Origin of the sequence: Catellatospora aurea (assembly GCF_042663325.1) — a bacterium.
Lineage (GTDB): Bacteria > Actinomycetota > Actinomycetes > Mycobacteriales > Micromonosporaceae > Catellatospora > Catellatospora aurea.
Window position 1 is genome coordinate 1 of record NZ_JBHTAC010000053.1, and the last position, 55,590, is coordinate 55,590.

Annotated in this window: 50 protein-coding genes (1 of these 50 only partly in view); 16 read left to right on the forward strand and 34 right to left on the reverse strand. The window is 73.0% G+C overall.

All coding sequences use genetic code 11. The features are described from left to right. Positions 1 to 32 precede the first annotated feature (32 nt). The 6 genes from ACFQO7_RS32685 to ACFQO7_RS32710 form a co-directional block, all read right to left on the reverse strand. A complete protein-coding gene (locus tag ACFQO7_RS32685) occupies positions 33 to 2,192 on the reverse strand; it encodes a transglycosylase domain-containing protein (protein ID WP_376810008.1) in 2,160 nt (719 codons plus the stop codon). An 81-nt stretch (positions 2,193 to 2,273) separates the two neighbouring features. Next, positions 2,274 to 3,128: an SMP-30/gluconolactonase/LRE family protein gene (locus ACFQO7_RS32690; protein ID WP_376810009.1), complete on the reverse strand. Its 855-nt coding sequence runs from the start codon at positions 3,126 to 3,128 to the stop codon at positions 2,274 to 2,276. Positions 3,129 to 3,202: 74 nt separating this feature from the next. Continuing rightward, entirely contained in the window at positions 3,203 to 4,975 is a 1,773-nt protein-coding gene (locus ACFQO7_RS32695; protein WP_376810010.1) for a serine/threonine-protein kinase, read from the reverse strand. A 162-nt stretch (positions 4,976 to 5,137) separates the two neighbouring features. Beyond that, positions 5,138 to 5,506 carry a PH domain-containing protein gene (locus ACFQO7_RS32700; protein WP_191840460.1) on the reverse strand — a complete coding sequence of 123 codons (369 nt, stop codon included), beginning with the start codon at positions 5,504 to 5,506 and terminating at the stop codon, positions 5,138 to 5,140. A gap of 78 nt (positions 5,507 to 5,584) precedes the next feature. Further along, positions 5,585 to 6,670, reverse strand: coding sequence for a CaiB/BaiF CoA transferase family protein (locus ACFQO7_RS32705; RefSeq protein ID WP_376810011.1), 1,086 nt, complete (start codon positions 6,668 to 6,670; stop codon positions 5,585 to 5,587). An 18-nt stretch (positions 6,671 to 6,688) separates the two neighbouring features. Next, positions 6,689 to 8,710 (reverse strand): hypothetical protein, encoded by a 2,022-nt coding sequence (locus ACFQO7_RS32710; RefSeq protein WP_376810012.1) that lies wholly within the window; start codon positions 8,708 to 8,710, stop codon positions 6,689 to 6,691. Positions 8,711 to 8,902: 192 nt separating this feature from the next. Between ACFQO7_RS32710 and ACFQO7_RS32715 the strand changes: the two genes are divergently transcribed. Continuing rightward, entirely contained in the window at positions 8,903 to 9,997 is a 1,095-nt protein-coding gene (locus tag ACFQO7_RS32715) for a YihY/virulence factor BrkB family protein (RefSeq protein WP_376810013.1), read from the forward strand. A gap of 1 nt (position 9,998) precedes the next feature. On the opposite strand, the gene ACFQO7_RS32720 is transcribed toward ACFQO7_RS32715, so the two are convergent. Then, a complete protein-coding gene (locus tag ACFQO7_RS32720; RefSeq protein WP_376810014.1) occupies positions 9,999 to 10,484 on the reverse strand; it encodes a glutathione peroxidase in 486 nt (161 codons plus the stop codon). A gap of 57 nt (positions 10,485 to 10,541) precedes the next feature. On the opposite strand from ACFQO7_RS32720, the gene ACFQO7_RS32725 reads away from it, so the two are divergent. Both ACFQO7_RS32725 and ACFQO7_RS32730 read left to right on the forward strand, forming a co-directional pair. Further along, the gene (locus tag ACFQO7_RS32725) at positions 10,542 to 11,003 is read left to right on the forward strand and encodes a hypothetical protein (protein ID WP_376810015.1); all 462 of its coding nucleotides are present in this window, start codon (positions 10,542 to 10,544) and stop codon (positions 11,001 to 11,003) included. Between the two features lie 59 nt (positions 11,004 to 11,062). Continuing rightward, on the forward strand, positions 11,063 to 12,223 hold the full coding sequence (locus ACFQO7_RS32730; RefSeq protein ID WP_376810016.1) for a thiolase family protein: 1,161 nt from the start codon (positions 11,063 to 11,065) through the stop codon (positions 12,221 to 12,223). Here ACFQO7_RS32730 and ACFQO7_RS32735 read toward each other — a convergent pair. Next, positions 12,207 to 15,056 carry an AfsR/SARP family transcriptional regulator gene (locus tag ACFQO7_RS32735; protein ID WP_376810017.1) on the reverse strand — a complete coding sequence of 950 codons (2,850 nt, stop codon included), beginning with the start codon at positions 15,054 to 15,056 and terminating at the stop codon, positions 12,207 to 12,209. The genes ACFQO7_RS32730 and ACFQO7_RS32735 overlap by 17 nt on opposite strands. A 207-nt stretch (positions 15,057 to 15,263) precedes the next feature. Between ACFQO7_RS32735 and ACFQO7_RS32740 the strand changes: the two genes are divergently transcribed. Continuing rightward, positions 15,264 to 16,238 carry a GNAT family N-acetyltransferase gene (locus ACFQO7_RS32740; RefSeq protein WP_376810018.1) on the forward strand — a complete coding sequence of 325 codons (975 nt, stop codon included), beginning with the start codon at positions 15,264 to 15,266 and terminating at the stop codon, positions 16,236 to 16,238. Here the strand turns inward: ACFQO7_RS32740 and ACFQO7_RS32745 are convergent, their stop codons facing one another. The 3 genes from ACFQO7_RS32745 to ACFQO7_RS32755 form a co-directional block, all read right to left on the reverse strand. Further along, positions 16,239 to 16,688, reverse strand: coding sequence for a VOC family protein (locus ACFQO7_RS32745; protein WP_376810019.1), 450 nt, complete (start codon positions 16,686 to 16,688; stop codon positions 16,239 to 16,241). A 126-nt stretch (positions 16,689 to 16,814) separates the two neighbouring features. Then, positions 16,815 to 17,003: a DUF4236 domain-containing protein gene (locus tag ACFQO7_RS32750; RefSeq protein WP_360534604.1), complete on the reverse strand. Its 189-nt coding sequence runs from the start codon at positions 17,001 to 17,003 to the stop codon at positions 16,815 to 16,817. Between the two features lie 28 nt (positions 17,004 to 17,031). Beyond that, positions 17,032 to 17,949: a PfkB family carbohydrate kinase gene (locus ACFQO7_RS32755; protein WP_376810020.1), complete on the reverse strand. Its 918-nt coding sequence runs from the start codon at positions 17,947 to 17,949 to the stop codon at positions 17,032 to 17,034. A 233-nt stretch (positions 17,950 to 18,182) separates the two neighbouring features. Here ACFQO7_RS32755 and ACFQO7_RS32760 point away from each other — a divergent pair, with 233 nt between their 5' ends. Both ACFQO7_RS32760 and ACFQO7_RS32765 read left to right on the forward strand, forming a co-directional pair. Beyond that, positions 18,183 to 18,956 (forward strand): hypothetical protein, encoded by a 774-nt coding sequence (locus tag ACFQO7_RS32760; protein ID WP_376810021.1) that lies wholly within the window; start codon positions 18,183 to 18,185, stop codon positions 18,954 to 18,956. 181 nt (positions 18,957 to 19,137) lie between these two features. Beyond that, positions 19,138 to 20,187 carry a mechanosensitive ion channel family protein gene (locus ACFQO7_RS32765; RefSeq protein ID WP_376810022.1) on the forward strand — a complete coding sequence of 350 codons (1,050 nt, stop codon included), beginning with the start codon at positions 19,138 to 19,140 and terminating at the stop codon, positions 20,185 to 20,187. On the opposite strand, the gene ACFQO7_RS32770 is transcribed toward ACFQO7_RS32765, so the two are convergent. Beyond that, a complete protein-coding gene (locus tag ACFQO7_RS32770) occupies positions 20,188 to 21,228 on the reverse strand; it encodes a S66 family peptidase (protein WP_376810023.1) in 1,041 nt (346 codons plus the stop codon). 41 nt (positions 21,229 to 21,269) lie between these two features. Next, positions 21,270 to 21,617 carry an Imm51 family immunity protein gene (locus ACFQO7_RS32775; protein WP_376810024.1) on the reverse strand — a complete coding sequence of 116 codons (348 nt, stop codon included), beginning with the start codon at positions 21,615 to 21,617 and terminating at the stop codon, positions 21,270 to 21,272. A gap of 306 nt (positions 21,618 to 21,923) precedes the next feature. Between ACFQO7_RS32775 and ACFQO7_RS32780 the strand changes: the two genes are divergently transcribed. Beyond that, a complete protein-coding gene (locus tag ACFQO7_RS32780; protein WP_360534771.1) occupies positions 21,924 to 22,346 on the forward strand; it encodes an NUDIX hydrolase in 423 nt (140 codons plus the stop codon). Here ACFQO7_RS32780 and ACFQO7_RS32785 read toward each other — a convergent pair. Continuing rightward, entirely contained in the window at positions 22,336 to 26,244 is a 3,909-nt protein-coding gene (locus tag ACFQO7_RS32785) for an AAA domain-containing protein (RefSeq protein ID WP_376810025.1), read from the reverse strand. The genes ACFQO7_RS32780 and ACFQO7_RS32785 overlap by 11 nt on opposite strands. Positions 26,245 to 26,451: 207 nt before the next feature. Continuing rightward, complete coding sequence (locus ACFQO7_RS32790) at positions 26,452 to 27,108, reverse strand: TetR/AcrR family transcriptional regulator (protein ID WP_376810026.1); 657 nt, start codon at positions 27,106 to 27,108, stop codon at positions 26,452 to 26,454. Between the two features lie 92 nt (positions 27,109 to 27,200). On the opposite strand from ACFQO7_RS32790, the gene ACFQO7_RS32795 reads away from it, so the two are divergent. Continuing rightward, positions 27,201 to 27,440, forward strand: a complete 240-nt coding sequence (locus ACFQO7_RS32795) for a hypothetical protein (RefSeq protein ID WP_376810027.1) — start codon at positions 27,201 to 27,203, stop codon at positions 27,438 to 27,440. A 4-nt stretch (positions 27,441 to 27,444) separates the two neighbouring features. On the opposite strand, the gene ACFQO7_RS32800 is transcribed toward ACFQO7_RS32795, so the two are convergent. Next, the gene (locus tag ACFQO7_RS32800; RefSeq protein ID WP_376810028.1) at positions 27,445 to 28,527 is read right to left on the reverse strand and encodes a DUF5925 domain-containing protein; all 1,083 of its coding nucleotides are present in this window, start codon (positions 28,525 to 28,527) and stop codon (positions 27,445 to 27,447) included. 77 nt (positions 28,528 to 28,604) lie between these two features. Then, the gene (locus tag ACFQO7_RS32805) at positions 28,605 to 30,062 is read right to left on the reverse strand and encodes a PhoX family protein (RefSeq protein ID WP_376810029.1); all 1,458 of its coding nucleotides are present in this window, start codon (positions 30,060 to 30,062) and stop codon (positions 28,605 to 28,607) included. Between the two features lie 276 nt (positions 30,063 to 30,338). On the opposite strand from ACFQO7_RS32805, the gene ACFQO7_RS32810 reads away from it, so the two are divergent. Then, positions 30,339 to 31,466 carry a DNA polymerase III subunit beta gene (locus tag ACFQO7_RS32810; RefSeq protein ID WP_376810030.1) on the forward strand — a complete coding sequence of 376 codons (1,128 nt, stop codon included), beginning with the start codon at positions 30,339 to 30,341 and terminating at the stop codon, positions 31,464 to 31,466. 151 nt (positions 31,467 to 31,617) lie between these two features. On the opposite strand, the gene ACFQO7_RS32815 is transcribed toward ACFQO7_RS32810, so the two are convergent. Genes ACFQO7_RS32815 through ACFQO7_RS32825 form a run of 3 tightly spaced genes read right to left on the reverse strand, consistent with a single transcriptional unit; the run spans position 31,618 to position 33,892 of the window. Then, the gene (locus tag ACFQO7_RS32815) at positions 31,618 to 32,166 is read right to left on the reverse strand and encodes an NUDIX domain-containing protein (RefSeq protein WP_376810031.1); all 549 of its coding nucleotides are present in this window, start codon (positions 32,164 to 32,166) and stop codon (positions 31,618 to 31,620) included. A 53-nt stretch (positions 32,167 to 32,219) separates the two neighbouring features. Further along, positions 32,220 to 33,059, reverse strand: coding sequence for an NUDIX domain-containing protein (locus ACFQO7_RS32820; RefSeq protein ID WP_376810032.1), 840 nt, complete (start codon positions 33,057 to 33,059; stop codon positions 32,220 to 32,222). A 50-nt stretch (positions 33,060 to 33,109) separates the two neighbouring features. Continuing rightward, the gene (locus ACFQO7_RS32825; RefSeq protein ID WP_361050160.1) at positions 33,110 to 33,892 is read right to left on the reverse strand and encodes a hypothetical protein; all 783 of its coding nucleotides are present in this window, start codon (positions 33,890 to 33,892) and stop codon (positions 33,110 to 33,112) included. A gap of 117 nt (positions 33,893 to 34,009) precedes the next feature. Here ACFQO7_RS32825 and lysX point away from each other — a divergent pair, with 117 nt between their 5' ends. Then, entirely contained in the window at positions 34,010 to 37,324 is a 3,315-nt protein-coding gene (gene lysX, locus ACFQO7_RS32830; protein WP_376810033.1) for a bifunctional lysylphosphatidylglycerol synthetase/lysine--tRNA ligase LysX, read from the forward strand. A 62-nt stretch (positions 37,325 to 37,386) separates the two neighbouring features. Further along, positions 37,387 to 38,298 carry a polysaccharide deacetylase family protein gene (locus ACFQO7_RS32835; protein WP_376810034.1) on the forward strand — a complete coding sequence of 304 codons (912 nt, stop codon included), beginning with the start codon at positions 37,387 to 37,389 and terminating at the stop codon, positions 38,296 to 38,298. Between the two features lie 24 nt (positions 38,299 to 38,322). On the opposite strand, the gene ACFQO7_RS32840 is transcribed toward ACFQO7_RS32835, so the two are convergent. Continuing rightward, positions 38,323 to 39,225, reverse strand: coding sequence for a hypothetical protein (locus tag ACFQO7_RS32840; RefSeq protein WP_376810035.1), 903 nt, complete (start codon positions 39,223 to 39,225; stop codon positions 38,323 to 38,325). Positions 39,226 to 39,460: 235 nt separating this feature from the next. Here ACFQO7_RS32840 and ACFQO7_RS32845 point away from each other — a divergent pair, with 235 nt between their 5' ends. After that, entirely contained in the window at positions 39,461 to 40,219 is a 759-nt protein-coding gene (locus tag ACFQO7_RS32845) for a DUF2127 domain-containing protein (RefSeq protein WP_376810036.1), read from the forward strand. Positions 40,220 to 40,427: 208 nt separating this feature from the next. On the opposite strand, the gene ACFQO7_RS32850 is transcribed toward ACFQO7_RS32845, so the two are convergent. Further along, a complete protein-coding gene (locus ACFQO7_RS32850) occupies positions 40,428 to 40,829 on the reverse strand; it encodes a YidB family protein (protein ID WP_376810037.1) in 402 nt (133 codons plus the stop codon). Between the two features lie 125 nt (positions 40,830 to 40,954). Between ACFQO7_RS32850 and ACFQO7_RS32855 the strand changes: the two genes are divergently transcribed. Continuing rightward, positions 40,955 to 41,353: a hypothetical protein gene (locus tag ACFQO7_RS32855; RefSeq protein WP_376810038.1), complete on the forward strand. Its 399-nt coding sequence runs from the start codon at positions 40,955 to 40,957 to the stop codon at positions 41,351 to 41,353. Between the two features lie 108 nt (positions 41,354 to 41,461). On the opposite strand, the gene ACFQO7_RS32860 is transcribed toward ACFQO7_RS32855, so the two are convergent. Further along, positions 41,462 to 42,232 carry an IclR family transcriptional regulator gene (locus ACFQO7_RS32860; protein ID WP_376810039.1) on the reverse strand — a complete coding sequence of 257 codons (771 nt, stop codon included), beginning with the start codon at positions 42,230 to 42,232 and terminating at the stop codon, positions 41,462 to 41,464. Between the two features lie 35 nt (positions 42,233 to 42,267). On the opposite strand from ACFQO7_RS32860, the gene ACFQO7_RS32865 reads away from it, so the two are divergent. Beyond that, the gene (locus tag ACFQO7_RS32865) at positions 42,268 to 42,951 is read left to right on the forward strand and encodes a bifunctional 4-hydroxy-2-oxoglutarate aldolase/2-dehydro-3-deoxy-phosphogluconate aldolase (RefSeq protein WP_376810040.1); all 684 of its coding nucleotides are present in this window, start codon (positions 42,268 to 42,270) and stop codon (positions 42,949 to 42,951) included. Beyond that, positions 42,941 to 44,038 carry a sugar kinase gene (locus tag ACFQO7_RS32870; protein WP_376810041.1) on the forward strand — a complete coding sequence of 366 codons (1,098 nt, stop codon included), beginning with the start codon at positions 42,941 to 42,943 and terminating at the stop codon, positions 44,036 to 44,038. Before ACFQO7_RS32865 ends, ACFQO7_RS32870 begins: the two co-directional genes overlap by 11 nt. An 89-nt stretch (positions 44,039 to 44,127) precedes the next feature. Here ACFQO7_RS32870 and ACFQO7_RS32875 read toward each other — a convergent pair whose 3' ends face one another. From ACFQO7_RS32875 to ACFQO7_RS32915, 9 genes are all read right to left on the reverse strand, one after another. Further along, positions 44,128 to 44,649 (reverse strand): 2'-5' RNA ligase family protein, encoded by a 522-nt coding sequence (locus ACFQO7_RS32875; protein WP_360534551.1) that lies wholly within the window; start codon positions 44,647 to 44,649, stop codon positions 44,128 to 44,130. 140 nt (positions 44,650 to 44,789) lie between these two features. Next, on the reverse strand, positions 44,790 to 45,533 hold the full coding sequence (locus ACFQO7_RS32880; protein WP_376810042.1) for an SIR2 family NAD-dependent protein deacylase: 744 nt from the start codon (positions 45,531 to 45,533) through the stop codon (positions 44,790 to 44,792). Between the two features lie 27 nt (positions 45,534 to 45,560). Next, positions 45,561 to 46,334 (reverse strand): hypothetical protein, encoded by a 774-nt coding sequence (locus tag ACFQO7_RS32885; protein WP_376810043.1) that lies wholly within the window; start codon positions 46,332 to 46,334, stop codon positions 45,561 to 45,563. A gap of 10 nt (positions 46,335 to 46,344) precedes the next feature. Continuing rightward, positions 46,345 to 47,343, reverse strand: coding sequence for a hypothetical protein (locus tag ACFQO7_RS32890; protein WP_376810044.1), 999 nt, complete (start codon positions 47,341 to 47,343; stop codon positions 46,345 to 46,347). Positions 47,344 to 47,413: 70 nt separating this feature from the next. Further along, positions 47,414 to 48,232: a metallophosphoesterase family protein gene (locus ACFQO7_RS32895; RefSeq protein WP_376810045.1), complete on the reverse strand. Its 819-nt coding sequence runs from the start codon at positions 48,230 to 48,232 to the stop codon at positions 47,414 to 47,416. A 45-nt stretch (positions 48,233 to 48,277) separates the two neighbouring features. Beyond that, positions 48,278 to 48,703, reverse strand: a complete 426-nt coding sequence (locus ACFQO7_RS32900; RefSeq protein ID WP_376810046.1) for a GNAT family N-acetyltransferase — start codon at positions 48,701 to 48,703, stop codon at positions 48,278 to 48,280. 42 nt (positions 48,704 to 48,745) lie between these two features. Next, on the reverse strand, positions 48,746 to 49,198 hold the full coding sequence (locus tag ACFQO7_RS32905; protein WP_376810047.1) for a hypothetical protein: 453 nt from the start codon (positions 49,196 to 49,198) through the stop codon (positions 48,746 to 48,748). Positions 49,199 to 49,814: 616 nt separating this feature from the next. Then, complete coding sequence (locus ACFQO7_RS32910) at positions 49,815 to 50,750, reverse strand: DUF4184 family protein (protein WP_376810048.1); 936 nt, start codon at positions 50,748 to 50,750, stop codon at positions 49,815 to 49,817. Positions 50,751 to 50,791: 41 nt separating this feature from the next. Continuing rightward, positions 50,792 to 52,879 carry a prolyl oligopeptidase family serine peptidase gene (locus ACFQO7_RS32915; protein WP_376810049.1) on the reverse strand — a complete coding sequence of 696 codons (2,088 nt, stop codon included), beginning with the start codon at positions 52,877 to 52,879 and terminating at the stop codon, positions 50,792 to 50,794. 154 nt (positions 52,880 to 53,033) lie between these two features. Between ACFQO7_RS32915 and ACFQO7_RS32920 the strand changes: the two genes are divergently transcribed. Next, a complete protein-coding gene (locus ACFQO7_RS32920) occupies positions 53,034 to 54,080 on the forward strand; it encodes a glucose 1-dehydrogenase (RefSeq protein WP_376810050.1) in 1,047 nt (348 codons plus the stop codon). Positions 54,081 to 54,187: 107 nt separating this feature from the next. Here ACFQO7_RS32920 and ACFQO7_RS32925 read toward each other — a convergent pair whose 3' ends face one another. Together ACFQO7_RS32925 and ACFQO7_RS32930 are read right to left on the reverse strand one after the other, a co-directional pair. Then, a complete protein-coding gene (locus tag ACFQO7_RS32925; RefSeq protein WP_376810051.1) occupies positions 54,188 to 54,979 on the reverse strand; it encodes an alpha/beta fold hydrolase in 792 nt (263 codons plus the stop codon). Beyond that, on the reverse strand, positions 54,976 to 55,590 hold the 3' portion of the coding sequence (locus tag ACFQO7_RS32930) for an SDR family oxidoreductase (RefSeq protein ID WP_376810052.1). 270 nt of this gene lie beyond the right edge of the window; the window shows 615 of its 885 coding nt (coding positions 271-885); its start codon lies beyond the right edge, outside the window — the gene reads right to left on this strand; the stop codon is at positions 54,976 to 54,978. The genes ACFQO7_RS32925 and ACFQO7_RS32930 overlap by 4 nt, the downstream gene beginning before the upstream one ends.

A 55,590-nucleotide genomic window follows, 5' to 3' on the forward strand; every position in this document is an offset into this window, starting at 1 on the left:
GGGCACCGGGGTGGGGCGGCGGTCCGCTGGGATCAGTTGAGGATGTCGCTGGAGGGTGGGTTGAAGTCCCGCACCGGCTTGTCCTTCAGGGCGAATTTCAGCGAGTTCGTCACCGCGTCCAGCGGCATGTTGTAGTTGCCGTCGCCGGCCACGTTCTTGACGTAGTCGGGGTCGGCGATGAAGCTCGCCGCGGCCAGCTCGGGCGTGAACCCGACGAACCAGGCGGCCCGGGTGTCGTCGGTGGTACCGGTCTTGCCGGCGATCGGGCGCTCCATCATCGGGTACACCCGCGAACCGGTGGACCAGTCGCCGCAGCTGCCGCGGGCGGCCTTGTATCCGGTGACGCAGCGCGCGGCGTCGGTGGCGGCGCGGGCGACGTCCTGACTGAACGCCCGGTTGCACTGCGGGGCGGCGGCCTCGACCTGCTTGCCGTCGACGGTCGCGGTGAACTCCTGGCCGTCCGGGGCCTTGATGGACAGCACCGGGCTGGGCTTGCAGTACATGCCCTCGGCCGCGACGGTCGCGTACGCGTTGGCCATCTCCAGCGGGGTCGTGTCGGCCACGCCGAGCGTGAACGCGCCCCACTTGTCGGCGTGCTTGGGCGAGGCGTGCAGCCGGTCCACGTCGGTGTGCCAGACCAGACCGATCCGCTCGGCCATGCGCACCGCCTTGTCCGAGCCGACCGCCTGCTCCAGCTGCACGAAGTAGGTGTTCACCGACTTGCCGAAGCCGGAGTACATGTTGTGCTTGCCGGTCATGCTGCCGCTGGCGTTGGACGGGCACCAGCGGTTGCCGCAGGCGGCCGGCCCGCCGGGCTCCACCACGTAGATCGAGGTGTAGCGGTGCGGGGCGTAGAACGACTTGGACATCTTCATGCCCGAGTCCAGCGCGGCGAGCATGGTGAACATCTTGAACGTCGATCCGGCCTGGTAGCCCGGGATGTCACCGCCGCCGAGCAGCGGCGCGACCGTGTTCGGGTAGCTGCCCTTGACGTTGAACGAGCGCTTGATCGGGTCGGAGTTCGGGCCGTTCTTGCTCTGGTCCATCGAGTAGACCCGGTTGACGGTCATGCTGAGCACCCGGCCGGTGCCGGGCTGGATGACGACGTTGCCGTACGCCAGCCGCATGTCGGTCTTGGACCGGCTCAGCAGGTCCTTCATGCCGAACGCCTGCAGCTGCGGGTCGAGGCTGGTGACCACCTTGTAGCCGCCGGTGCGCAGCTTGTCCAGGCGGGCGACCGGGTTGGGCCCGAACGCGGGCTGCTGCATCCACCAGTTCTTGAAGAAGTCGCAGAAGAAGCCCCAGTCGCGGGTGCTCGCCGGCACCGAGCCGCAGTCGCGCGGCGGGCTGCTGAGCTTCAGCTTGATCGGTTCGGCGGTCGCCTTGTTGGCCTGCTCGGTGGTGATGAACTTGAGCTCGGCCATCCGCCGGATCACGTAGTTGCGCCGGTCGAGGGCCGGGCCGGTCTGGTTCGCCGGGTCGAACGCCGACGGCGCCTTGACCAGTCCGGCCAGCGTGGCGGCTTCGACCAAGGTCAGGTCCTTGGGCTCCTTGGAGAAGAAGATCTGGGAGGCGGCGTAGATGCCGTACGCCCGGTGGCCGAAGTAGGCCATGTTCAGGTAGCCCTCCATGATCTGCTGCTTGGTCCACTGACCTTCCAGCTTGATCGCGAGGCGGATCTCGTTGAGCTTGCGCTGCGGGGTCTGCTCGGTCGCCGCGACGGCCTCCTGGGCCGTCTGGGCGCTGTCGCGCAGCGCCATGCGGACGTACTGCATGGTCAGCGTCGACGCGCCCTGGGAGACCTCGCCCTGCTGGCGGTTGGCCACGAAGGCGCGGGCGATGGACTGGAAGTCGACGCCCATGTGGGAGTAGAAGCGCGCGTCCTCGGCGGCGAGCACAGCGTTGACCACGTTCTGGTTCATCGAGCCGAGCGGCACGAACTTGCGGTGCTCGTCGTAGAACATCGTGATCAGCGACTTGCCGTCGTTGGCGTACACGTACGTGGTCTGGCCGACCTGATGCTCCTTGAGCTGGGTCGGCAGGTTCTGATAGATGGCCGCGCCCTTCATGGCTCCGATGCCCGCCGGTACGGCCAGCGGTAGCGAGGCGAGGGCGAGCACGACCCCACCCAGGACGCCGGTGCGGAGCATCCCGCTGTACCGGCCGAAAGCGCTGATTAACCGCTGCACCATAGCCACGAATATAGGCAGCTCAGCATACCGAAGTGAGGAAGATTCACTAAAGCGTATGCGGATGGTCCCGTGTGGAGAAGCTCAGCCCCGGAAGCAGTCGGCAGGCCTGCCCGCCACGTCCGCCGGCTGGTGGGCGTAGACCAGGCCGGCGTGCGGATCGTCGGGCCGGCCGACCGACGCCGTAGTGATCACCAACGTGTCCAGCCGGGGTCCGGCGAACGCACAGCTGGTCACCAGCGGGGTCGGCAGCGCGACCACCCGGTCCAGCCGCCCGTCGGGGCTGTACCGGCGCACCGCGCCCCCGGCCCACAGCGCCACCCAGACCCCGCCCTCGGCGTCCACGCACATGCCGTCGGGATGGCCCTCGTCGATCCGCGCCAGCGTGCGCCGCGCCGACGGCTCGCCCGAGCCGAGGTCGTAGTCGTAGGCGTCGACCCGGCCGGTGGGGGTGTCGATGTGGTACATCGTCGTGCCGTCGGGCGACCAGCCCAGCCCGTTGCTGATGGTCAGCCCGGTGAACACGGTGGTGAGCGCGTCCGCGCCCGGGTCCAGGCGGTACAGCGCCGCCGCGCCGGGGCGCTCGTCGTAGGCCATCGTGCCCAGCCAGAGCCGCCCGGCCGGGTCGGCCTTGGCGTCGTTGGCGCGCAGCCCGTCAGTGTCGCCCGGGAAGCCGGGCAGCCGCTGCTCGCCGCCGCCGGGCAGCAGGCGCACCGGCCCTTCCGGCAGGCAGGCGACGAAGCCGCCGCCGCACACCGGCACCGCCGCGCCTACGTGCGCCGAGGTGCTCACCTCGCCGGACTCGTCGCCCTCCACGGAGCGCCACAGCACCCGGCTGCGCAGGATGTCGACCCACCAGACCCGGCCGTCCCGGTGCGCGTATAGCGGCCCTTCACCCAGCTCACAGCGCCGGGAGTCGAAGACCTCCACGTCCGACATCCGGGTCACCCCTCAGCCCGCCACGCGGGCACGACGGTCGCCTGCACGTTCCACCTTAAACGCGGCCGAGCGGCTCAGAAGGCGCTCCGCCACATCGAGATGTTGCGGTATCGCACCCGCCAGGGCGTGACGCCGATCTTGCCTTCGGTGGACACGCCCAGGATCACCCGGCCCTCCGGGAACTGCGTGTTCACCACCGGCACGACGACGCCATCGGCCTTGGTGAGCTCCGTGCCGCCCAGGAACAGGCGGACCTCCGATCCGGCGGCGGAGATCGCGACCCGGTGGAACCGGCCGAGCGCCAGTTTCTTCTCCAGCGGGAAATCGACCAAGGTCCGGCCGTTGCTCGGGTCGTCCTCGGCATGGCGCATCAAGCGGACCTTGTCGTCACACACCCTCAGCTCGTAACCCTGCTGGGCGCGATACCGGAACCAGATCCCTGCGCAGGCGCCCTCGTCGACCAGCGCCACGTCCACCTCGACCCGGAAGTCGCCGAGCGTGTCGTCCGGGCCGCTGCACTGGTAGCTCCAGTCCTTCAGCGTGGTCACCAGGAACGACTGGTTCTCGTAGCGGCACGTCGCCCCGTCGGGGTCGTCCTCGCGCTTCGTCCAGCTCTGCGCCCGGTTCAGCTTCTCGACCCGGTACGGGGCGGGCTTCGAGGGCTTGGGCGAGGCCGACGGGGAAGGCGAGGCCGAGGGGGACGGTGTCGGTGACGCGCTCGGGCTCGGGGACGGCGTGGGGGACAGGCTGGGCGAGGCGGTCGGGGACGGCGCGGCCGCGAAACCGGCCGGCAGTGGCAGCGCCCCGGTCAGCAGCGCCACCGTGAGGCCGCCCAGCAGCAGCGTCGTCGCCCCGAGCCCGGCAGCGACCGGCTTGGCCCACCGGCCGCCCGGCCGGCGCCCGGCGTCCGGTTGAAGGTTGGTCAGGTCGGCGTCGACCACGGCGAACTTGCTGCCCGCCTCGGCCGCCGCCGCCGCCTGCCGGGGCAGCTCGCCGGAGCTCAGCGCCCGGTCCGGCCCCCGGGTGAGCAGCCGGTCGAGCAGGTCGCGGGCCGTCGGGCGGTCGGCGGGGTCCTTGGACAGGGCCGCCTCGACCAGCTCACGCAGCGGCCCGGTCAGGCCGTCGAGGTCGGGCTCGGCGGTCATGATGCGCACGGCGACCGCCGGCATCGAGTCGGCGGCGAAGGTGACCCGGCCGGTGCCCGCGAACGCGACCACCGCGCCCCAGGCGAACACGTCCGCGGCCGGGGTCAGCGCCTTGCGCGCCTTGGTGTCCAGGCGCTCCGGGGCCATGTACGCGACCGTGCCGATGAGCTGGTCGGTGCGGGTGTTGCCGGGCTGCCCCTCGACCGCGCGGGCGATGCCGAAGTCGATGACCTTCGGGGTGCCCGGGGCCAGCAGCACGTTGCTGGGTTTGAGGTCGCGGTGGATGACGCCCGCGCCGTGGATCGCGGTCAGCGCGGTGGCCACGCCGATGGCCAGGCCGTGCAGGTTCGCCGGGGTCAGGGGCCCGCGCTGCTGCACGACGCTGGACAGGCTCGGGCCGTCCACGTACTCGACCACCAGGTACGGCGACTCGTGGTCGGGGTCGGCGTCGAGCACCTCGGCGGTGCAGAACGGCGGCACCTCCTTGGCCCGCTCCACCTCGCTGCGGAAACGCTGCCGGAACTCGGGCTCCCCGGCCAGGTCGGCGCGGATCACCTTGACCGCGACGAGGGTGTCCTGCGGGTCGCGGGCCAGGTAGACGCTGCCCATGCCGCCCTCGCCGAGGCGGCCCAGGAGCGAGTAACCGCCCAGCTCACGAGGGTCGCTGGGCCGCAGCGGCCGCGAAGCGTCGGCGCCGACCATGATGGACTCGTTCTCCCGTTCTCGATGCCCGCCAAGGCCGCGGCTCAACACGCCGCGGCCTTACGGACTGTCCCCGCTGAGTCACGCGACATCCTGCCATCCGCGGGCCGTCGCCGTAACCCTGCCGCGTCACCAGACGCGCGACGGGGGCCGGGAGGTTGCTCAGCTCGTGATGCGGTGCAGGATCAGATCGTGGACGTGGTGAGACTTCTCGTCCCCGCGGAACTCCATCTCGTACACGTGCGTGCCGACGTTGATGGCGATCGCTCCGGTCGAGAAGAACTGCCCCGCCCAGGACTTGTTGCTGACTACGCTCACGCTGGTGATCTTCGTGTAGGGGATGCTGGTGATGGCGGTCTTCTTGCCCACGAAGGACTTGTCCTGAATGATCACGCGGCGGTCGGTCAGCCCGATGAAACCCGTGCCCGCCCCGATGGCGTCGTACACGGCGATGACCTGCTCGCCGGGCAGCAGCCCGCTCTGGATCTGCTGGAGCTGCTCCTTGCGGTCGTACACGATGCTCGTCGTCATGCCCCGACGCTAATCGCGCATCGCAACCTCAGCCGTGTCATGCGGAGCCCGCTCCGCATGACTCTGCCGGGCTCCTGATCAGCCGCACCAGTCGGCCAGGACCTCGGCGGTGTGCTCGCCGGGCAGCGCCGGGGGCCGGTCCAGCTCGGCCGGGGTGGCCGAGAAGCGCGGCGCGGGTGCGGGCTGCGTCACACCGTCGTGCACCACGTAGGTGCTCCGGGAGGCGAGCTGTGGATCGGTCGGCGCGTGCCCCATCGACAGCACTGGGGCCACGCAGGCGTCGTTGTCGGCGAACAGCTGAGCCCAGTGCGCCTGCGGCTGCTCCGCGAAGCGCCGTGCCAGCAGCTCGCGCAGCTGCGGCCAGGACGCGCGGTCGTACTGCGGGGTGTCGGCGGGCAGGTCCAGCCGGGCCAGCAGCTCGGCGAAGAACTGCGGCTCCAGCGCGGCGACCGCGACGTGGCGGCCGTCGGCGGTGGCGTACACGTCGTAGAACGGCGCGCCGCCGTCGAACAGGTTCACGCCGCGCTCGTCGAGCCAGGTGCCGCCCGCGTGCATGCCCCACTGCATCGCCGTCAGGTGGGCCACGCCGTCCACGATGGCCGCGTCGACGACCTGCCCCGGGCCGCCGCCGCGCACCCGCCACAGCGCGGCTAGGATGCCTGCCACCAGGTACATCGCGCCGCCGGCGAAGTCGCCGAGCAGGTTCAGCGGGATCTGCGGCGGCCCGCCGGCCCGGCCGATCGCGTGCAGCGCGCCGGTGACCGCGAGGTAGGTGAGGTCGTGCCCGGCCGTGTGCGCCCGCGGCCCCTCCTGGCCCCAGCCGGTGATCCGGCCGTACACCAGCTGCGGGCGGCGGTGCAGGCACACGTCCGGCCCGAAGCCCAGGCGCTCGGCGACGCCCGGCCGGAAGCCCTCGATGAGCACGTCGGCCCGGTCGGCCAGGCGCAGCAGCAGGGCCACGCCGGCCGGGTCCTTCAAGTCCACGGCGATCGCCCGCTTGCCGCGCTGCAGCAGGTCGAACCGCGGGTCCACGGCCGTGACGCCGCCGCCCGGACGGTCCACCCGCACCACGTCCGCGCCCAGGTCGGCCAGGTACATGCCACAGAACGGACCGGGGCCGATCCCCCCGACCTCGAGCACCTTCAAGCCGTCCAGCGGACCCATGGCGGTGATCGTACGCAGCTATTCGCGGCTGAAGGTCCACACCCCGTTGGTGTCGATCACGACCACGACCGTGCCGCGGGGCAGCATCGTCTCGCCGGTGAAGTCGCCCTCCTGGCTGATCAGCGTGGCGCTGTCCGAGCCGATCGCCTGCACCGTGAACCTGCCGGTGCCGCGGTGGTCGAACGCGACCTTGACCGACTCCGCCGCCGTACGCGGGATCAGCAGCACGTCCGCGCCCACCCCGGACGCGTTGCCGCTGAACGTCTGCGCGGACGCCAGCGGGCGCACCACCATGCGCCAGCCGCCCTCGGCCTGGATGCTCACCGCGTCGGGCCGCATCTCGCCCAGGTCCAGCGGGCGCACGCCCTCGTAGCTCTCCGCGGCGCTGACCAGCGTCTGGATCTCCTGGCCGTCGGCCTTGACGGTGCGCACGACGAACGGGCCCGTGCCGGAGTAGGTGAGTGCGACGGTGTGGAAGGTGCTGCCCAGTTCGACCGGCACCACCTGCGGCCCGGTGCCCTCGAAGACCTGATCCTGCGGCAGTGCTTCGGCGGCCTGCCGGCTCGGGGTCGGGATCGGACGGCCCTGCGCCTGCTGCGTGGGCGAGCCGTCGGGCTGCGTGCCCACCTCGGTGGCGCTCGGGTCGGCGACCGCGCCGGACGAACCGCCGATCCGGGTGGCGACGAAGCCGCCGACGCCCACCACGGTGCACAGCAGCAACCCGGCCGCCCCGGCCAGTCCCCATACCCACCAGGGCTTGCGCCTGGCCGGAGCCGCGTGCGCGGGCACATGCGTCGCCGCGTGCGCCGGCACGTGCGCCCCGTCGGGGCCCTGCGTGCCACCGGCCGCCGGGTCCGACGGCGCGGCCGCGATCGCCATGGCGGGCACGGCCCCGCCCGCGACCGGCACGTCGGTCGCCGGCACGTCCGCGATCGGCACACCCGCGACGGGCACGGCGACCGGCGTGTCCGGGGCTGGTTGCGCCGACGGCGGGTCCACCGGCGACGGCCAGGCGATGCCCGAGGTCAGCGGCGGGGCGGTGACCGGTCCGTAGACCGGCGCGACCGGCCCGGTCACCGGCACGATCGGCTCGAATCCGGGGGTGTCCGCCGGGTCGAGCGGCTCGGGCCCGGCGACCGCGTTCGCCGCCACGAGTTCGGGTTCGGGATCGGCGGGTGCGGTGTCCGGTTCGGACGACGGCGGGAGCTGCGCCGCCATGGCGCTCACCGGTTCCGCGATCCGGTCGCCTGCCACCGGCGCGTCCTCGCCGCCGGCCGGATTCGCCCACGCCGGTGCGGCGGACGCGGCGGGTTCGGTTTCCCAGGCCGGGTTGGTCTGCTCGTCGGTCCAGGCCGGCGGGGCCGCATCGGGCAGGGCCGGTTCGGGCGCGGGCTCGGTGATCCAGCCCGGTTCCGCCGACAGCACCGGATCGACCGGCCAGGCCGGCTGCGGCCGCTCGTCGGACCATGCCGCCTGCGCGGCCGCGTCCATCGCCATCGCGGTCTGGGCGGCCAGCACCGGCTGCGCGGCTGGGGAAAGGTCCGGCTGCGCGCTCGCCGCCGGCTGCGCGGCGTCGACGGCCGCTGTGGGCGCGGCCGCGTCCATCGCCGTCACCAGGTCAGCCTGTGCGGCCGCGTCCATCGCCGTCACCGGAGCCGGCGGCTCGGCCCCATCCATGGCCGTCACCAGGGCCGGCTCCGGCTGCAAGGACGGCTCGGGGCCGGTCGCGGCGGGTTCGGCGATCTCGTCGGCCGCCGACCAGGCAGACGCCGCTTCCGGCACCGGGTCGGACACCGTGACACCGGCCACGGGCTGTCCGTCGGTCTCCGGGGAAGCTCCGATGAGTTCGTCGAGGCTGGTGAACGCATCGTCGTCGGGCAGTTCGAACATCAGCGTGGGGTCGTCGGCCCCGTCGCTGACCCAGAACTGCCAGCCCTCGGGTGCGGCCGGCCAGGCCGGGTCGGGCCGCCAGCCCGCCGGGGGCGTCCAGTCCTCCGGCGGCGTGGGCCATCCCGGTGGTGAGTGGTACTTCCAGCCCATCGCGCCTACCCCCGTCGTGCTAGCCGCGGCGCACTGCGGTGTGCCGCGTAACCGGGGGTGACCTGATAATACGTGCCGGGTGCGGTCCGCGGGCGTGATCCACTGACGACGCTGCGCCGCCGTGACCTTGTCGCGCGCCGCCCACCTCTGGTGTCATACGGGGGTATCGATCGTCCGGTGGCGGAGGCAGCGGTGGCGCGTACGAGGGAACCGGGCCGGGCCCACCGGGAGCGGCTGCTGCACATCCTGGCCCGGGGGCCGGAACGGCCGTCGGAGCTGGGCCTGCGGGCCTGGCTGGGAGTGGCCCGGCGCACCGTCGTGGAGCTGCTCAACGACGAGCTGGCCGACCGGGCGGCGGCGCTGACCTACTACAGCGTGACCTCGATCCTGCCCGGCTTGCTGGTGCTGGTCGCCGGGGTGGGTCTGTTCGGCCGCCCGACCAGCGACGCGGTCGCCGAGAACCTGAGCGAGCTGACGCCGCCGCCGGCCCGGCACGCGGTGCTGGAGATCATCGACAACCTGCGCTACGACCAGCGGGCGGCGGGCGTCGCGCTGGCGGTCGGTCTGGCCATCGCGTTCTGGTCGGCGACCAGCTACATCGGCGGGTTCATGCGCGCCGCGAACGTGATCTACGACGTGCCGGAGGGCCGGCCGCTGTGGAAGACGGTCCCGGTGCAGCTGTTCGTCACCGCGGTGACCGGGGTGTCGCTGGCCGCGAGCGCGCTCGCGGTGGTGCTCAGCGGCCGGGTGGCCACCAGCGTCGGGCGCGCGTTCGGGGTCGAGGACACCACCGTGAAGATCCTCGACATCGCGAAGTGGCCGATCCTGGTGGTGGTGATCAACCTGCTGCTGGCGCTGCTCTACTGGGCCGCGCCGAACGCGCGGCTGGGCGGGTTCCGCTGGATCACACCGGGCACGATGGTGGCGATGGCCACCTGGATCACGGTGTCGGCCGGGTTCGCGTACTACATCGCGACGTTCGACTCCTACAACCGGACCTACGGCGCGCTCGGCGGCGTCATCGCCTTCCTGGTATGGCTCTGGCTGACCAACGTCGCGGTGCTGCTGGGGGCGAAGTTCGACGCCGAGCTGGGCCGGGCGCGGGCCATCGCGGCGGGCATGCCGCCCGACGCCGAGCCGTACCTGCCCCTGCGCGACGTGCCCAAGCAGGAGCCCCGCAACGGGCTGCCCGCCCTGGAGGCGGGACCCGAGGAGCTGCCCGCGGCACCCGAGCGGCCCGTGGCCGAGCCGGCGGAGGAGGTACGGCCCGACGAGGGCCGGTCGTGAATCAGGCCAGGGCGCGCTCGACGGCCCCGACCAGCTCCGGCGACTCGGGTGTGACCTGCGGGCGCAGCCGGGCGGTGACGGCCCCGGACCGGTCGACGACGAACTTCTCGAAGTTCCACTTGACGTCGCCGGCCTCGCCGTCGGCGTCGGCGGTCTGGGTGAGCAGGTCGTACAGCGGGTGCCGGTCGGCGCCGTTGACGTCGATCTTCTCGGTCAGCGGGAACGTGACGCCGTAGTTGACGTCACAGAACTCGGCGATCTCCTCGGCGCTGCCCGGCTCCTGCCCGGCGAACTGGTTGCACGGCACGCCGAGCACGACCAGCCCCTGCTCGGTGTACGCCTCGGCGAGCTTCTGCAGCCCGGTGTACTGCGGGGTCAGCCCGCAGCGGGAGGCGACGTTGACGACGAGCACGGCCTTGCCGCGGTACTGGGCGAGGTCGGCGTCGCCGCCCTGCAGGGTCTTGATCGAAACGTCGTAAAGGCTCATGGTGGCCAACCATAGCGCCGGTGCCCGGACCGGTTCCCGTCTGCCACGATGTCGGTCATGACGAGCATCGAGCCCGATTCCGGGGTGAGCCCCGCGGCCCGCGCGGCCCGTGCCGCGGGATGCGCCTTCGTGTCCCTGGCCGTGTGGATGGGCGTGGCCTACGCGGTGATCCAGCTGCGCGGCTGCACGGGTGAGGGCATGCGGTGCCTGGGCGACGCGATCGGGATCATGTTCCTGTGCCTGCTGGGCGCGGCGGTGTCGATGTGGGGGATGCTGCGGCTGGCCCGGGTGCGCCCGGCGTGGCCGGTCGCGGTGGCCGGGCCGCTGGTGTTCCTGCTGCTGGCGTTCGGCCTGGCGGGCCGGTTCTTCCTGGGCACGCCGCAGCTGTGGGTGGTCGCCATCATGGCGGCGTACGCGCTGGGCGCGGTGCTGGCCGATCGGCGGGTGTCGGCGCGGGCGCGCTGGATCACGGTCGGCGCGCTGGTCGTGCTACTCGTCGCGGGGCTGTTCCGGTTCTGACCCGGAGGCCGCCGCCGACCTGAGTGACCGTTCAGGTTACTTCGCAGTAGGCTGCTGTCATGCGTGATGCGGTGATCATCGGAGCGGTCCGTACCCCCGTCGGCCGGCGCAACGGCGGCCTCGCCGGCGTGCACCCCGTCGACCTGGCCGGGCAGATCCTGCAGGACCTCGGCGACCGCACCGGGTTCGACCCGGCCGACGTCGACGACGTCATCCTCGGCTGCGTCTCGCAGACCGGCGAGCAGTCCTGGAACATCGGCCGCAACGCGGTGCTCGCCGCGGGCTGGCCGGAGACCGTGCCCGGCACCACCCTGGACCGCCAGTGCGGCTCCAGCCAGCAGGCCGTGCACTTCGCCGCCGCGACCGTGCTGTCCGGGCAGGCCGACCTGGTCGTGGCCGCGGGCGTCGAGTCGATGAGCCGGGTGCCGATGGGCTCCTCGGTCGGCGAGCTGGGCTTCCCGTACGGGCCCGAGGTGCGCAGCCGTTACGCCGGGGTGCCGGGCTTCGCCGGGGACGCCCCCGTGCCGTTCAACCAGGGCGTCGGCGCGGAGATGATCGCCGCCCGGTGGGGCTTCAGCCGGGCGCAGCTCGACGAGTACGCGCTGGCCAGCCACCAAAAGGCGGCCGCCGCCTCGGACGGCGGGCTGTTCGCCGCGGAGATCGCCCCGGTCGGCGACGTGTACGCCGACGAGGGCATCCGGCGCGAGACGTCGCTGGAGAAGCTGGGCCAGCTGGCGACCCCGTTCAAGACCGACGGCGTGGTCACCGCGGGCACCGCGTCGCAGATCTCCGACGGCGCGGCCGCGATCGCGGTCACCACGTCGGCCTGGGCCGCCGAGCACGGCTACGCTCCCATCGCCCGCATCCACACCGCGGTCGTGGCCGCCGACGATCCGGTGATCATGCTCACCGCACCGATCCCGGCCACCGCGAAGGCGCTCAAGCGGGCCGGCCTGTCCATCGCCGACATCGGCGCGTACGAGGTCAACGAGGCGTTCGCGCCGGTGCCGCTGGCCTGGCTGGCCGAGACGGGCGCCGACCCGGCCCGGCTCAACCCGCGCGGCGGCGCGATCGCGCTGGGCCACCCGCTGGGCGCCAGCGGCGCGCGGCTGCTGACCACGCTGGTCCACCACATGCGCGACAACGGCATCCGTTACGGGCTGCAGACGATGTGCGAGGGCGGCGGCATGGCCAACGCCACCGTCATCGAGCTGCTGTAGCGCCGGGCCGCCCGCGCAGCTTGTCGCGTACGGCGGCCGCCTCGGCGTGCCCCAGCTCCTCGAAGATCTCCAGCGCCCGGGTCCAGTAGGCGGTGGCGGCCGCCGCGTCGCCCACCGCGTGGTGGCTGTCGCCGAGATGGGCGTTGGTCTCCGCCTCGCCGAAGCGGTCGCCGAAGTCGAGGTACAGCGCCAGGGTCTGCTCGTAGCAGCCGATCGCCTGCGCGTGGTCGCCGAGCTGGTGGTGGGCGTAGCCGAGGCTGTCCAGGGTGTGCGCCTGACCGTTGCGATCGCCCAGCTCGGTGAACAGGGCCAGGGCCCGGTGGCAGTGTTCCAGCGCGGCGCGGTGGTCGCCGGCGAGCGTGCGGTACCAGCCGATGCCGTTGAGCGCCCGCGCCTGGCCGGGCAGGTAACCGGCGGTGATGTACAGCGCCAGCGCCTGCTCGGTGTGGTGCAGCGCCTGCACGGTGTCGCCCTGCATCTCCAGCGCGACGCCGAGGTTGTGGTGGGTGTGGCCCTGCCCGGCGTGATCGCCGACCGCCCGGTACTGCTCCAGCGCCGCGTGGAAACTCGCCAACGCGTCGGAGTGGCGGCCCAGCCGCACCTGCGTACGGGCCACGTGCCGGTGCAGGTGGGCCTGGGCGGGCCGGTCGCCGAGCCGGGCCGTCGCGCCGAGCGCGGCGGTCAGCACGGTGATCAGATCGGACCAGTGCCCGCGCCGGTCCAGGTAGGTCGTCAGCTGCCAGGACAGCTGCCAGGCCCGCCGGTCCCAACCGGCGGCCGCCGCCCGGTTGACCGCCGCCACCAGGCAGGCGTGCTCGGCGGTGAACCAGCGCACCGCCGCCGCGGCGTCGCCCGGGTCGTCGACCAGCGCGCCCTCGGCCGGGTCGTCGACCGGCAGCGGCTGCCGGACGGCCTCCAGCCGCAGGTCGGCCTGCCGGGCGGTGTGCAGGTAATGGTCGAGCAGCCGGCCGAGCGCGGCGAGGCGCTCGGGTTCGGGCTCGTCGCCGTGGGCCAGCTCGGCGGCGTAGCGGTGCAGCAGGTCGTGGCACTGGTAGCGCCCCGGGACGTGCTCGGCGACCAGGTGCGCCCGTTCCAGCTCGTCGAGCGCGGCCTGCGCCGCCGCGAGCGGCGCCCCGATGAGGCTCGCCGCGGCAGGCACCGCCAGATCCGGGCCCGGATGCAGGCCGAGCAGCCGGAACAGCCGGGCGGCGCGGGCGCTCAGCGCACGGTAGGACCAGGAGAACACGGCCCGTACGTCGGTCGCGGCGTCCCAGCCGGTGAACGCGTCCAGGCCGGCGCCCTCGGCGCGCAGCCGCTCGGCCAGCTCGGCCAGCGGCACCTCGGCCGAGATCGCGGCGCGGGCGGCGGCGATCGCCAGGGCCAGCGGCAGGCCGCCGCACATGCGCAGCAGCCGCCCGACCGCCTCCGGTTCGGCGGCCACCCGGTCGGCCCCGATCCGGCGGCTCAGCAGCTCGCGTGCCTCGGTGTCGTCGAGCAGGCCCAGGGTCAGCGGCCGTGCGCCCTCGGTGGCGACCAGCGCGGGCAGCTGGTCGCGGCTGGTGACCAGCACGAGGCAGGTCGGCGAGCCGGGCAGCAGCGGGCGTACGTGTTCGGCGTCGCGCACGTTGTCGAGCACCACCAGCACCCGCTTACCGGCCAGCAGGCTGCGGTACAGGCCGAGGCTGCCGTCGAGGGTGGCCGGGATGCGCTCGGGCGGCACCGCGAACGCGTCGAGCAGGCTGCGCACCGCCTCGGCGGGCCCCATCGCGATGCCGTCCGGGTCGTAGCCGCGCAGGTTGAGGTAGAGCTGGCCGTCGGGGAAACGCTCGGCGACGCGGTGCGCCCAGTGCACGGCCAGGGTCGTCTTGCCCACGCCGGCGGTGCCCGAGATCGCGGAGATCACCACGGTGGTCAGCCCGGTGGCGCGGTCGGCGGGCAGCAGGCCGGCCAGCCGGGCCAGCTCGGCGGCGCGGCCGCTGAACACGGGCGTGTCCGCGGGCAGCTGCGCCGGGACGGTGCCCACGGGCCCGGCCGGGGCGACGTCGGTGAGCGTGTCCAGCTCGGACACGGTGAGACGGTCCAAACGCGGGTCGTCGCGTAGCACCGCGGCGTGCACGCGGCGCAGTGCCGCGCCCGCGTCGATGCCCAGCTCGTCGGCGAGCCGGGCGCGGGCGGCCCGGAACACCTCCAGCGCCTCGGCTCGCCGCCCGGCCCGGTAATGGGCCAGCATCAGCAGGGCGAGCAGGCTCTCCCGGTACGGGTGGGCGGCGGCCAGCGCGGCCAGCTCGGCCCCGGCCTCGGCGTGGCCGCCCAGGTCCAGCCGCAGGCCGAGGCTCTCCTCCCGGGCCCGCAGATGCTCCTCGGACAGCCGCCCCACCTCATCGGCCAGCAGCGCGTCTGCGGGCAGATCGGCGTACGGCTCAGCGCGCCACAGCGCGAGCGCCTGCTCGAACAGTTTCGCGGCGGCGTGGTCGTCCCCGGCCCGGCGCGATGTCCTGGCCTGGCCGAGCAGGTCGGCGAAGGCGAGGCTGTCCAGCTCGGCGGCGGTGGCGGCGATCCGGTAACCACCCGGACCGTGGGAGACGCGGGCCGGGTCGCCGAGAGCGGTGCGCAGGCGGTGCACGTACACCTGCAGGGTCTTGCGGGCGGTGGCGGGCGGGTTGCCGTCCCAGAGCGTGTCGGCCAGCCGGTCCGCGGAGATCGGCTGGTTGGCCCGGCTGAGCAGCGCGGCCAGCAGGCGGCGCAGCATCGCGGCCGGCAGCTCCACCGGCTGCCCGTCGCGGTGCACGGCCAGCGGTCCCAGCACGCCGAAGGTGATCACACTTGCTCCCATGTCCCGCCCAGGGTGTCCGACCGTCGCTTCGATGGTCAAGTCAGCGCGCAACCGCCGCGCAACCGGCCGCCCGCAGGATGGCGGCCGGCGCATTGGGGCGTGGCGATGCGGCCTGTCGGTCTGTCAACGGGGGCGGGCCGCCGGGCCGCCCTGCGCCGTGCGCAAAGCCGCTGGCGTGAGCGGGGTCCGGCACGCTACAACACCGGTATGCGTGTGACGGCGTTCGATCCCCGGCTGGGGCTGCGCGAGCAGCTGACGTGCTGGCACGAGGTCGCGGCGGCCGCGGGCGCCCATGACGACCCGACCCACCGTTCCCTGCCCCCGGCGGCGCGGGCCGCGGCCCTGCTGGCGCCCCGCCCGGACGGTCGGGTGCTGCACTGGCTGGGCTGCGCCGGCGGCGAGGTCGTGGGGCTGGCCGAACTGTTCCTGTCCGATCGGGAGAACCTCGGCTGGGGTTTCGCCGAGGTCACCGTGCATCCGCGGCACCGCCGGTCGGGCCACGGGTCCGCGCTGCTGGCCGCGATGCGCGCGGCCGCGGCCGAGCAGGGCCGGGACACGCTGGTGCTGAGCGCGGCGCAGGGCGGCCCCGGTCCGGCCTGGGCGGCGGCGGTGGGCGCGCGCAAGGCCCAGGAGCTGTGGGAGTCCGAAGCCGACCTGGGCACGCTCGACCCGGCCGCGCTCGGCGACCGCCCCGCCGCCGGCTACCGGCTGGTGTGCTGGTCCGACGAGGCACCCGAAGAGCTGCTGGCCTCGTATGCGGCCGCCGTCGACGCGATGGCCGACTCGCCCGACGGCGGGCTCGGCTACCGGTCCGCGCCGAACACGCCCGAGCTGGTGCGGGCCCGGGAGCGCTGCGCGCGGGCGGCCGGTGTGCAGCGGCGGGTGGTCGCGGCGGTGCACGAGGCCGGCGGCACGGTGGCCGGGCTGACCGTGCTGGAGATCCCGCTGCTGGCCCCGGAACTGGCCCACCAGGACGACACCGTGGTGGTGCCCGCGCACCGGGGACACGGGCTCGGGCTGTGGATGAAGGCCGAGATGGTGCGCCGGCTGGCCGCCGACGGCGGGGTGGTGCGCCGCGTGCACACCACCACCGACCCGTCGAACAGCCACATGCTGGCGATCAACGAGCGGCTGGGGTTCCGCCGCGTCGGCGTGCGCGAGCAGTGGACGCTGCCCGTCTGATCACTGCACGCAGAACTCGTTGCCCTCGGGGTCGGCCAGCACCACGTGGTGGCTGCCCGGCTCCTGCACCTCGCGCAGGATCGTCGCGCCCAAAGCTTCCAGGCGCTTGACCTCGTCGTCGCGGCGCTCCGGACCCGCGTGCAGGTCCAGGTGCAGGCGGTTCTTGCCCTGTTTGGGCTCGGGCACCCGCTGGAACAGCAGGCGGCGGCCCAGACCGACGCCGGTGAACGGCTGCACCGGGTCGTCGGGGTGGCGCACGGCGACCAGGTCGCGGAACGCCTTGCGGCCGCCGGTCTCCACCCAGACGTCCGGGCCGATCGCGCCCTGCGCGGCGAGCTGTTCGACGAGGGCCGAGTTGTCCTCGACCTCGTATCCCAGGGCCTGCGCCCAGAACGCCGTCTGCGCGTGCGGGTCGGCGCAGTCGATGACGACCTTCCAGTCCAGTGCCATGGCTGGTCTCCTTTCCATCCGGTGGTTACCTCTGCCAGGTAACCACCGGCCACCGACAGCATCCGGCCGCTGAACGCAGCAAGGTGCGCGCCCTGCGGGAGCGGCGCGCACCTGGAACGGGTCAGATCAGCTCCTGTCCCCGCCACCCTTGTTCTGCTTCCAGGACCAGGGGCCGGGCAGGTCCACCCGGTGTGCCCGGGTGCGGGAGTTCCACGACCAGCGGCCGATGCGGAGACTCCAGGAGGACAGGCCGCCCTGCGTGAAGTTCAGGCGCAGGGGGCCGAGTTTCCAGGTCTTGCGGAACAGCAGGCTCATGCACCCCATGTAACCGCACACGCACCACTCAAAACGTGTCGGCGCGTGCCAGAAGTCCGGCGCGGTCGAGCGGGTCCACTTCGGTCGCCGCGACCGTGCAGGCGTGAGCCCCGGTGATCGCGCCGTAGCGTGCGCAGACGTCCGGCGGCAGGCCCTGTGTCAGACCGTACAGGAAGCCGGCGGCGAACGCGTCGCCCGCGCCGTTGGAGTCCACCACCGGCCGCGGCGGCCGAACCGCGGCGAACCGGCGTACCGCCTCGTCGTCCCTGGTCAGCAGGTGGCCGCCGCGGTCGCCGTCGGTGGCCACGGCGATTCGGGCCCGGCCCAGCGCCAGCACCCGGCGCAGCGCGGCTGCGGGGTCGGCCAGCGCGGTGGCCGAGACGAACACCACATCGGCGGCCGCCGCGAACTGCTCGTGGTACGGGTTCTCGCCGTCCCAGTTGTGCAGGTCCGTGGAGACCGTCACGTCCAGCGCCGCGAGCTGCGCCAGGGCGAACGAGCCCGGATGGGTGATGCACACGTGCACGTGCCGGCAGCCCGCGGCCAGCTCCGCCAGCAGCGGCTCCGGGAAGCGGTCGTGCTCGCCGCCGCGGCTGATGTCGTACAGCGACAGCCGCCGCCCGTCCGGGCCGACCAGGTTGACCGCACGCTTGGTGCCGGTGCTGCTCGGCAGTTCGGTGAGGGCGATGCCCGCCCTGGCGTGCAGGGCCCGCACCAGCGCGCCCTCGGGGTCGTCGCCGAGCACGTCGACGTGGTGGGTGCGCAGACCCAGCGCGGCCAGCCCGAGCGCGAGGAAGTCCCCGGTCTGCCCGGCCCGCGTGGTGATCGCCGGAACCATATAACTGTCCGCATAGGGCAGCGGCAGCTGCGGGACCTCGACGATGGTGTCCACCCCGGCGCCGCCGAGCACCAGTACGTCGAAGGGGGCGTGATGAGGAACACGCATGAGGTGTCGCCTTCCGCGTCGATGGGTAGTCGACGTTTCAGCCCGTACGGTCCGCAGGCAGGTCATGCGGTGTCCGCCGAGGTCGCGACAGGTCGCTGTCGATGATCACGGACGCGGCGGGTGACGTCAAGACGTCACCCGCTCGACAGGCGACATTGGCGAACGCCTTCTAGGCTCCTGGAGCTGTGCCCCCGGTGCGACTGCCGGGGATTCGAAAGGGGAGGGACATGCACGTGAGGACACGACGTCTGGGTATCGCGGCGGTCGGCCTGATCGCGGCCGCGGCGCTCGTCGCCGGCTGCCAACCGGCCCCCAAGGCCGAGCCCGGCGCGACGCCGTCGGCCGCGGCTTCGACGCAGGCGCAGGCCTCGGCCGCCGACGCGCTCACCGCGGCGACGGGCAAGCTGAAGACCACCACCGCGAAGATCACCATGACCATGGGCGGCGCCGCCTCGATGAAGGCCACCGGCAGCGTCGACGGCCCGAACAAGAAGGTCGCCATGAACATGGTGATCGGCGCCATGGGGCAGAACCTGACCATGGACACCGTGCAGATCGGTGAGGAGGTCTGGCTGAAGTACGCCGGCGTCCCGGGCCTGCCCAAGGACTGGATGCACGTCGACGTCACCAAGCTCGGCCCGAACAGCACCGTGCGCAAGTCGCTGGAGGACCCGTCGTTCAGCGAGAACCTGCTGCGCACCGCCGCGCAGGTCAGCTGGGACGGCACCAACAAGGTCAAGGGCACCATCGACATGACCAAGTCGCCGACCATGAACGCGGCCGCGGCCGCCGCGCTGGGCGACAAGGCCACCGCGGTGCCGTTCACCGCCACGCTGGACGACCAGGGCCGCCTGCTCACCATGACGATGGCCGTGGGCGACGCCGTGCCGCAGGCGGGCATCACCGACATGGTCGTGACGTACTCCGCCTACGGCGAGCCGGTGACGGTCGAGAAGCCGGCCGGCAAGATCGTCGAGGCGCCGGTCGAGCTGCTGGCCAGCCTCTGACACGTCGCGGTCCGGGCCGGGGCTGATCCCCGGCAGGGCCCCATTCGCCGCTTTCACCAGGTCTTCCGGCCCGGTGAAGGCGGCGTTTCCCGTTCGGGGGCGCGGGTAGGGGTGAGAACGTGATCTCGTACCCCGCCGTGAGAGGTGACGCCGTGACGCCGACCAGCACCGGCAGCTGCTGATGGAAGCCGAGCAGCTGATGCGGGCGGCGGTCGTCGTGCTCGCGGCGATCATGGTCGCGGTGGTCGTGGGCTGGCTGTCGCGGCTGGTGGTGCGGCTGGTCGCCCGCCGCAAGTACCGCCGGTTCCTGGAACAGCTCAGCCAGGCCTGCCGGTGGGCCTTCCGGGCCGTGCTGCTGGTGGTCGCGCTGATGGTGGCGCTGCCGTTCACCGGGCTGACCGGACCGGCCCGCGAGGTCGTGCACCACGCGCTGGTCATCGCTCTGATCGCGACGTCGGCCTGGCTCGCGGTGCGGGTGCTGTTCGTGCTGGAGGACGCCGCGTTCCGGCGGCTGCCCGTCGACGTCGCCGACAACCGGCGCTACCGGCGGGCGCGTACCCGGATCGGCATGGTGCGCCGCCTCACCGCCGTCACCGTCACCCTGCTGGCCGTCGCGTCGATCCTGATGACCTTCGCGCCGCTGCGCGCCCTCGGCGCGTCCCTGCTCGCCTCGGCCGGGCTGGCCGGTGTCGTGGCGGCGCTGGCCGCGCACGCCACCCTGGCGCACATCTTCGCCGGCCTGCAGCTGGCCTTCACCGACGAGCTGCGCCTCGACGACGTGGTGGTGGTCGAGGGGGAGTGGGGCCGCGTCGAGGAGCTGCGGCTCACCTACGTCGTGGTGCGGCTGTGGGACGAGCGGCGGCTGGTGCTGCCCACCACCTACTTCACCACCACGCCGTTCCAGCACTGGACCCGCAACGACGCCCGGGTGCTCGGCGCGTCGATCCTCTACCTGGACCACCGCATGCCGGTGGACGCGCTGCGCGAGCAGGCGCAGCGCGTCGTGGAGGCGTCGCCGCTGTGGGACCGCCGGGACTGGGTGCTGCAGGTCGTCGACACCACCGAGACCGCCATGGTGGTGCGCGTGCTGGCCTCGGCCGACGACGCGGCGAAGGCCTACGACCTGCGCTGCGAGATCCGCGAGAAGCTCATCGCGTATGTGCGCGAGCACCACCCCGAGGGACTGCCGCAGACCCGTGTCGCCGTCGTCCCGCCGCCCGAGCAGCCGTGATCAGTAGCGCACGCTGATCCGCTGCTCGACCGCGTCGACCCGCACGTCCCCGCCGACCGGCAGGATCAGCTGCGGGTCGGTGTGGCCGATGTCCAGGTCGAACACGAGCACCGCGGCCGGGGCGTACGCCGCCACGGCCCGCCGGACCGCGTCGGCCTGCTCGTCGCGGTACACCGCCTTCTGCTCGGGGGTGGGCCGCCGCTCGAAGTTCCAGGCCATGGGCCGCCCGACCAGGATCGCGCCGAAGCGCTCCAGCAGACCGCGCTCGCCCATGTTGCGCAGCGTCCGGAAGACCTCCGCACCGGCGGGCATCTCCTCCGAGGTCTCCACGACCAGCACGTGCCCGTCGAACCGCTCCGGCGGCGCGACGAAGCCCGCCTGCAGGAGCCAGGACAGGATCTCCAGACAGCCGCCCCACAGCGGCCCCTCGACGACGCGCCGGGCCCCCTCCCAGCGCCAGCCGTCGACCGGCCACATACGCGGCGGCACACCGCGCAGCGAGGCGTCCGCCCAGTCGTTCGGCTCGTCGCCGTGGTCGGCCGAGGCGGTCAGCTCCTGCCAACCGGAGTCGAACAGGGCCGCGCGCAGGCTGCCCGCAGACAGCGGGTGCATGGCTCCGCCGCGGGCCAGCGAGGTCATCACCGCGCCGCCGTGGAAGGCGACCACGCCGAGGTGGAACAGGTGGTTGAGCAGGTTGGTGTTGTCGGAGAAGCCGAAGAACGGCTTGGGGTTGGCCCGGATCACCTCGTCGTCGAGGTGGCGCAGCACGGTGATCTGGTCGTCGCCGCCGATGCTGGCGATGACCGCGGCGATCGTCGGGTCGGCGAAGGCCGCGGTGATGTCGCGGGCCCGCTCGCGCGGTGTGGCGGCCGCCGCGCGGGTGGTCGGGAACTCCACCGGGACCAGCCCGAACTCGTCGCGCAGCCGGGACAGGCCCAGCTCGTACACGTCCGGGAAGACCGCGGGCACCCCGGCGCTGGGGGACAGGATCGCGATGCGGTCGCCGGGGCGGGGCTTGGCTGGATACACCATGTCGGGCATGGGCGGAAACTAGCCGATCCACCCGATCGGGGCACCCGATTTCAGTCGAGCAGGCCCTGTTCCTCCGCGCGGGTGATCGCGTCGGCCAGCACGTCGAGGTCGACGACCGCGTCGCGGATGGTGGCGGCCACCTCCTGCAGCGGCTCGATCTCGGCGGCGCGCACCGAGCACAGGTCGGCCTCGGAGTCGAACTCGACCTGGTCGAGCACCTCGGGCGCGCGTTCGGCCAGCAGCACCTGCACCACGCCCTCCCAGGCGTAGCCGTTGCCGAGCCAGCCCTGCTCGTCGAAGATGTCCACATAGTCGTCGAAGTCGTCGAAGGTCAGGCTGAACTCGCCGGAGCCGTGCTCGACCAGCTTGCAAGGGTCGAAGTCGGGGTCACGTGCCATGTCCGCGACTATAGGCCTTGACCTGTGTCACTGCGGTTTCGCCGAAAGGCCGACTTCACCTCCGCCGAATCGGTGAATTTCACGGGTCAACCCGCTGTTCGCGGCGCGTCCACCCGGGCGGCACGCCTGGCGGGCCGGTGCGGGCCGACGAACGAGGCCGCGCGGCTGCCCCGGTGCCGTCCGCGTGTCGCGCTCGCGGGCCGAATTCGGCAGGTGTGAGCAGGAAGAAGCCCTCTGAGTGGCGAATCAGCGGTTCGACCATCTGTGCGACCGCGCGAGAACATGGCAGGCTTTCTCATCGTGACGATGGTCAGGCAGTGGCAGCGGGTCTCGGCGTACGGGTTGGCGCGCGAGGGCGACACCGTGCTGCTCGTGCAGATCGGCCGCAGCGCCCACGGGGACCTCGGCAAATGGATGCCGCCTGGCGGCACCATCGAGCACGGCGAGCACCCCGCCGAGACGGTCGTGCGCGAGTTCGCCGAGACCACGGGCCTGGAGGTGCGTGTCGACGCCCTGCTGGAGGTCGGCTCCGACCACCGGCAGCTGACCGGCGGCATCGACTTCCACGGCGTGTTCATGCTGTACGGCGTGACCGTGCTCGGCGGCGACCTGCGCCCGCAGCCCGACGGCATCATGGTCGAGCCGAGCTGGCACTCCGCGTCCGAACTGGACCAGATCCCGATGCTCGACGCGGTGCGCGACGTGCTGCGCGCCGCCGTCAAGAAGTAGGTCCCGCCTCCCGCCGGGCCTCGGTCCGTGCCTGGCGCAGCGCCTCGGTGATGCGCGGACCCCGGCGGGCGAAGCCCAGCTGCGCGGTGGCCTCGGCGATCACCTCGTCCTCGGTGCGGTTGAGGCCGTCGCTCTCGATCCAGCGAATCAGGTCCACCAGCGTCTGCTGCGGCACCTCGGTGATCTGGGCGGCGGCGGGCAGCTCGGGTTTCGGGCCGCTGCGCCCGGTCGCCGACGGCAGCCGCAGGGTGACGCCCTCGGCCACGGTGTCCACCGGCAGCCCGGCCGACTCCGACACCGCCAGGTCGTACACGGCCCGCGCCTTGGCGATCTCCACCTCGCGCTGGCGCATCCAGTCCGTCGACCAGATCCGGTGGAAGCGCCAGCCCAGCCGCTCCAGGTGCTGCTGGCGCAGCCGGTCGCGGTCGCGCACCGTCGGCGAGGCGTGGTAGGACGCCCCGTCGGCCTCGATCGCCAGCACCAGCCGCTCCGGGTCGTCCGGGTGGGTCGCCGCGAAGTCGATCCGCTGCCCGCCGATGCCGTGCTGCACCACCAGCGGGATGCCCGCGGCGGTGAGTTTGGCCAGCACATCCGCCTCGAACGGGTTCAGCGCCGGGGAGGTCGTCGCGGCCGGCGACTCGCGGCGGCCGCCGGAGGAGGCGTACGCCAGGAAGTCGCGCAGCATCACCGCGCCCTCGGCGCGCAGCCGCTGCGGGTCCATGTCCAGGTGGGTGAACGAGCTGACCACCGTCATCCGGCGGCGCGCCCGCGTGATCGCCACGTTGAGCCGGCGGTGGCCGCCCTTGGTGTTCAGCGGCCCGAACCGGTACAGCATCCGCCCGTCCAGGCCCTTCGGGTAGCCGACGGTCAGGATCACCGCGTCGCGCTCGTCGCCCTGCACCCGCTCGATGTTCTTGACGAAGAACGGCTCGTGCCCGTGCTCGGCGAAGTACGGCTCCAGCTCCGGCCTGCCGGCCAGCGCCCGGCGCAGCGCGGCGTCGACGCGTTCGGCGTGCGTGATGCCCATGGTGATGACGCCCAGCGACTCGGCGGGCCGCTGCGCGGCGTGGGCCAGGATCAGCTCCACCACTCGGCGCACCTCGGCGGAGCCGCTCTCGGCGGACGCGTCCGGGTCGGCCTCGCCGCTGACCAGAACGTGGCTGATGCAGTCCCCGGCGTCCGCGCCCGGGAACGTGGTCAGCGCGTTGCCGTTCGGGCTGTACACGTGCCGGTCGGAGAACGCGATGAGCCGCTCGTCGCGGCTGCGGTAGTGCCAGGCCAGGTGCCGCACCTGCGGCAGCGGCAGGGTGTGCGCGAACGCCTGCAGCAGCGACTCGACGTCGTCGCCGAGCGCGGTGCCGTCGTCCGGGAGGTCGGCGTCGCCGTCGGCGCGCTGGAAGAAGTTCGTCGGCGGCAGCTGGTGCTCGTCGCCGGCCACCACGACCTGCCGGCCGCGCATGATCGCCGGTACGCCGTCGACCGGCTCGACCTGGCTGGCCTCGTCGAAGATGACCACGTCGAACAGCACCCGGGGCGGCAGCACCTGGCTGACCAGCAGCGGGCTCATCGCCCAGCACGGCTTGAGCGCGGTCAGCGCGTCCGGGGCCTGCTCGAACAGCCGCCGCACCGGCAGGTGCCGGGCCTTCTTCGCGGCCTCCCGGCGCACCAACTGCTGCTGGTCGGGGAACTCGTCGAGCACCGCCATCAGGTTGCGGGCGGCCAGATGCCGCACCCGCTGCGCGGCGGCGGTGATGTGCGCGGCGTCGGCGATGTGGAACTCGGTCACCGCCGCGTGCAGCGCCGCGCCGTGGAACGCCGACAGGTGCTCGTCGGTGAAGCGCACGTGCTCCAGCACCGAGCTGAGCCACGCGTGGTCGAACGCGGCCCCCCGCTGCGCGGTGTCGCCTCCGACGCCGCGCGTGGCCAGCTCGTCCAGCAGCCGCCGGGCGCGCCATTCCACCAGGCCCGCGGCCAGCTCGTTGCGGCGCGCGGTGCGCAGCAGGTCGGCCTGGTCGCCGGCGAGCCGGTCCAGCTCCGGCTGCAGCAGCGCCAGGTCGTCGTTGTCGATCGGCACGTACCCGCGCAGCGGCTCCAGCGCCCCGGTGAACTCGGCGAACGCGGCCAGCGCCGCGGTGGCCGCCGGGCTGGTGCGCGGCGGCCGCCCGTCGCGGCTGACCACGCGCCAGCGGGCCAGCTCGTCGGCCGCGGCGACGGCGGCCTCGTGCAGCTCGGCGGTGCTCGGCCGGCCCGGCGCGATCCACCACGCCCGGATCTGCTTGAGCACCTTGCGGCGCTGCCAGAAACCCATGCCGCCGCGCTCGGCACCGGCCGCCGAAGCGGTGACCCAGGCGGCGAGATCCGCGGTGTACGCCTCCGGCCGCAGCCGCCGCAGCGTGACGTCCACGTCGGACAGCAGCGCGGCCATCTTCTGCGCGGAACTCAGGGTGCCCGGCACGGACAGGCCCAGCTGGGCGGCCAGCTCGGTGATCTGCTGCCGGGCCGGGGCGAGCGTCGTCGCGGCCTGCCCGGCCAGCGTGTACGCGAGCTGCGCCGTGCCGCGGTCGGGCACGGTCGAGCGGACCCACGGACCCGGGCCGGGCTCGGGGTCGAACGCGCCCAGCTGCGCCAGCTCCGTCAGCGAGGCGCGCAGCCGGGCCGCGGCCGGCGCGTCCAGGCGGGCCAGGTCCTCGCCGGCCCAGCGCTGCGGGGTCATGTCCGCCGGGCTGATGCCCAGCAGCCGCGACTGCAGCTCGAACATGGACAGGCCCCACGGGTCGTGCCGGGTGTGCAGCGCCGCGTGGTGGCGGGCCAGCGCGCCGCGCGCGTCGACCAGGCTGCGGTCGGTGTCCTCGGTGGTCGGCCGGGTCTCGTGGCGCGCCCGCTGCAGCCGCGAGTCCAGCGCGCGGGCCAGCTCGCGGCGGCTGCCCTGGTCGCCGTGCAGGTTCTGCACGAGGTCGTCGAGGCCGACCTGGTTGAGCCGGTCGAGCACGGCGTCGATGGCGGCGCGCTTCTCCGCGACGAACAGCGCGGTGCGGCCCCGCGCCGCCAGCGCCATGATCATGTTGGCGATGGTCTGGCTCTTGCCGGTCCCCGGCGGACCCTTGACGACCAGGTGGTGCCCGGCGACCGCCGCGTTGACCGCGTAGCTCTGCGACGAGTCCGCGTCCAGCACCAGGAACTCGTCGCCGGGGGGCAGCCGGTCGGGGGCGTCCGGCTCGACCGGCGCGGTGGCGTACAGCTCGCTCAGCGCCCGCGGGTCGCCCGCCAGCGCGGCGATGACCTCGCTGCTCTCCAGCAGCTCCCCGTGCTCGGTGATGTCGGCGACCATCGGCAGCTTCTCGTACAGGAACGTGCCGACCAACAGCTCCGGGCTCACCGTGAAGCCGCGCACGTCCTGCGCCGCCTTGGCCAGCTGCTCGAACAGCGGCGCGGGATCGTACGGCCCCTCCGGCAGCGCGTCGAGCAGCGTCTCCGGGTCGATGTCGAGCCGGTGTTCCTTGAACAGCTTGAACAGCAGCACCGGGTTGACCGTCGGCTCCGGATCGAGCGTCAGCGCGAAGTCGGTCTCCGCGGCCGACGTGGTGCGCACCGTCAACCGGTGCAGCAGCACCGGCGAGCGCGGCGTGCGGTCCGACTCCCACCAGCTCGCGATTCCGCTGGCCAGGTAACCGACGTCGACGCCCCGCTCCTCGGCCAGCGTGCGCATCCGGGTCCGGATGGTCCGCGTCCGCCGCATCGCGTCCGCGTGCGCGACCTCGTCGGCGAACAACTGACGCAGCGTCACCGTGCGGCCCGCCATCAGCACGGTCACCGCCTCCGGCCGCGCGCCGTCCAACCGCAGCGTCCCGGCCCTGAGATCGCGGTAGTACGCCAGCTGATTGCGCCCTGAATCATCCACCAGGGCATCAGCCCACCGCCTCGTGGCGAGCGCGACATGGGACGGCTGCGGAACGTTGCCAGACACGGTCACGGCCCAACGATGGCAGACTCCCGCACCCCCGCCAAGCGCCCGGCCGAAAGGAAGGGCATCGTCGGCTCGCGTCAGCGAGACGAGCAGTGGCACTGCACATCGCTATTGGTAGCGGAAGGGCACCTTCCAAACCGGTCACGGCGCGTGAGCAGGGCGGCTGGGCGCGGCGTGGTTCAGGATCACCTGCAGCAGGTCGTCGAGGCCGGCGGTGAACTCGGCGTCCCAGTCGGGCGGCTGCGCCAGTACCCCCGAAAGCTCTCGATGCGACGGCGCCGAGTCGCCCGCCGCCTCGGCGCGGGCGTGGCGGCGGGGGTCGGCCGGCGCGAAGCGGCCGGTGATCTCGCCTACCGCGTAGCCGAGCACATAGGTCGAGACCAGGCGCTCCAGGCGGGGGACCTGCGCCGGCGGCACGCCCGCGTCCAGCAGCGCGCCGTAGAGCGCGTCGACCAGGCGCACCGCGTCGGGCGTGATCGCGGGCCGGGACAGCAGCAGCGGATAGGCGGCGGGGTGACGGTGGGCCAGCGCGCGGCCCGCGTGGGCGATGGCGCGCAGCCGCACGTCCCACGCGCCGGGAGTAACCGCCGCGGGCAGCAGCTCGGCCAGCAGCAGGTCGACCAGGCCGTCGAGCAGGGCGTCCTTGTTGCCGACGTACGGGTACAGCGCCATCGGCGTGACCCCGACCCGGGCCGCGACCGCGCGCATGGACAGCGCGTCCAGGCCGCGCTCGTCGGCCAGCGCCAGCGCGGCGGTCAGGATCTCCCGCCGCCTGGCCTCGACACCCAGCTCCGCCATGCTCTACAGTGTAGATCTATACAGCGTAGATTACAAAGGAGGCGCGGCATGCTGGACGCGTCCTGACCGGCAAGGCGGTCACGCTCGGCGCGTTGCTGCTGTCCACGCTCGGCGGCGCGATGGTGCCGCTGTCGCTGCTGCCCGGCTGGGCGCAGACGATCGCACCCGCGTCCCCCGGGTACTGGGCGCTGCAGGCGCTGGGCGGCGCGGCGACCGGCGACACCGCGGCCGTGCTGCGCGGCTGCGGGGTGCTGCTGCTGGTGGCGTCAGTCGCCGGAGGCTACGCCGCCTGGCGCATGAACCGCGGCTGGGGGCGCAGCCGCCTGCTCTGACCCTTCACAGGTAGCAGCCGGTGGAGGGTTCGGGGGTGATCTGGACGAGGTCACGGTCGCCGCGCTGGATGGCGAACAGCTCCGCCAGCGTCGCGCCCGACGAGCTGAGGCCCACCGTGCTGCCCAGCCAGGCGCTCGCCTGCGCGAACGGCAGCGGGCCCACCTCGATCTGGGCCAGGCACCGACCGGGGCGGACCACGGCGGGATGCAGCTTGTTGAGCGGTTCGTTCGTGGTCAGGCCGACGAGGACGTCACGCCCCTGGGCGAGCAGGCCGTCGGTGAGGTTGAGCAGGCGCGACAGCGCCTGGCCGCTGGAGGCCTTCGCGGCCGAGGAGATCAGCTCGTCGCAGTCCTCGACCAGCAGCAGCCGCCAGCGGCGCTCCTCCTGCTCGTCGTCGCCGATGGCGACCTCCATCAGGTAGCTGGAGTCGTGGAACAGGTTCTCCGGGTCGAGCACGCAGTCGACCTGGCACCACGACGACCACGCTCGCGCGAGCGCGCGCAGCGCGGTGGTCTTGCCGGTGCCGGGCACGCCGTGCAGCAGCAGCAGGCGGCCGCTGATCGAGTCCGGGGTGAGCGTCATCAGGCGTTCCAGCGAGCCCGCGACGTCGGCGGAGTAGTTGTCCCGGATCGCGTCCCAGGCCGGGGTGGTGATCGGGCGGGTGCTGCGCTGCGCGCCGCGCTTGGCCGAGTGGTGCCAGAAGCCCATCGGCACCGTGTCGGCGCGCTCGGCGTGCTCCTCGCGCGCGTTGCGGGTGGCCGCGTCGAGGATGCGCAGCGCCAGCTCCTCGGTGGTCGCGGTGACCGTGACCTCGGCGACGCCGCCGCGCCAGCGCGCGGCCCGCAGCGTCCAGCCGTCGCCCGCGGCGAGGTGGCTGCGCAGGCCGTCGTCGGTGGCCACGCGCAGCAGATGTCCCTCCTCCGGCAGCAGGGCGGCGTCCTTGCGGACGCGGGGCAGGCGGGCGGTGTGGGCGTACGGCTGCTCGCCCGTGCTGAACGGGGCGAGGATCATCGCGTCGACGACGTCGCGAGGAGTGTCGGAGTCGTCGAGGGTGAGGTTCGTCGACAGCTGCGGCAGAGTGCCCATACGTCGATGATCTCGCAATTGGACCTGAGCACCTAGTGGTTTTCCACCCTGATATCGGCCCTGAGCTGGGGCCGCGCTCAGATCCCGAGTTTCGCCCAGGGCCCCCAGATCGCGATGGTCATCCCGTGGATGGCGAGCACGTTCACGAACAGCGTGTGCCCGTCCGGGCTGAACGCGCAGCCCGCGAACTCGTCGCGCTCACGCGAGACCCCGGCGCGGTTGGTCAGGCGGTTGAGCGCGATGTCGAGCACCTCCCCGCGCCGGGTGAGCCCGCGTACGTAGTTGTTGTTCGCGCCGTCCTCGCACAGGATGAGCGTGCCGTTGGGGCTGGTGGTGATGTTGTCCGGGAAGTCCAGTCCGTCCACGGCCGGGCACTGGTACACCAGCCGCAGCACCTCCTCCGCGCAGTGGTACGCCCAGATCTGCCCGTGGCCGTTGCCGTAGCCGCTGTCGAAGGGCCCCTCGTCCTTCTCCGGCCGACCACCGCCCTGCGTGGAGGTGAAGTACACGACGCCCTGCCGGTACGTGGAGCCCTCCAGCCGCGAGAACAGCGCCGCGCCGCCGTCGCGGCCCTGGTCGCCCACGTGCCGCAGTGCCTGGTGCTCGGTGGTCGGCGCGGGCACCCCTTCGGTGTACGGGAAGCGCGGCGCCGGGTCGTCGATGTCGACCCAGGTGACGGGGAAGACCGCGCCGGGTTCCTGCGCCGCGGCCAGGTCCAGGCGGGGGCGGCCCTTCACGGCCAGCGCCTGCAGCCGCCCGCCGTCGGCGATGCCGCGCCCGTCGGCCCGCAGCGGGTCCGGCGCGCGCGGCGGCAGGTAGCGGTAGAAGCAGCTGGCGAAGGCGAAGTTGTCCTCGGTCAGGTAGAGCGCGCCGCCGTCCGGGTCGTACGCCACCGACTCGTGCGCGAAGCGGCCCGCCGCGGTGATCGGCTCCGGCTCCACCGCACCCTGCGCGGGCACCTCGAAGATGAAGCCGTGCCGCTCCTTGAGCAGGTAGTTGCCCAGCCCGGCGACGTCCGGCCCGTTGACGGTCTCCTCGCAGCTGATCCACGTGCCCCACGGCATGCGCCCGCCGCAGCAGTTGGTGTGCGTGCCGCTCAGGCTGGTGTGCGAGCGCACCACCTCGCCGTACCGGGTCACCTCGACCGTGCTGGTGCCGCCGCAGGCCGCCGGATCGTAGGTGACGTTGGCCGGCCCGAACGCCTGCCCGGTGACCTTGACCTCGTGGTTGCGGACCAGGATCGTGTTGCCGCCCGGCGCCTGGAACGCGCCCATGCCGTCGTGGCTGCCCGGCAGGCGGCTGCCGTCGTCGAGCACCACCGGCCACTCGGTGTCGTGAAAGGAGCGGTACGCGAAGCCCTCCGGCACCCACAGCCGCGGTACGCCGTCGCGCAGGTCGGCCGCCGGCGCGAGCTTGATCCGGGTGGGCGGCTTCGGCGCGGCCTCGCGGGCCAGGAACCCGCTGAAGGGACCGGCGGCGAACAGGCCGCCCGCCACGGCCGCGCCGCCGAGCAGCGAACGCCGTTTGATCACCATCTGCGGGCTCACTTCCGTGCGTCGAGGGAGCTACGCAGGTGCAACGAGCGAACCACCCGCATGATCACGCATCGACGGCAAGGCGATCCTTACCCCCACCCGCGCCGCGCGACGGGCCACCCATGATCGCTCGACTTGCCAGGCAATCGTGCGTATCTTGAGCGCGAATTCGCCCACGTGCCTGGCAAGTCGAGCGATCTTGGCGGCCGTGCCGGCGCGTCCGGTGCGGCCCGGAGCGTGGCGGGGGTGTCGTATCCGGTGGTTAGCGTGCGGGCCATGGCATTGGATGTGAGTGTCGGGGCCGGGGCACTGGCCGAAGCGGCTGCGCAGTTGCTGCGGTTGCTGCCGGTGCGGGCGCACCAGCCCGCGCTGGCCGGGGTGCTGCTGCGCGCCGACGCCGAAGGGCTGGAACTGGCCGCCTCCGACGGCGAGGCGTGGGCCCGGGTGCGGGTGCCCGCCACCGCGCACACCGACGGCGAGGCCGTGGTGTCGCGGCGCGCGCTGGCCGACACCGTGGCCACCCTCGACGCCGCGCAGCTGCGCCTGTGCACCGAGGGCGCACGCCTGGCGGTGCGCACCGAGCGGGCCCGGTTCGCGCTGCCCACGCTCGACCTCGACACCTTCCCCCGCCCGCCGCGGGCCCCGGCGCGGCAGGGGACGCTCGCGGGCGCGGACTGGCGGGCCGCGGCCGCGGTCGCCGGTGCGGCCTCCCGCGAGGACGCGCTGCCGCTGTTCACCGCCGTGCGGATGCGCTCGGCCGGCGCGGTGGTCTCGATGCTGGCCACGGACCGCTTCCGGCTCGCCGCGGCGCGCCCGGTCTGGCGGCCCGAGCCCGGCGCGGAGCTGGACGTGCTGATCCCCGCCGCGCTGGTGGCCGAGCTGGGCCGCCAGGCGGGCCGGGCGGCCGAGGTGGGCCTGCACGCCGAGGACGGCCGGTTCGCGCTGTCCTGGCCCGGCTGGACGGTCGGCACGGCCTCCCTGGCGGTGGCCTTCCCCGACCGGCAACTCGACCAACTGCTGGCCACGCAGGCCGAGGCGACGGCGCGGGTGGACGCCGACGAGCTGGCCGCGGCGGTGGGGCGCGCGGCGCACTACGCCGGGCCGCGCGGCGCGGTCACCCTCGACCTCGGCGACGGCGAGCTGACCGTGCGCGGCAGCGACCCGCTGGCCGGGGAGTCGTCCGAGACGCTCAAGGCCGACCTGCTGGGCGACCACCTCACCCGGCAGTACCAGGCCCGCTACCTGCTCGACGCGCTACGCCCGTTCGCGGGCCGCCAGGCCCGCCTGGAGATCCAGTCCGCCCTGCGCCCCACCGCCTTCACCGCCGCGTCCCCCGACCCCGGCGTCGACCTCCGCTACCTCGTGGTGCCCCTACGCCCGACCGACCCCGCCGACCGCCCCTGACCCGCGCCCGGCCACCCCGGCACTCGCGCCCGGCCGCCGGGGCCGCCCTCGCCGCCTGCACTTTCGCGGAAACTGCAGGAACTACAGCGTCCATTCGCGCAGTTTCCTGGAAAGTGCAGCACCGGCGACGGCGGCGGCGCACCCGAGGCGGTCACCAGCGGGGGGCGGTGCCGGTGGCGCGTTGCTCGGCGGCGAGGGTGACGAGGTCGGGGTACCAGGGGCCGTCGGTGAGCAGGAGGCGGCGGGCCTCGTCGAGCGGGTGGGCGCGTACCTCCAGGACGGTCTCGCCGTCGTCGGGGTTGTCCGGCGCCCCCTCGATGCTCACCTCGGCGTAGCACCACAGCCAGGCCTTCTCCGGGTGCGGCTGGTGCGGCCGGTACGGCGCGGGCAGGTCGGACACCGCGTGGTGCGCGCCGATGACGTGCAGCGGGCCCCGCAGCACCGCGCCGGCCTCCTCGCGCAGCTCGCGGGCCGCGCACGCGGCGACGCTCTCGTCCGGCTCGCGCGTGCCGCCGGGCAGGAACCACACGTCGCGCGCGTCCCGGCAGAGCACGATCCGGTCGCCGTCGAAGCCGACCACGTGCACGTTCGTGACGAGCCGGTCCTCGGGCGGTGTGGTGGAGAACCGGCAGTCCGCACCGGCCCACTCCCAGCGCTGCGGCGCGAACAGCAACGGAAAACGGTCATGAGGGGACGTCACGGCCGGAGCGTAGCGCAGCCCGGCCATCCAGGCGATCTTGCTGGAACGCGCGGTCAGGACAGTGGGTTGGCTGCCGGGACGGCGAGCAGGTCGAGGAAGGCGTGCTGGGTGTTGCCGGTGTCGCGCAGCAGCTCACGGGCCTTGGCCAGGGGGATGAAGCGGCAGGTGACGACCAGGCCGGTGTCCCAGACGCCGGGGTCGCCGATGACGGTGTGCCGCCACTGGCCGCGCTCGTCGTCGGCGCGCAGGTGGAAGTAGACGTTGAGGTAGGGCCGCCGGGTGTCGGCGAACCGGCCGCTCTGCACGCCCACGACGCTGAGCACCGACAGCGGGCCGGACACCCCGGTCTCCTCGTACGTCTCCCGGACCATCGCGTCGTTGAGCAGCTCGCCCCGTTCGACGCCGCCGCCGGGCAGGTGCGTGCCGGGGGTGCTCGGATACTCGAAGACCAGCAGTTCCAGCGCGTCGTTCGCGCCCCGGGTGACGTATCCGGTGACCCGCAGCCGGGTGGGCCGGTGCGCGCCGATGCCGCTGACCGACACGAACAGCCCGACCTGCACCAGCGTGACCAGCACCGCGCCGACCGCCCACCACAGCGCGAAGTCGCCGAACACCGACGCGACCACGAGGCCGAGGCCGAGCCCGCCCGCGATCGGCGCGGTGACCTGCCACCACAGCGGTGCGGCGGCCAGTCGGCGGCGGTCGCGCCAGATCCACCACCAGGCCAGCGCCGACCCGGCGATCGCCAGCACCGCGCCGACGGTGTCGAGCAGGCCGGGGCCGTGCGCGTCGCTGAACGAGATCAGGCGCGGGCCGTCGTCGGGCACGGCCAGCAGCAGACCGCCCAGCAGGGTGCAGACCGCCCAGGCGGCGATGACGTGAGCACGGCGCACCTTCGGCTGCTCCTCCACTGACGACGGTGGTTGCACCATATCGGCCTGCCTCACCGTTGTGGGGGAGCGTCGTGGTGTCCGGCCAGCAGTTCCTGGAACCAGATCTTCGCCTTGATCGCGGGCCCGCGCAGCTGCGTCTCGCGCCAGGTGGACCGGGCCAGCTTCGCCTCGGCCTGCGGGGTCGGCCGCATGTAGCGCCAGCGGGCCCAGGGGGAGTGCGGACGGGCCAGCCGGATCGCGCCGACGATCAGCAGCACCGGGATGAACAGGCCGATCAGTCCCGTCCAGATCTTGCCCTTGACCAGGGTGAGCAGCACCAGGCCCAGGTGGGTGGACGCGATCGCCCCGGCGATGGCCCAGCCGAAACCGCCGGCCGCGGCGGCGGCCAGGATCAGCCGGTCGATCCCCGCGGGGCGTACGCCGAGCACCAGGAGCCCGGTCACCGCGACCGCCACGAACACGGCGTCGATGGAGGTGCGGCCCTTCTCTGACCAGTACACGTCCTCCAGGTGCAGGATGAGCGCGAACTCGTCGAGCACCAGGGCCGAGCCGATGCCGAACAGCGCGGCCAGGACCGAGCGCCAGAGCACGTACTCGTCCGGCACGACCAGCGCGGCGACGCCCGCCACCAGCATGAACACCACGCCGAAGACGACGTGGTGGATGTGCAGCCCGCCGCCGGGGGTGACGTTGCCGGGCCACCACTTCACCTGCGCCCGGATCATGCGGACCGAGAACCGGATGAACACGAACCCGAAGATCACCCCGGCGAAGAAGCAGAACAGCGGCAGCCGGCCGGTCTCCACGACCGTGCGGTGGAACCAGTCGGACACCGTCCCACCCCCGCCCCCCGTACCCGAGCTTTCATCATATTTGCTGCGTTAAGTCTAGTGAGTGCCTTATGTTCGTGTTGACGCCCCGGAGACTTCGCCGACGAGACGAGGTGGCACGTGGCTCCACCGGCTGCAGGCGCGGCGACCCGCGCGAACGGACGGAACTGGCGGGAGAAGGTGCCCCGCGTCTTCGCGACCTTCATCGCCGTCATCGCCCTGATCAGCGCGCTGGCCGCGATCGGCGGCGCGATCGGGCACAGCACCCAGCCGGTGCGCCGCGTCCTCGACGACGTCCTGATCCCGGTCCCCGCGAACCTCGCGTACGCGGCTTTCATGGCCGTGCTCGCCGCCGCCACCGCCCGGCGCAAGAAGATCGCCTGGTGGACGATGATCGTCTACCTGTTCATCGACGTAGGGTCGAGCTTGCTCGCGCTCGGCGTGATCACGCTGGTGCCCGAGGGCGAGCTGGTCGACGACGCCGGAGTGCCGCTGTTCAGCGGCTGGGGCCGGGTGGCCACCAGCATCGCGGTGCTCGTCGGCGTCGCGGCGCTGATCATCCTGTTCCTGGCCCGCGACCAGTTCTACGCCCGGATCCGCAAGGGCGCGGTGTGGAAGGCCCTGGCCGTCTTCGCGGGTGTCGCCGCGGTCGGCATCGGCCTGGGCTACAGCCTGGTCGCCGCGTTCCCCGGCACGCTCGGCTCCGACGCCGGGGAGCAGCTCGCGTACGCGGCGGAGAAGGTGCTCGGCGGTGCGTTCGAGTTCGACGTGACCCGCGACGGCGCCGCGCCCGGCTGGGTGAACTTCCTCCTCGGCCTGTTCGGCGCTATCGCGGTGTTCGCGGCGCTGTTCACGCTGTTGCGTTCGCAGCAGGTCAACGCGGTGCTGGAACCCGCCGACGAGGTGAAGGTACGCGGCCTGCTCGACCACTTCGGCGAGCGCGACTCGCTGGGCTACTTCGCCACCCGGCGGGACAAACTGGCCACGTTCGCGCCGAGTGGCAAGGCCGCGGTCACCTACCGCCCGGTCAACGGGGTGAGCCTGGCCAGCGGTGATCCGATCGGCGACCCGGAGGCCTGGGGCGCGGCGATCACGGCCTGGCTGGAGGAGGCCCGCAGCTACGCCTGGACCCCGGCGGCCATGGGCGCCAGCGAGGAGGGCGCGACCGCGTACCACAAGGCGGGTCTGAAGGTCCTGGAGCTGGGCGACGAGGCGATCCTGCTGACCGACCGGTACTCGCTGGACGGCCGGGAGATGCGCCAGGTGCGCCAGGCCGTCAACCGGGTCGAGCGGGCCGGATACACCTCGACGGTGCGCCGGCATGCCGAGATCCCGCCGGAGGAGATGAAGGACATCGCGGAGCTGGCCACCCGGTGGCGCGACACCGACAGCGAGCGCGGGTTCTCCATGGCACTGGGCCGCCTCGGCGACCCCAACGACGGGCAGTGCGTGCTGGTCGAGGCGCGCGACCGCGACGGCATCGTGCGCTCGATGCTGTCGTTCAGCCCGTGGGGCCGCCGCGGCCTGTCGCTGGACCTGATGCGGCGTGACCACGAGGCCGAGAACGGCGTCATGGAGTTCATGGTCACCGCGCTCATGAACTCCGCGCCCAAGCTGGGCGTGGAGCGGGTGTCGCTGAACTTCGCGGTGTTCCGGGCGGTGTTCGAGGAGGGCGGCCGGATCGGCGCCGGGCCGGTCCTGCGGCTGTGGCGGCGGGTGCTGATGTTCTTCTCCAAGTGGTGGCAGCTGGAGCAGCTGTACCGCTCGAACATCAAGTACCAGCCGGAGTGGGTGCCGCGCTTCCTGTGCTTCGGCGAGCGGCGCGACCTGGCCAAGGTCGGCCTCGCCTCGGCGATCGCCGAGGGCTTCCTGACCGTGCCGGGCACCCCGGTCGCCGCGTTGGACGCGACCGCGGCCCCGGTGCTGGAAGGCCTGCCCGCGCCCGTGGAAGCGGCGGCGCTGGCAGGCGCGGCGCACGACGAGAGCGTCAACGAGCAGATGGCGGTACGTCTGGCCAAACTGGAACGGCTGCGCGCCGCGGGCGTGGACCCGTACCCGGTGGGCTTTCACCCGACCGCGACCTGCGGGCAGATCCGGGCCCGCCATCCGGAGACGCCCGCCGACACCCGCACCGGCGACCGGGAGTCGGTGGCCGGCCGGGTGATGCTGCTGCGCGACCACGGCCACATCGCCTTCGCGACCATCCGCGACTGGGTCGGCGACCTGCAACTGATGATCGACCGGGACGTCGCGGCGTGGACCGAGGCGATCGACATCGGCGACCACGTCGGCGTCACCGGCGAGGTCGTCACCACCAAGCGCGGCGAGCTGTCGGTGCACGTGGACACCTGGGAGATCACCGGAAAGTGCCTGCGCCCGCTGCCGGACAAGCACAGCGGCCTGTCCGACCCGGAGGCCAAGGTCCGCCAGCGCTACCTGGACCTGATCACCAGCAGCACCGCGCGCGAGCTGCTGAAGGCGCGCAGCGCGGCGGTGCACAGCCTGCGCCAGTCGTTCAGCGACCGGGGCTTCATCGAGGTCGAGACGCCGATCCTGCAGCGCATCCACGGCGGCGCGAACGCCCGCCCGTTCACCACCCACATCAACGCCTACGACCTGCGCCTCTACCTACGCATCGCGCCTGAGCTGTACCTGAAGCGGCTGGCCGTGGGCGGCGTGGAGAAGGTGTTCGAGCTGGGCCGCACCTTCCGCAACGAGGGCGTGGACTACAGGCACAACCCCGAGTTCTCCATGCTGGAGGCATACCAGGCCTATGCCGACTACGACACGATGCTCACGCTGACCCGCGAGGTGGTGCAGTCCGCGGCGCGGGCCGCCAACGGCGAGTGCGTGATCATGCACGACGGGCAGGCGCACGACGTGTCGGGGGACTGGACCGTGCGCACCGTCGACGAGGCGGTCTCGTCCGCGCTCGGCGAGGAGATCACCGCCGACACCGACGTGGAGAAGCTGCGCAAACTCTGCGACGCCGCGAAGATCCCGTACGACCCGAAGTGGGGCCGCGGCGCGGTGGTGCTGGAGATGTACGAGCGGCTGGTCGAGGAGAAGACCGTTCTGCCGACGTTCTACAAGGACTTCCCGACCGACGTGTCGCCGCTGACCCGGCAGAGCCGCGTCGACGCCCGGCTGGCCGAACGCTGGGACCTGGTCGCCTTCGGCACCGAGCTGGGCACCGCGTACTCCGAGCTGACCGACCCGATCGAGCAGCGCCGCCGGCTCACCGAGCAGTCGCTGCTGGCCGCGGGTGGCGACCCGGAGGCGATGGAGCTGGACGAGGACTTCCTGCAGGCGCTGGAGTACGCCATGCCGCCCACGGGCGGGCTGGGCATCGGCGTCGACCGGCTGGTCATGCTGCTCACGGGGCGGTCCATCCGGGAGACGCTGCCGTTCCCGCTGGTGCGCGGAGCGCGCTGAAGGCCATATCACCTATTAGGGCATTTTGGTATCATGCCTATAAATAGGTCGCAGGAGGCCCCATGCGCGCCGGATCGGCACCCGGGAATCGACGGCGCGCGATCATCACCGCGCTGGTGCTGACCGTCGTCATCCTGGTCGGCGGATTCCTGCTCGGGCACCTGGCCGGCAGCCGCTCCCGCACGGGGCTCGGCGACCGGTCGGACCTGCCGAAGACCTCGCGCGACCGGGTCGGGCCGCACGCCCGGCTGGCACTGCCGCCGCTGCCGCCCCGGCCCCAGCCGATCACCGGCCCCGACCGCCCGCCGCTGCCCGCCGAGAAGGGCGGCCCGTTCGGCAGCCGGCTGACCACCGGCACCCCCGAGATCGCGCTGACCTTCGACGACGGCCCGGACGAGGTGTGGACGCCGCAGGTGCTGGCGCTGCTGCGCGACTACGGCGTGCGGGCCACCTTCTGCATGATCGGCGCCAAGGCCGCGAAGCACCCCCAGCTGGTACGGGATGTCGTCGCGGACGGGCACACCCTGTGCAACCACAGCTGGAGCCACGACGTATGGCTCGGCCTGCGCGACGAGCAGGCGGTGCTCGCCGACATGCGCCGCGCCAACGAGGCACTCACCGGCGCCGCGCCGTCGGCGCGTATCTCCTACTACCGCCAGCCGGGCGGGAACTGGTCGCCGGTCGTGGTGGCCGCCGCGCGGCGGCTGGGCATGACCGCGCTGCACTGGCGGGTCGACCCGAACGACTGGAAACTCGGGCCGTCGTACCGCATCGCGGCGGACGTCACCGAGCAGGCCGCTCCGGGCGCGATCGTGCTGCTGCACGACGGCGGCGGCGACCGCGGCCGCACGCTGTCGGCGCTGCGCACCATCCTGGCGAACCTGATCACGCGGTTCCACCTGGCGCCGCTGCCGCCGGGCATGGAACAGCCCCGGCCGTCCGGAACCGATTGGTTCGGACGACCGGGGCAGTGACTCACCGCCGCGGTGGCGTGCGGTTCATCGGGTCAGTGCGTCGACGACCTGCTGGGCACGGGTCTCGTGCTTGGCGTAGTGGTACGGGAACGCCGAGACCTGGACCTCCTGGATGGCCAGGGTCAGCGGCATGTCCTGCCAGCCCTGGACGTTGTCCAGCGCCTTGTAGAACTGGGTCGCCGCGTACTTGGGCTGCATCAGGTCGCGCACGGTGCCCCAGCCGGAGGTCGGGCGCTGCTGGAACAGGCCGACCGAGTCGTGGTCGGAGCCCTCACCCTGGTTGGTGTAGTTGTACGACTCCGCGTAGACGGTGCTGGCCAGGTTGTACAGCTGGCTCTCCTGCATCGCGCAGGCGATGGCCGCGACGTAGGCGCGCTTGGGCAGGCCCAGCTCCTTGCCGGCCTGCACGATCGCCTGGGCGTTGCGCATCTGGGTCATGTCCAGCCCGGCGACGGGACGCAGGACGGGCTGGGGGGCGGCCTTCGGCTTCGCCGCGGCCTTGGGCTTGGCCTTGGGGGCCACCTTCGGCGCCGCCTTCGGGGCGGCCTTGGGCGCTGCCTTCGGGGCTGCGGCCTTCGGCTGCGCCTGCGGGACGGCCTTCGGGGCCGCCGCCTCGACGGGCGTGACCGCGCTGATCGCGGCGCGGTCCAGCGACCGCGTCGCGGCCTGCGCCGCCTCGGCCCGGCTCGCGCTCTGCAGGGTGACCTGGTTGTCGGGTGCGCTCGCGCCGGCCGCCACTCCGCCGACCGTGGCGGCGCCCAGGGCGCCGACGAGGCCGGTCACTGCCATCAGCTTGCGCGAGTCGGCCGACTTGAGCCGGCTGATCGCCTCCGCGAGGGACTTGAGGGGACTGGACAGGGGATTCTGGCGGGTAGCCGCTCGGTGACGGCCGACTCCGCGCTGCTCGTGTGCTCCGTTGCCACGCATTCGCCGAGCTTATGAAGGCGATCGGCCACTGCCCACCCGCAAACAGTGGCCGGGGCCACTGCTGAGCGCTGAAAAGGCGCAGGTCACGCCCCTAGTCCATGCTTTCGTAGATTGTTGATGTAGTACTTTCGGCCGATGGTAATACGGACATTTCACGCGTCTGCGGTGCTTGACCAATCGGCCTGAAACGGGCCGAAACCGGATAGCCTGTGAGTGGTACTCAGGCGGGAGCGCTATGGACTGGAACCTGCTGGCCTGCGCCCGGCACCACCTCACGTACTCCCCGGATGAGCCGGAACTGCGCGATCACCTGTGCGTGCCGACCGGGGAAGGGCCGGCCTGGCGCTGCCTGCGCTGCGGGAACTACGTGCCCGGGCCGCCGCGCGCCGCCGGGCCCGCCGACGAGGCGCCCGTGCCGCTGCGCGGCCAGCTGCTGCGCGACGCCGTGGTGCTGCGGGCGCTGGCGGTCGAGCGCCTGGTCCGCGGGGTGCTGCTGCTTCTCGGGGCGTACGCCGTCTGGCGCTTCCGCGGCGAGCGGCTCGCCGTACAGGCCGAGTTCGACCAGGACCTGCCCCTGCTCCAGCCGCTGGCCGACCGGCTGCACTGGAACCTCGCCGACTCCCCGCTGGTGCACCTCGTGCGCACCGCCCTGGCCACCCGGCCGCAGACGCTCACCCTGATCGCCGGCGCGCTCGCCTGCTACGGGCTGCTCCAGCTCACCGAGGCCACCGGGCTGTGGCTGCTGCGCCGCTGGGGCGAGTACCTGACGGCGGTGGCCACCGCGATCTTCATCCCGCTGGAGGTGTACGAGCTGGTCGAGCGCGTCACCTGGGTCCGGGTCACCGCCCTGGTGATCAACATCGCCGCCGTGGTCTTCCTCGTCTACCGCAAGCGCCTGTTCGGCGTGCACGGCGGCCGCGCCGCATACGACGCCGAACGCCACCACGCCAGCCTCCTCCAACTCGCCCGCGCCGCCGCCGCCACCGCCCCCTGACCCCGGCCGCCCCGGCCGCCCCGGCCGCCCCGGCCGCGCGCGGCCCGCCCGCGCCTGCCGCAACTCTTAAAGAGTCGCGCCTACCTGAGCCTTCTTATGCCGCGACTCTTTAAGAGTTGCGGCGGGAAGGGGCGGGGCGGGGCGGGGGAGACGTGGAGCGCCCGCTCGGCGGGGCCGGGCGGGCGCTGGTGCAGGTGGTTTGGCCGGGTCACTGGCCGAAGAGCTTGCCCATCATCTGCTGGAGTTGCTGCGGGTCGGGCAGCTGGCCCTGCGGGGTCGCCTGGTTGACGATCTCGGGCAGCACCTTGGCGAGGTCGTCGGCGGCCTGGCGCGGCGTGGTGCCGGCCTGCTGGGCCACCTGCTCGAGCGTGCCGCCACCCAGCGCCTGCTGCAGCTGCGCGCCGGTCACGGTCTCGTTCTTGCCGGTACCGACCCAGGACTGCACCTGGGGGCCGAGGCCTGAACGGCTGAGCTGATCCACCAGACCGCTGAGGTTCGCCTGACCGCCACCGCCTCCGCCACCGGACATCTGGCTGAACAGACCCTTGAGCAGGCTCTGGATCTGCGGGTCGCTCATCAGCTTCATGATCTGGTTGAGGTCGACTGCCATTTCCCGTTACCCCCGTACTCGGTGCTTGGACACTCTTCCTCGACCCTAGGGGGTCGGCCGAACGGCTGAGGCAAAAGCGGTGAAATGCCTCCAGGTGCTGGCGGCGTTCGTCCAGAATGTGCCGCATGACGGAATACACCGATCAAGAACGCCAGACCCTGCGCACCGCGGCCTTCGGGGCGGTCTTCCTGGTATCCCATGCCGACCCCGGCTTCTTCGCGAGTTTCAAGGAGAGCATCGCGGGCGCCAAGGCGCTCGCCGGCGCGTCGCCCGAGCTGCAGAGCGTCTTCAAGTCCGGCGGCCTGCCCGAGATCCCCAAGGGCTCCCCGGCCGAGCTGGAGTCCGGTGTGCTCACCGCCCTGCAGCAGTCGACGGGCATCCTGCAGGCCAAGTCACCGCAGGACCTGACCGAGTTCCGCTCGGTGATCACCGCCGCCTGCGACCAGGTCGCCAACGCCTCCGGTGGCGTCAAGGACACCGAGACCGCCGCCATCGCCAAGGTCAAGTCCGCCCTCGGCGCCTGACCGCCCGCCGTTCGTTCAAGATCGCCAGACTTGCCCGGCACCTGTGCGTATCCGCTTTCAAGATACGCACAGGTGCCGGGCAAGTCCGTTGATCGTGGCGTGGTCCGCCTAGGGCAGCAGGTGGGCGGCGGCGCGGAGTTGGGTGGCGTGGCGGTGGAGGTCGGCGACGATCTCGGTGACCGTGGATTCGCGCAGGCGGGCCAGCGGGACGGAGACGCTGATCGCGTCGACGGCGGGCGTACGCAGCGGCACGGCGACGGCCAGGCACATGATGCCCTCGGTGTTCTCCTCGCGGTCCTCGGCGTGGCCGGCCTCGCGCACCCGCGCCAGCTCGGCGTGCAGGGCCTCCGGCGTGGTGAGGGTGTGCGGGGTGAGCGCGGCCAGGGGCCAGTCGAGCAGCCGGTCGACCTCGTCGTCGGGTCGCACGGCCAGCAGCGCCTTGCCCAGCGCGGTGGCGTGGGCGGGCAGCCGGCGGCCGATCGCGCTGAACAGCCGCAGCGGATGCGCCGACTCGCGTTTCGCTATGTAAACGACGTTCGGCCCGTCGAGCCGACCCAGGTGCACGGTCTCGCCGAAGCGGGTCGACAGGGCGTCCAGGGTGGCGTTGACCAGCCCGACCGAGTCGTCGCTGTCCAGATAGGTCGCACCGACCTGCAGCGCGCGTAGGCCGAGGCCGAAGCGGGTGCCGGTGGCGTCGGTCTCGACCCAGCCGCGCTGGGCCATCGTGCGCAGCAGACCGTGCAGGCTGCTCTTGGGGATGTCCAGGTCACGGGACAGCTCGACCAGCCCGCGCGGGCCGCCGGCGGCGAGCGCCTCCAGCAGCTCCAGGGTGCGGTCGGCGGACTTCACCGGCGGGCGGTCGGCCCCCTGCTGGTTCATTGCCAATCCCTTCGTCCGCCACTATGGTCACATACGTGACTGCTGTTCACCAACATGAACGTTCATCTGACATCGTCCGGCTGCTCGCCGGTGACCGGCTGCTGCCGGTGGTCATCCTCCCCGACGCCTCCGCCGCCGAACCGCTGGCCGCCGCGATCTCGACGGGCGGGCTCCGCTCCATCGAGGTCACCCTGCGCACCCCCGCCGCGCTGGAGGCGATCAAGCGGCTCGCGGCCTCGTCGGACCTGCTGGTCGGCGCGGGCACCGTGCTGAACCCCGAGCAGGCCGAACGGGCCGTCGAGGCCGGCGCCCGCTACGTGGTCTGCCCCGGTTTCAGCGCCGCGGTGGTCCGCCGCTGCCAGGACCTCGGCGTGCCCGTGTTCCCCGGCGTGGCCACCCCGACCGAGATCCAGATGGCCCTGGAGGCGGGCCTGGAGGCGGTGAAGTTCTTCCCGGCCGAGCAGCTCGGCGGCGCTGCGATGGTCAAGGCGCTGTCCGCGCCGTTCCCCAGCGTGCGCTTCGTGCCCACCGGCGGGGTGACCACCGCCAACCTGGCCGCCTACCTGGCCGTGCCGGCGGTGCTCGCCGTCGGCGGCACCTGGATGGTCGCCGCGGATCTGCTGGCCGCCGGGGACTACGCCGAGATCACCCGGCGCACCGCCGCGGCCGTCGCGGCGACCCGCCCGGCTGAGCCCGAAGGAGGCTCCGATGCCCGTTGACGTCCGCCCGGCTGAGGACTGCCGCTACGACCTGGTCTCGCTCGGCGAGGTGATGCTCCGGCTCGACCCGGGCGAGGGCCGGGTGCGCACCGCGCGCTCGTTCCGCGCCTGGGAGGGCGGCGGGGAGTACAACGTCGCGCGCGGGTTGCGCCGGTGCTTCGGTTTGCGTACCGCATTGGTCAGCGCTTTCGCCGACAACGAGGTGGGCCGGCTGCTGGAGGACATGATCCTCACCGGCGGCGTGGACACCTCGCTGGTGAAGTGGCTGCCGTACGACGGCATCGGCCGCACCGTGCGCAACGGACTCAACTTCACCGAGCGCGGCTTCGGCGTACGCGGCGCGGTCGGCGTCTCCGACCGGGGCCACACCGCCGCCGGGCAGCTGCGCCCCGAGGACGTGGACTGGGAGCACCTGTTCGGCACGCTGGGTGTGCGCTGGTTCCACACCGGCGGCATCTACGCGGCGCTGTCCGACACCACGCCCGACGTGATCGAGGCGGCGATGGCGGCCGCCCGCCGGCACGGCACCGTCATCTCGTACGACCTCAACTTCCGCCCCAGCCTGTGGAAGGCGATCGGCGGCAAGGCGCGGGCGCAGGAGGTCAACCGGCGGCTGGCCCGCTACGTCGACGTGATGATCGGCAACGAGGAGGACTTCACCGCCAGCCTCGGCTTCGAGGTGCCCGGCACGTCCGAGGACCTGTCCGACCTGGAAGCCGAGAACTTCGAGAAGATGATCGGCCAGGTCGTGCAGGAGTACGACAACTTCAAGGTGGTCGCCACGACGCTGCGCACCGTGCGCAGCGCGACGGTCAACGACTGGGGCGCGGTCGCCTGGAGCCGCGACGGCTTCGCGCACGCCACGCACCGCCCCGGCCTGGAGATCATGGACCGGGTCGGCGGCGGCGACAGCTTCGCCAGCGGCCTGATCTTCGGCCTGCTCACCACCGGCGACCTGGGCCGCGCGGTCGAGTACGGCGCCGCCCACGGCGCGCTGGCGATGACGACCCCCGGCGACACCTCGATGGCGACCCGCTCCGAGGTCGAAGCCCTGATAGCCGGCGCCGGCGCCCGCGTCCAGCGCTGACCCGCCCGGATATCCGCAGGTCAAGACACCGAAAGGTAAGAAGGGCACCTTCTGCATCGCATAGCGATGTGAAGGTGCCCTTCTTTCGTTCAGGCGGCGGGGAGCGGGTGGTACAGGTCGCGGGCGTGGTCGGCGACGGCCGCGCCGGTGATGGTGGCCTCCAGCGGGAGCATGTCCAGGCAGAGGCGGATGGCGTCGGTCATCTTCACCAGCGGCACGCGCATGGACAGCGTGCAGTGCGGCACCCAGGCCCCGGGCTGGTAGAACGATCCGGTCTCGATGCCCGCCGCGGTCAGCCGCCCGTGCACCGCCGCGTGGTGGGCCAGCAGCTCGGCGGTCGGCACCGGCCCGAGCCAGAGCACGCGGCCCAGGAACTGCCCGATGTGGTCGAACGTGAGCCGGATCGGCGGCGCGATCGCCAGCCCGCGCAGCGCCGCCTCGACCGCGGGCCCGTCGAGCGCGTCCGCGCTGGTGATGGACAGATGCGGCCGGTGCTTGCGATGGGTGAGATCGCGCAGAGTGGGCACCCCCTCGGCCTCCAGCGCGTTCCAGAGGGTACGCAGCCGCGCGGTCGCGACGGGGTCGAGGTAGAGCTCCAAGGCAGCGGCCATGGTCGGACACAGTACCGCCAAGATCGCTCCCCAACGACCGAGTATCGACCCGCTGATCACGACGATCTTGCGTGGACTGTGGGTACGACACGCCCGCGACGGGCAAATGCCCAACAGTTCGCGCAAGATCGTCGTGATGGTCAGGACGGGTGGGCGGCGATGAGGGCGGCGACCATGCGGGGGAGGGCTTCGCCGATGGGGTCGCGGATCACCTCGTCGGCGACGGGGTCGTAGGGGGTGGGCTGGGCGTTGACGATGGTGGTCTTGGCTCCCTCGGTCATGGCGATGGCGCAGAGGGAGGCGGCGGGCTGGACCATCAGCGAGGTGCCGACCGCCCAGAAGACGCGGCAGGCCTTGGCGATCGCGCCGGCCTGGGCGAGTGTCTCGCCGTCCAGGTTCTCGCCGAACATGACCGTGCCGGCCTTGAGGATGCCGCCGCAGGACAGGCAGGCCGGGTCCGGGTCGCCGGCCTCGACCCGGTCCAGGGCGTCACGCATGGTGCCGCGCTCGCCGCAGCCCATGCAGCGCACCGTGAACATGGTGCCATGCAGCTCCAGCACCTTGCGCGGGGTCGAGCCCGCCTTCTGGTGCAGGCCGTCGATGTTCTGCGTGATGATGCGTACCGGGAAGCCCGCCCGCTCCAGCTCGACCAGGGCCAGATGCGCGGGGTTGGGCTGAGCGGTCCACGCCGCGTTGTCGGCGCGGGCCCGCCACGACGCGCGGCGCACGGCGGGATCGGACATGTAGTACTCGTAGGTGAACATCTTCTCGGCGGCCGGATCCCGGGTCCACACGCCCTGGGGTCCACGAAAGTCCGGGATCCCGGAATCGGTGGAGATGCCCGCCCCGGTCAGAACCGCGATCATCGGCTTGCGCTCGGTCATGACGTCCATGATTTCAAGGCGCTCAAATCAATTCGCCAGAGCGGGCGCGCACGGCCGCCCAGCCGCCGACGGCTCACCGCACAGGTAGCACCAGTCGGACTCGGCGGGCTGGAGCGTGCCGAAGGCAGGCACCTCCCGCGCATCGGGGACCTCGGTGGCACGCAGGGCGAACGCCCACAGATTCCACCGATCCATGCCCTCGTGGATCCAGCTGCCCAGTTCCGCGAAGAAGGCCAGCTCGTCGCCGACCCACCAGAGCAGTCCCGGGCCGCAGGCTTCCGTGCACACCGGCGGTAGCCCGATTCCGGTGATCGGCGGCACGACGTCGTTCGGGACCCTGAACTCGAAGCTGCGGTGGGGCCGATGACGCAGCTCCGCCAGCAACGCGTCGTTCTCGAGGCGTTGCTCGACACTGCGGCACAGGACCCGGTAAGGGACGGTCTCGCCGAAGTCGACGGCGACACGGCCGTCGGCCAGCACATCGAGACCCCAGGTCAGGTCCCCGTCCACGATTCCTTTGAACGCCCAGCCCTGCTCGGCGGCGCGGGCTGTCGGTCTGCCGTTCAGTCCGTACGTTATGGGGTTGCCGACGATGAGCTTGTAGGCGATGCCCCCGAAACGGTGCTCGAACCCGACCATCGCTTCGACGACCTCCGCCGGGGGCCTGCTCACCCGACCGGCCGTGCCGACGGCCCGCGCCTGCGCGCGGATCACCTCCTCGGGCGTCGGGTCCCTCCGGTCCGCCCGGGAGAGCAACTGCCGCAGCGGTCGGCTCACCGCCGGATCGTCGAGGATGTGCACGCCGCACAGGCTAGCCCGCCGGCGGGTCGTCGTGGGTCCGCGGCAGCGCCGGTCGGCACGGGTCGGCGGTGTTCCCGGCGTGGTCGAACCGGCCCGGTCGCAGGTCCCAGTCGGCCAGCAAGGCGACCAGTGCCGTCTCGTCGGCGGCGACGGCCTTCCGGACGAGTACGGCGCAGACGTCGTAATCGTCGGTGGACAGCAACCGCTCGTCGTACTCCCAGTGCGTGATCCGGAACGACCGGTACCTGTTGCGGCATTCCCAGCCGCGGCGGCGGGCGGACTCGTCGTGCTCGGTGAGGTCGGGGGTGATGTCGACGAACGCGCGGCGACCCGGTGCCGACGCGGTGACCTCGGTGACCAGCCGCCGCCCCAGGCGCAGCGCGGCCAGCCGGCCGCCCGCGAAGTCCACGATCCCGCCGCCGGGCCCGCCGACGCCGGTGCGCCGCCAGATCTGCCGGAACCGGTGCGCCGCCTCGACCTCCGACTCGCGGACCGGGAAGTTCGGCGGGCCGCATGGTTCGATGCCGCACCGGCGGCAGGGCTGCTGCTCGAAGCGCGACCCGCAGAGCGGGCACGTGTCGGACCAGTCCTCGCCGGAGCGGTAGGCGGTGATGAGGCGCGCGACGACCACCGGCAGCCGGTCCGTCGGGTGCAGTTCGGGATCCGGGCAGTAGGCGAGCCGGTACCTGCCCCACGTGTGCCAGGCGTCGGCCTTGCGCGCCGCGCGCCGCCCGTCCGCTTTCTCCGCGAGGCGCCGGGCGGAGTACGCCGACTGCTCGGCGGTCCAGAGGGCACGCGCCTCGGACAGTTCGTCCACAGCGCGGACCAGTGCCTCCGGGTCGTCCCCGAGCCGCTGCGGCATGGCGGCGCTGACCAGCAGGTGGTGCCAGGTCGCGCGGAAGCCGTACGGCGGGAACTTGACGACGCATTCGCGCAGCATGTGCATCCGCTGCAACAGGTCGAGCTCCGTGGTCCGTACCCGGCGCGCTGCGGCAGGAAAGCTGGTCACGGGCACGACAGTAGCGACCCGGCAGACTGCGCGGCGTGGACTTTTCCGGCCGGGGGAGTGCGCCGACGGCTCAGCCGGCGCTCGCCGGCGGGGCGGCTTCCCGCGGGCGGCGGTGGTAGCCGGGTCCGCCGGGTTCGTTCATCTCGCCGCGGTACACGCCGTGCAGGATCTCCGACTCGTACCCGGTGTACTCGGGCATGCCCGTCTCCCGGGCCACCGCCAGCTCGGCCTGCACGTCGTAAGGCACCCGCACGAACTGGATCGAGAACGGGGCCTCGGCCTCGGACCCGAAGACACCCTCCAGGATCACGTACACGGGAGTGGGGTCGTCCATGGCGTTGCCGACGCTGCCGGTGTTGAACAGGGTGCGCCGGGCGCGGTCGACCTCGTAGTACGGGTCGTGGGTGTCGCCGTACCCGACGACCGTGGGCTCGGGTCCGTCGCCGGTCGCCGGGGTGTTGGCGAACATCGACAGGAACTCCGCCTCGTCGTGGTCGAACCGCACGCGGTGGTGCACCGAGTCCGACGACGCGTGGTACAGCCGCACCCGCCGCCCGCTCATCAGGAAGTCGTGGCTGAACGGCAGCGCCCGCAGCCACTCGCCCTGCCCCGGGCCCAGCTGCGCCAGCCACCACGCCAGCGCCGGGCTGTCGTAGGCCCGGTCAGGGTCGGGCAGGAAGTCGTCCCAGTTGCCGAGGATGTTGACCTCGCACCGGGTACGGCAGATCTCGATGACTTCGCGCCCGCGCGGTCCCTTCCCGACGTAGTCGCCGAGGTTGAAGACGCGGCTGATGCCGCGGGCGTCGATGTCGTCGAGCACGGCCTCCAGCGCGGTGAGGTTGCCGTGCACGTCGGAGATGAGGGCGATGCGGTCGAGGGGTGGACGCATCCCATGATCCTAAACACGGGACGGCCACGCTGCCGTCCCGTGCCGTCAGCGGGCGGTCAGCGGTTTGACCCAGCGGGACCACTGCGGCTGCGGCCGGTATCCGGCGGCGGTCCACGCCGGGGCGGCGAGCTCGTTGTCGTCGAGCACCATCGCGTCGGCGCGCTGCCCGCCCAGGGCCGCGAAGCGCTGCTCGGCGGCGTCGAGCAGGGCCCGCCCGATGCCCTGGCGGCGGCGGTCCGGGTGCACCGCGTACCGGTAGAGGTGGCAGCGCCAGCCGTCCCAGCCGGCGATCAGCGAGCCGACGATCTCGTCGCCGTCCACGGCCAGCAGCAGCGCCCCGGGGTCGCGGGCCAGCAGCGCGGCCACCGCCGCGCCGGCGTCGTCACGGTCGGTGTCCTCGGCGGCGGTCTTCCAGAACTCGAGCACCGGTTCGATGTCGGCGGCGTCGGCGGTGCGCAGGGAGAAGGGCATGCCCGGGATTCTCCCCGCCGCGGTGGCGCGGCGTGCGGCCGCCTAGGCCGACCAGGGGAGGAACAGCAGGCCGACGATGCCGGTGGCCAGCGACATCACGGCGAGCGTCGCGGTCCAGACGACGCTCAGCGCGGTCGGCGTGGGGTTGCCGGCGAGGAACCGCCGGTGGACGGCCGCACGTTCTTCGGCCGGGACCACCTGGTCGAGCCATCCCTCCGACTCGGCGTGGTAAAACCGCGTCCACGCGCGGGCGTAGCTGACGCCGATGGCGCTCAGCGCGCTCAGCACCGAGGCCATGAACATCAGGATGGCCAACCGGTCGGCCAGGACGAGTTCGCCGGGGAAGGGCTGCGTGACGGTGGCCGCCACCGCGCACAGCAGCACGGTGCCGCCGAAGCCGAGCGCGGCGATGCCGTTGGCGGCCGACTGGTACTGCTGCACCCGGCGCGAGGCCATCAGCGCGAGCTGCAGGTGGGTTTCAGGGGTGGTGGGCACGGCATTTTCTAGCACGGCCCGGCAATACCATGGGGTCGCTGCGAGCGACGGGGGTGCGCGGCGGCACGACGGAGGTCAGATGCAGCGCAGGCGGACGGCACTGCGGGTACGCGTGCACGCGTTGCCAGGTCGGACCGGGCTGCGCCGGGTAGTGGTGCCGGACCCGCCGCTGCGCGACACCTACCAGACCCTGCTGCTGTGGCAGCACACGGGTGCGCTGACGGCGTCCCGCGCGGACCTGTGGCGGCTCGGCGCGCTGTTCCGGTTCGCCGCGGTGAGCCCGCACTCGGCGGTGTACGTGCCGCTGCGGCGCAACCCGCGCGACGAGTACGCCGAGCACTGGTCGAACGAGCAGGGCCTCGGCGACCTGGTGATCATGCGCAGGGACGTGGTCCTGCGGCCCGCGCACTGGACCGCACTGCGCACCCGGCTCGGGCGCGGCCCGCATCCCAGCCGGGCTGCTCTGGTGAGCGTGCCGTCGCCACGGCCGCCCCATCCTGAGCGGGGCTGGGACTGGCGCGAACACGGGCTCGCCGTGGCCGAGCACGGCGACACGCTGTTCTGGTCGGGCACGGCGCGCGCCCTGTACGCCGCCGGCGACGACCTGGCCTGGTGCTCAGGCCAGGTCTCGCGGCACGTCGACATCCGCCGGTTCGGCGGCCCGGCGCTGCTCAGCCAGTGGACCGGTCCCGGCTGGCCGTTCGGATCCATCGACCGCCGGGACGAGACCTGGGAGTGCATGATCCTGGCGGTGGACCCCCGGCGTCAGCCCTGACGGGTGACTGCTGTCGGGGACGTGGATCGTCCCGGTGGTCCGCGCGGCACGTGCCTGCACCGCTGCGGCACCCGCGAGCAGCGCCAGCGCCGCGAACAGCATCACCCGCACGGCCTGGTCGCCCACGAGCCGCACCGGGTGCAGCGGCAGCGAGGCCAGGCCGAGTGCGAACACCACGGCCACCGCGGTCCAGAATAGGGCCGGCCGTGGTACGTCCGCCGCCGCCGCCGACCCGTACCAGCGCCGCAGCAGGCGTTTCCGGCCGATGTGGACGAGCAGCGCCGTGGCGGCCGCGAAACCGGCCAGGTTGGAGCCGATGGACAGCAGCTCCCACCACGGCATACCCGGCCCCGCCTGGCGATGCAGGAACGGGAGGAGGACCCGGCCGCCGTCTACGGTCGGATGGGTCAGCGCGTCCCAGCCGATGTGGCAGACCGCACCGATGACCGCCGAGATCGCGGTGATCAGCCAGTGGTGCCGTGCCAGGCCCAGCGCGCCGTAGTCGCGCAGGGCCAGCGGCCCGCCCGCGGGCAGGTGTGCGGCGATCGTCGGCGCGGCCCACCGGACCAGGCGGGTGCCGACGACGGCCAGCGGCAGCGCCCACCACAGGGGCGCGTGCCACGCGTGGCTGTGGATCGTCACGCCGTAACCGTCGGCGGCGAAGGCGAGGTCGGGCGCGACCGTGCCGATCACCAGCGCGACACCGTCGAACCAGCGGGGACGCCACAGCTTGAGCGGGACGACGGCGACGGGATGGGTCGGCAACGTCAGCGGCATGATCCGATCGTAGAGATCGCCCGCCGTCCCGCGGCCGGCCGTCAGGGCCGGCGGGTGTACGCCGTCAGGAACGCCAGCTCGTCCGCGCACAGGTCCAGGGTGCGCGACACCGACCGGTTGCCGTGTCCGACGTCGCCCTCCCGGCGCAGCAGCACCGGTCGTCCGCTCGTCGTGGCGTGCTGCAGCGCGGCCGCGAGCTTGCGGGCGTGCAGCGGGTCCACCCGGCTGTCGCCGTCGAACACGGTGAACAGCACGGCCGGATAGTCCGTGCCCTCGTGCACGTGGTGGTACGGCGAGTACGACAGCAGCCAGCCGAGCTGCTCCGGGTCGTCGGCGGTGCCGTACTCCCCGGCCCAGGTCGAGCCGAGGCCGAACAGTTCGTAGCGGACCATGTCCAGCAACGGAGCGGAGCAGACCACCGCGGCGTACGCCTGCGGCCGCTGGGTCAGCGCCGCCCCGACGAGCAGGCCGCCGTTGGAGCCGCCCATGACCGCCAGCTGCCCCGGCGTCGTGGTGCCCGAGGCGACCAGCCAGTCCGCGGCGGCGTGGAAGTCGTCGAAGACGTTCTGCTTGTGGGCGAGCATGCCGTCGCGGTGCCACTGCTCGCCCTCCTCGCCGCCGCCGCGCAGGTTCGCCACCGCCCACACCCCGCCGGCCTCCGCCCAGGCGATGGCCATCGGCGAGTACCAGGGGGTCAGCGAGATGTTGAAGCCGCCGTAGCCGTACAGCAGCGTGGGCCGCGGGCCGGTGGCGGGCGCGCCGGGCGCGACGACGAACATGCGCACGTCGGTGCCGTCGGCGGAGGTGTAGGTGACCTGCTCGGTGACCACGTCGCCGACCGCGGCCGCGCCGGGCGGGCGGGCCCACAGGCCGACCGTGTTGTCGCGGGCGTCGAAGCGGTGCACGGTGCCGGGCGTGGTGTGGTCGCCGTAGCTGAACCAGGCCTCGTGGCCGCCGTCGCGGCGGGACGTGAGCGGGCCGAGGCTGCCCACCCCGGGCAGCGCCACCTTGGCGACCTCCTCGCCGGTGTGCAGCTCGTGCACGGTCAGTTCGCTGAGCGCGTGCCGGGTCGTCGCCACCAGCAGCACCGGCGTCCGCAGCGCGGGGCCGTCGAGGATCTCGTAGTCCTCCAGCACCGCCCCGGGGTCCTCGGCGATCAGCTCGCGCCAGTTCGGGTACGCGAGGTCGACCGGGTCGGCCACGCACAGCCGCCACCGCGGCGCGTCGCGGTTGGTCTGCAGGTAGACCAGGCCGTCGTGGAAGTGCGCGTGGGTCATCGCGTCGACGCCCTGCTGCACGGCGCGCAGCGCGGGCGCGTCCGGCGGGCTCGCCGCCAGGTCGGCCAGCCACAGGTCGTTGCGCGGATCGGTGCCCTGGGTCTCGCTGATGGTGAGCCAGCGGCCGTCCCGGGACACGCGCGGCATGAAGTAGCGGCCGCGGGGCGAGCCGTCGCCGAGGATCAGCGGGTCGGTGTCCGGGTCGGTGCCGAGCCGGTGCAGGTACACCCGGCGGTGCAGTTTCGGGTCGTCGCCCTCGACCGCGCCGGGGGCGAGGAAGCGCGAGTAGTAGAACGCCTCGCCGCCGGGCAGCCAGGCGATGGCGGTGTGCCGCATCCGGTCGATCGGCCCGTCCACGACCGCGCCGGTGGCCACGTCCAGCACCCGCAGCAGCGGCTCCTCGGTGCCGCCCACCGACATCGCGTACGCCAGCAGCGTGCCCTCCGGCGACGGGTAGTACCAGTCGAGCGTCGTCGCGCCGGTCGGGTCGGCGGCGTTCGGGTCGAGCAGCACCCGCTCGGCGCCGTCCGGTTCGATGACCAGCAGCACCGCGTGGTCCTGCGCGGCGGCGCGCCGCTGGAAGAAGCCGCGCTCGCCGTACCAGACGGGGGCCGTCACCGCGCCGACGGCGAGCAGCTGCGCCAGCCGGTCGCGCAGCGCGGCGCGCTCGGACCAGCCGGCCCGGTGCTCGGCCAGCAGCTCGTCCTGCGCCTGCGACCAGGCCGCGGTGTCCGGGTCGGCGGGGTCCTCCAGCCAGCGGTAGGGGTCGGCGATCCGGTGGCCGTGGATCTGCTCCACGAGGTTCAGCCGGGCGGCGGGCGGGTAGGCGAAGGGAGCGCGGTCCGTGGACATGCCGTAAAGGATGCACTACACGCGGTGTTGTCGCACGTGCGAGCAGCGGCGTATGCCGCTGGCCGATAGACCCGGCAAGCCGGGCATCGGGGACACGGCCGACCGGTGGGCGAAAGCCCGCCGCACGCGGAGCAACGAGCCTAGGGTGACGCATATGCGAGGTTTGATCGTCGAGGCGGGACGCCCGGACTCGGCCCAGTGGGTCGACGACCTGCCGGAACCGGACGAGTCCGAGGGGCAGGTGCTGGTGCAGGCGCTAGCCGTGGGCGTGTGCGGCACCGACCGCGAGATCGTCGCGGCGGAGTACGGCACCGCGCCCGGCCCGGACAGCCGGCTGGTGATCGGGCACGAGTCGCTGGGCCGGGTCATCTCCGACGACTCCGGCCGCTGGCAGCCCGGCGACCTCGTGGCCGGCATCGTGCGCCGGCCCGACCCGGTGCCCTGCGTCAACTGCCTGGTCGGCGAGTGGGACATGTGCCGCAACGGCCGGTACGTGGAGTGCGGCATCAAGGAGCGGCACGGCTTCGCCCGGGAGCGCTGGCGCGTCGAGCCCGACTTCGCGGTCGGCCTGGACGCCTCGCTGCTGGAGGTGGGCATGCTGCTGGAGCCGACCAGCGTGGTCGCCAAGGCCTGGGAGCACATCGAGCGCATCGGCCTGCGTGCCCGGTACGAACCGCGGACCGTGCTGGTCACCGGCGCCGGCCCGATCGGCCTGCTGGCCGCGCTGATGGGCCGCCAGCGCGACCTGGAGGTGCATGTGCTCGACCGCTCCACCGGCGGCCCCAAACCCGACCTGGTCGCCGGCCTCGGCGCGACCTACCACACCGGCCAGGTCTGCGACCTGGACTTCGCACCCGACCTGGTCCTGGAGTGCACCGGCGCGCCGCCGGTCATCGCGCAGGTCATCGACCAGGTCGGCCCGAACGGCACGGTCTGCCTCACCGGCGTGTCCAGTGGCGGCCGCAAACTGTCGCTCGACCTCGGCGGCCTCAACCGCGACATGGTCCTGGAGAACAACGTCGTCTTCGGCTCCGTCAACGCCAACCTGCGCCACTGGCAGGAGGCCGCGCACGCCCTGCGGTCCGCCGACCCCGACTGGCTCTCGGCCCTGATCACCCGCCGCGTTCCCGCCGCCGACTACGCCACCGCCCTCGAAAACCAACCCGACGACATCAAAGTCGTCCTCGACTTCGCCGCCTGACCCGCCCCGAGCAAAGGAAGGGCACCTTCCCATCGCCACGCGATGTAGAAGGTGCCCTTCCTAACGGTCGGGTGCAGCTGAGCAGGGCTGATGGCGGCTGGTGGCGGTCAGGCGGTGGTGGCGGCGGTGGTGGCGAGGATGACCTCGGCGAGCAGGGCCGGGTCGTCGCTCATCGGCACGTGGCCGCAGCCCGGAAGGGTCACATGCCGGGCCTGCGGCAGCCGCTCGCGGGCGGTCCCGGCCTGGCGCGGCAGCAGGATCCGGTCGCGGTCGCCCCAGGCCACGGTCACCGGCACGGACGGCACGCCGCGGAATTCGTAGCCGCGGGCGGCGGCTCGCGCGACCGGCCGGAAACCGGCCGCGCCGCGCAGCGCCAGGGCGTCGGCGACCGCGCGTTCGGCGTCGAGCCGGCCGGGGTGGCGCATCAGCATCGCGAACGCGAGCGCCCGGGTGCGGGAGGGCCGCATGTTGGCCCGTACCACCGGCTGCGGCAGCAACGTGCCCCAGCGCATCGCAGTGAGCACCGTGAGGGCGTACCGCATGTGCCGGCGCGTCCAGAAACCCGCCGGGGAGATCGCCGTCGCCGAGGCGACCACCCCGGCCGCGGCCAGTTCGAGGGCGATCGCGCCGCCGAGGCTGTTGCCGGCCACGTGCGGGCGGCGCAGCCCCTGCTCGTCGAGCCACTGGGCGACGGCGGCGACGGTCTGCGGCATGTCGGCGGGCATTCCGCCGGACGGCACCGGCGAGCGGCCGAAGCCGGGCAGGTCGATGGCGATCACGTCGTGGTGCTCGGCCAGCCGGTCGAGCACCGGCTCCCAGGCCCGCCAGTGGTGGCCGATGCCGTGGATCAGCACCAGGGGCTCGCCCGCGCCGCGGCGCTCGTACGCCACCTCGATCATGACCTTCCTCCGTCGAGGGTCTCCGCGCTGTGCGCGCCGAAGGACCGGCCCAGAGCCGCCACCTCCTGTTCCAGTCGGGGCACCAGCGACCGCGACCGCCGCCCCACCAGCCGGTCGCTGAACGCGCTGTTCACCACGGTGCGCAGCAGCTGCACCCCGGCGATGGCCCGCGGCACGTAGACGCGCCTGCGCCGGTGCTCGACGCCGTGGACGAACGCCCGCGCGCACTGCTCGACGGAGCTGGTCGACCCGACCGGCCAGGGTAGGCTGCCGAACGCGGCCCGGAACGCCGGGAGGTCGTCCTTGGCGTCGCGGACCAGGTCGGTGTCCACCCAGCCCGGGTGGGCGGTGCCGACGGCGACGCCGTGATGGGCCAGCTCCAGCCGCAGCGCGTTGCCGAAGTGCTCCACCCCGGCCTTCGCGGCGCAGTACGCCGACATGCCCGGCAGCGCGGTGAACGCCGCCGTCGACGAGACCAGCAGGTAGTACCCGCGGGCGGCGATGACCGGCGCGGCCGTGGCGGCGGCTGTGCGCATCACCCCGATAAGGTTCACCTCGACGGTGCGGGCCAGTGCCTCGACGTCACCGGTCGCGACGGTGCCCAGGCCCGC

What these genes read in the sequence shown, in the direction of transcription:
- ACFQO7_RS32700 (WP_191840460.1), bottom strand. Translation starts at nt 5,506, where the DNA reads ATGACGACGAGCATCGTGTACGACCGCAAGGAGCAGCTCCAGCAGATC.
- ACFQO7_RS32735 (WP_376810017.1), bottom strand. Translation starts at nt 15,056, where the DNA reads ATGGGAGCAAGTGTGATCACCTTCGGCGTGCTGGGACCGCTGGCCGTG.
- ACFQO7_RS32925 (WP_376810051.1), bottom strand. Translation starts at nt 54,979, where the DNA reads ATGATCGAGGTGGCGTACGAGCGCCGCGGCGCGGGCGAGCCCCTGGTG.
- ACFQO7_RS32810 (WP_376810030.1), top strand. Translation starts at nt 30,339, where the DNA reads ATGGCATTGGATGTGAGTGTCGGGGCCGGGGCACTGGCCGAAGCGGCT.
- ACFQO7_RS32900 (WP_376810046.1), bottom strand. Translation starts at nt 48,703, where the DNA reads ATGCCCTTCTCCCTGCGCACCGCCGACGCCGCCGACATCGAACCGGTG.
- ACFQO7_RS32915 (WP_376810049.1), bottom strand. Translation starts at nt 52,879, where the DNA reads ATGTCCACGGACCGCGCTCCCTTCGCCTACCCGCCCGCCGCCCGGCTG.
- ACFQO7_RS32855 (WP_376810038.1), top strand. Translation starts at nt 40,955, where the DNA reads ATGACGGAATACACCGATCAAGAACGCCAGACCCTGCGCACCGCGGCC.
- ACFQO7_RS32720 (WP_376810014.1), bottom strand. Translation starts at nt 10,484, where the DNA reads ATGAGCCTTTACGACGTTTCGATCAAGACCCTGCAGGGCGGCGACGCC.
- ACFQO7_RS32690 (WP_376810009.1), bottom strand. Translation starts at nt 3,128, where the DNA reads ATGTCGGACGTGGAGGTCTTCGACTCCCGGCGCTGTGAGCTGGGTGAA.
- ACFQO7_RS32920 (WP_376810050.1), top strand. Translation starts at nt 53,034, where the DNA reads ATGCGAGGTTTGATCGTCGAGGCGGGACGCCCGGACTCGGCCCAGTGG.
- ACFQO7_RS32695 (WP_376810010.1), bottom strand. Translation starts at nt 4,975, where the DNA reads ATGGTCGGCGCCGACGCTTCGCGGCCGCTGCGGCCCAGCGACCCTCGT.
- ACFQO7_RS32850 (WP_376810037.1), bottom strand. Translation starts at nt 40,829, where the DNA reads ATGGCAGTCGACCTCAACCAGATCATGAAGCTGATGAGCGACCCGCAG.
- ACFQO7_RS32770 (WP_376810023.1), bottom strand. Translation starts at nt 21,228, where the DNA reads ATGCCCGACATGGTGTATCCAGCCAAGCCCCGCCCCGGCGACCGCATC.
- ACFQO7_RS32840 (WP_376810035.1), bottom strand. Translation starts at nt 39,225, where the DNA reads ATGCGTGGCAACGGAGCACACGAGCAGCGCGGAGTCGGCCGTCACCGA.
- ACFQO7_RS32805 (WP_376810029.1), bottom strand. Translation starts at nt 30,062, where the DNA reads ATGGTGATCAAACGGCGTTCGCTGCTCGGCGGCGCGGCCGTGGCGGGC.
- ACFQO7_RS32790 (WP_376810026.1), bottom strand. Translation starts at nt 27,108, where the DNA reads ATGGCGGAGCTGGGTGTCGAGGCCAGGCGGCGGGAGATCCTGACCGCC.
- ACFQO7_RS32705 (WP_376810011.1), bottom strand. Translation starts at nt 6,670, where the DNA reads ATGGGTCCGCTGGACGGCTTGAAGGTGCTCGAGGTCGGGGGGATCGGC.
- ACFQO7_RS32765 (WP_376810022.1), top strand. Translation starts at nt 19,138, where the DNA reads ATGGAAGCCGAGCAGCTGATGCGGGCGGCGGTCGTCGTGCTCGCGGCG.
- ACFQO7_RS32750 (WP_360534604.1), bottom strand. Translation starts at nt 17,003, where the DNA reads ATGAGCCTGCTGTTCCGCAAGACCTGGAAACTCGGCCCCCTGCGCCTG.
- ACFQO7_RS32685 (WP_376810008.1), bottom strand. Translation starts at nt 2,192, where the DNA reads ATGGTGCAGCGGTTAATCAGCGCTTTCGGCCGGTACAGCGGGATGCTC.
- ACFQO7_RS32725 (WP_376810015.1), top strand. Translation starts at nt 10,542, where the DNA reads ATGACGAGCATCGAGCCCGATTCCGGGGTGAGCCCCGCGGCCCGCGCG.
- ACFQO7_RS32710 (WP_376810012.1), bottom strand. Translation starts at nt 8,710, where the DNA reads ATGGGCTGGAAGTACCACTCACCACCGGGATGGCCCACGCCGCCGGAG.
- ACFQO7_RS32870 (WP_376810041.1), top strand. Translation starts at nt 42,941, where the DNA reads ATGCCCGTTGACGTCCGCCCGGCTGAGGACTGCCGCTACGACCTGGTC.
- ACFQO7_RS32800 (WP_376810028.1), bottom strand. Translation starts at nt 28,527, where the DNA reads ATGGGCACTCTGCCGCAGCTGTCGACGAACCTCACCCTCGACGACTCC.
- ACFQO7_RS32910 (WP_376810048.1), bottom strand. Translation starts at nt 50,750, where the DNA reads ATGCCGCTGACGTTGCCGACCCATCCCGTCGCCGTCGTCCCGCTCAAG.
- ACFQO7_RS32895 (WP_376810045.1), bottom strand. Translation starts at nt 48,232, where the DNA reads ATGCGTCCACCCCTCGACCGCATCGCCCTCATCTCCGACGTGCACGGC.
- ACFQO7_RS32880 (WP_376810042.1), bottom strand. Translation starts at nt 45,533, where the DNA reads ATGACCGAGCGCAAGCCGATGATCGCGGTTCTGACCGGGGCGGGCATC.
- ACFQO7_RS32835 (WP_376810034.1), top strand. Translation starts at nt 37,387, where the DNA reads ATGCGCGCCGGATCGGCACCCGGGAATCGACGGCGCGCGATCATCACC.
- ACFQO7_RS32740 (WP_376810018.1), top strand. Translation starts at nt 15,264, where the DNA reads ATGCGTGTGACGGCGTTCGATCCCCGGCTGGGGCTGCGCGAGCAGCTG.
- ACFQO7_RS32755 (WP_376810020.1), bottom strand. Translation starts at nt 17,949, where the DNA reads ATGCGTGTTCCTCATCACGCCCCCTTCGACGTACTGGTGCTCGGCGGC.
- ACFQO7_RS32845 (WP_376810036.1), top strand. Translation starts at nt 39,461, where the DNA reads ATGGACTGGAACCTGCTGGCCTGCGCCCGGCACCACCTCACGTACTCC.
- ACFQO7_RS32775 (WP_376810024.1), bottom strand. Translation starts at nt 21,617, where the DNA reads ATGGCACGTGACCCCGACTTCGACCCTTGCAAGCTGGTCGAGCACGGC.
- ACFQO7_RS32875 (WP_360534551.1), bottom strand. Translation starts at nt 44,649, where the DNA reads ATGGCCGCTGCCTTGGAGCTCTACCTCGACCCCGTCGCGACCGCGCGG.
- ACFQO7_RS32860 (WP_376810039.1), bottom strand. Translation starts at nt 42,232, where the DNA reads ATGAACCAGCAGGGGGCCGACCGCCCGCCGGTGAAGTCCGCCGACCGC.
- ACFQO7_RS32745 (WP_376810019.1), bottom strand. Translation starts at nt 16,688, where the DNA reads ATGGCACTGGACTGGAAGGTCGTCATCGACTGCGCCGACCCGCACGCG.
- ACFQO7_RS32730 (WP_376810016.1), top strand. Translation starts at nt 11,063, where the DNA reads ATGCGTGATGCGGTGATCATCGGAGCGGTCCGTACCCCCGTCGGCCGG.
- ACFQO7_RS32780 (WP_360534771.1), top strand. Translation starts at nt 21,924, where the DNA reads ATGGTCAGGCAGTGGCAGCGGGTCTCGGCGTACGGGTTGGCGCGCGAG.